This is a genomic window from Pseudomonas sp. GW821-FHT01E05 (genome assembly GCF_059422425.1).
The window spans coordinates 1-57671 of sequence record NZ_JBWKWW010000017.1 but is presented as its reverse complement, the minus strand read 5'-3'; the positions used below and the strand labels follow the sequence as shown (position 1 = coordinate 57671).

The following is a 57671-nucleotide window of genomic DNA, read 5'->3' as shown; positions in this document are numbered from 1 at the left end:
CCAGTTTTTCCGGGTTCAGCGAGCGATGATTGGTGTGCCCCGGCGTGGCAGTGTGGAAGCCCAGCACATGACCTTCGTCATGTTCACGGTGCATGATTTCCCGGCCCCGTTCGCTGCCACCCGCCCCTGTCGCACGAGTCTGCACAAAAAAGACCGCCTTGATACCCGATTGCACCGGATTATGGGCAAGATCGTCGAGAACGGAGACCGTCGGATTGTAAAACCCGGACGCGCTTGGACCGTCGTCGAAGGTCAGCAGAAAACGGATCGGGGGTTGCGATTGCAAACGCTGCGCAGTCTGCGGCGTCATTTCGATCGGCTGGCTGATACAACCGAAGAGGCCTACTGCGATAGCGAACGCTGATAAAACGGTGACGATCCGCTTCATGTTTTTTGCCTTAATCCAGATCGTTCGAACTTCCCACGCCGCTCTCTGAAGTCAGCGATCAGGGGCTGAGCGCTTCGACAGGCGAGCGACCTTTGAGTTCAGTCGTTCATGAGGCTAACAGAATGTGCGGCAAAGTAGACGGCGGGCGCTTCAATTGGTGCCTGGAACACTGGCTCGACCGAACCAGGCAGACAATACACCTTTGAGCAACTGGCCAGTCGCTCAAAGGTGTTGCACGGAGGATGGCGCTTACTTCAGGTTGCCACTGAGGAACTGCCGCAGCCGGTCGCTCTGGGGGTTGCCGAGTACGTCCTCGGGTGCACCCTGCTCTTCGACCCGTCCCTGATGCAGAAACAGCACCTGGTTTGACACCTTGCGAGCGAAGCTCATTTCGTGGGTGACCATGATCATGGTCCGACCTTCTTCGGCCAGGCCCTGGATCACCTTGAGCACTTCGCCCACCAGTTCCGGGTCGAGGGCCGAGGTTGGCTCGTCGAACAGCATGACTTCCGGCTCCATGGCCAGGGCCCGAGCGATGGCCACGCGCTGTTGCTGACCGCCGGAGAGGAACGCCGGATATTGTTCAGCGACGCGGGACGGCAGACCGACCTTGTCGAGATAGCGTCGGGCCCGATCCTCTGCCTCCTTCTTGCCGACACCCAGCACCCGACGCGGGGCCGTGGTGATGTTTTCCAGCACGGTCATGTGGCTCCACAGGTTGAAGTGCTGAAACACCATCGCCAGACGGGTGCGAATTCGTTGCAGTTCAGCGTCGTCGGCCACGCGCATGCCGTGTCGATCGTTGACCATGCGAATCGACTGGCCGTCCAGACTCATGGCGCCGCCATTGGGTGTTTCGAGAAAGTTGATGCAGCGCAGAAAGGTGCTCTTGCCCGAACCGCTGGCACCGATCAGGCTGATCACATCACCGGTTTTGGCTTTCAGCGAGACACCCTTGAGTACTTCATGGCTGCCGTAACTTTTATGCAGGTCTTCAATGGTCAGTTTGTACATGTGCGCAAGCATCCTCAAAGGGGAAGTAGAAGTCCTAGTGAGCCGGGCCCAGAAAGGCCAGCCATCGGCGTTCGGCGAGGCGGAACAAACCGACCAGCGCAAAGGTGACGCTCAGGTAGATCAGCGCGGTAATGCCGAACGATTGAAAGGTCAAAAAGGTCGCCGAGTTGGCGTCCCGCGCAATTTTCAAAATATCCGGGACGGTCGCGGTAAAGGCCACGGTAGTCGAGTGCAGCATCAGGATCACTTCGTTACTGTAGTAGGGCAACGAGCGGCGCAGGGCCGAGGGCATAATCACGTAGGCGTAGAGTTTCCAGCCGCTCAGGCCATAGGCCTTCGCGGCTTCGACTTCACCGTGGGCCATGCTGCGAATCGCCCCGGCAAAAATCTCCGTGGTGTAGGCACAGGTGTTCAGGGCAAAGGCCAGGATGGTGCAGTTCATCGCATCGCGAAAGAACGCATCGAGCACCGGTTGCGCGCGGACGGCAGCCAGGCTGTAGATCCCGGTGTAGCAGATCAGCAGCTGGATATAGAGCGGCGTACCACGGAACAGGTAGGTGTAGAACTGCACCGGCCAGCGCACGTAGAACTTGTTGGAGACCCGGGCGATGGACAGCGGAACCGACACCAGGAAACCGATGAAGATCGAGGCGCTGAGCAGCCACAGCGTCATCGCCAGGCCGGTGATGTGGTAGCCGTCGCTATAAAGGAAGGGCTTCCAGTAATCCTGCAAGAGCTCAATCATCGTACAGCCTCCCGGGAACCTGACGCGTAATGCCGTTCGAGGCGGCGCAGGACGACGTTCGAAGCGCTGGTGATCACCAGGTAAATCAGCGCTGCCAACACCAGAAAAAAGAACAGTTGATAGGTGCTTTTGCCGGCATCCTGAGCGGCCTTGACCAGGTCGGCGAGGCCGATGATCGACACCAGCGCGGTGGCCTTGAGGATCACCATCCAGTTATTGCCGATACCCGGCAGGGCGAAGCGCATCATCTGTGGGAACACCACGAAGCGAAAACGCTGAATACGGCTCAAACCATAGGCGGTTGCGGCCTCCATCTGCCCGCGCGGCACGGCGAGGATCGCGCCGCGAAAGGTCTCGGTGAAATACGCACCGTAGATGAAGCCCAGGGTAATGATCCCCGCGCCAAACGGATCGATCTCGATGTATTCCCAGCCCAACGCTACGGTGAAACTGGTCAGCCAGGTTTGCAGGCTGTAGAAAATCAGCAGCATCAGCACCAGGTCCGGCACCCCGCGGATCAGTGTGGTATAGAGCTGGGCCGGAACCCGCAGCAGCTTGATGCTGGACAACTTGGCACTGGCGCCGATCAGGCCGAGCAGCACGCTCAACAACAGCGACAGTATCGATAGCTTGACGGTCATCCAGGAGCCTTCCAGCAACAAAGGGCCGAACCCCTTCAGGCTGAACGCGGAAAGCCCGAGGGTCTGTAACAGTGCTTCGAACATAATTCAGGGACCTATAGCGATAAAAAAACGCCCATCCACAGGACGGGCGCCGGCTCGTTACTTGCCGCTGTAGAGATTCAGATCACCGAAGTGCTTCTTCTGGAGCGCGTCATAGGTGCCGTTGTCGTGCACCGCTTTGATACCTTTATCCAGAAGGGCCTTGAGCTCTGTGTTGCCTTTGGCGATCCCCACCGCCGTTTTGGCAGGCAGCAGCTCGCTGTCGACTGGCGCGCTGACCTCGAAATCGGCACCTTGTGGCGACTTCAGGAAGCCCAGCCGGGCTTGCAGCATGTCCTGGATCGAGGCGTCGAGACGGCCGGAGACCAGGTCGGCGTAGACCTGATCCTGGTTGGCATAGGCTTGGGTTTCCACCCCGGCCTTGTCCAGTACGGCTTTGGCATAGGCCTCCTGAATGGAGCCTTGCTCGTAGCCAACCTTTTTACCCTTGAGCGAGGCAATCTCAGTGCTCAGGCCGGAACCTTTTTTGAATACCAGCGAAGTCGGACCGGCGAACAGCTCATTGGAGAAGTCGATGACTTTTTCGCGGGCCGGGGTCACGGTCATCGACGAGATCACACCGTCGAATTTGTTGGCTTTCAGGCCCGGGATCGTGCCGTCGAAATCACTTTCGACCCATTTGCACTTGACCTTCAGTTCGGCGCAGATCGCGTTACCCAAGTCGATATCGAACCCTGTCAGGCTACCGTCAGCCGCTTTGGACTCGAACGGCGCATAGGAAGGGTCAACACCAAAACGCAGCTCTTTATACTCCTTGGCCAGCGCGGAGCCGGCAGCCATGCATAAAGTCAGTGCAGAAAGGGTTAGCAATGCTTTTTTCATATTCAATTCCTAAAACCAATATGAGCGCTTGTGGCGCATGAGTACTGTTACTGGAACGCGTGCGACGCTATGAACGTAGAAATTTCCGAACCAACATTCCGGACAAGTGTTTTAAAAACCGCCTGTGCGTCAAGACGCCCTATTAACTCTTACGCACACACACATACTTGTATGTACAAGCTTATGCAATCAAGCGGCCAACTCGCAGAGTGGACGCTAAAAAAGATCTGAAAAGCAGCCAGGAACCGTCTGGAACGGGCCTTACGAGACGACAAATAAATTATCGAAGATTTTTCAGAAGCGCTCGCAACTGTTACCGCAGCCACGTTTTTGCGCCGTTCAGGTACGTCCGGTAACAATTTGAGATGGGATCGTGCGTGCGAAAACACCCCTTGGTCGAGTCTCTCCCTGTCGCTCTCGTCTGCTGGCACAAAGCGTTTGACGCCACGGATTGAGACTGGAGGAGCGTCGTTACTTTCGTGCAGGGCCGCTTATCACGAAGTGTATGAATCTCTGCTTTGAGCCCGGGCGGCGTGAAAGACCGCCGGGTGCCCTATTGAAGTCCAGACGGGCGCAGCTCATCGAAGGTTCGGCACAGAGTTTTCGTTCAGATGGAGCGCATAGACGGTGAAATACTAATACGGACCCGCCGATTAACTTCTCGCCAAAAGACCGCAACACCTCCATAAAAAAACACTTTAGTCAACTATTCACCCCCATCATGCGGTTAAATCTCGTCGATACGACTCCCGCAGAAAGTTTTTCATGATGAGCGCGTTAATTATTTTACACGCTTGAATCTACTCAAGCCTATAAAGCCCCTTGCTTCGATCTCAGGCCTGAGTCTGGAACTTAATAAGAATCACTGTCTGATAACGGACAATAGAGAACGTCAAATCGTTCATTTTATCTGCTACTAAAAAACACCCACTGCAAAAATAACGACCGCGAGAGAAGTTGCGCTTCAATGACGACCAACAGTCTCCCGGAACCTTCGGAAATTATCACCAAAAAAGTCTTGAGGCCACAATACATCGCAGTTACGTGGGGACTGACGTCGAGCCGCCCAGGCCTGACGGTGAGCGTCCTTGCAGCTTTACGTCGCCTGACGCGCAGCCTTGGGACGCCCGTACCGTATCTGAAAAGGCATATTTTGAATGCCGTCACTCTTTCTGCCAACACGCAGGTCAACCTCTTTAAAATATAGCCGAGAAACAATTCCTCGAAGACGTCCGAAACTGACTGCTCTTTCGCTTCTGAAAGTTACTTACCCTGATAAAGGCACCCGCCTTCCAATAGCGCATTACACTTTCTCCAAACTACATTATATAACCTCCCTGATATTCGCAGCTCTGCGAATCACGCAACACCCTGATAGCGTTCAGGCGAATAAAAAACACAACCCGACCATTTATAACAATCGTTGACAGCACGACGCCATCACCACAAACTAGTCCGACTCTGTCGATACAAAGACAACGCAACAAACCCGTCTAGTTAACGGAACCCTGAGTTTCCGAGTTACTTCATTCCTGGTACAACGCATGAAATATGTAGACGACATTGCAAAACTGTTTACAAGTTTTGGCGCCAGTGCAGGAAGCTACCAGGAAATACAACCAAACTATCAACACTTCAAAGATGACCCGGTTACACCGACGGTGTCGGCGACTGAAGAAGAGTTGACCGTGACATTGCCCCCCCTCAAACCAACGGCCACGGTGTTTACGCCTGACGAGCCAGAGCCCGCCCAGCTGATTGGCGCGCCGGTCGAGCCTTTGAAGAACGTCGTCATCTCGCCAACGTGCGCCCCTTCACTGACTGCATCATCTGCAGGTTCTGCAACGGGTGACCGTCAGCTATTGAGCGAGCTGTTGCGCGAACTCCACCAGGTTCGTAGAGACGGTCTGCCAGAAGCGGCTCGCACGCGGACCAAGGCAAAGGTCATCGCTGTCGTTTCAGCGAACGGCGGAGTGGGTAAAAGCACCGTCGCAGCAGGCCTTGCGAAAACACTCCGGCGCCCTGGCGGGCGAACCATTGCGATCGATCTGGACCCTCAGAACGCCCTGTCCAGCCACTTGGGCATCACCAGACAGGTTCTCGGGCTGATCCAGCTCAGACAGCAGGCCGCAGACTGGAGCGCTCATTGCCTGCAGGGCTATGGCGACAGTGAGTCCCTGCCCTTCGGCACGGGCGAGGTGAACGATCGCCGATCGCTCAAGCAGCTGATGCTTGAAGATCCTGACTGGTTGAATCAGCGCCTTGCGGCGATGAACCTCGGCGAAAACGATACCGTGATCCTGGATACCCTTTCGGGCGCGACCGTCTATTCGCAACAGGCACTCGATGCCGCCGATCTGGTGCTGGTGGTGACGGTGGCCGATGCGGCTTCCTATCTGGCACTGGACACGATGACGCATTGGCTGGAAACCAGCCGGCGACGTGGGCAACGGCACAGGTATGTGCTCAACCAACAGGATGACTCTCGCGCCTTCAGCAGGGACATGGGCGTGCTGTTTCAGCGGCGGCTGGGTACTGAGCTGATCGGGACGATTCATCACGATCACCAGCTCAACGAATCGCTGGCCTATGGTCGAGACCCACTGCAGTACTCACCCGGCAGCATCGCCTGCAAAGACATTTTTGCGCTATCGCGCTCGGTCCATGCCCTGCTTCTCCAGGATTCCTCCGGCGAGCGGATTGCACCATGACCGTCCAGCTGAATCAGGCACCCGCGAGGACGTGGCGGCTAGAGGAACTACTGGATAGTTTCCAGGCTCGTGTCAGCCGATGGCCCCTTCGCTGTCGCCAGGGCCTGAAGATCTCGATCGGGTTGATAGCTGCGGTGTTGGCACTGGGCATCCTCACTGCGCCTCTGGATCTGTATTCCCAGGGAGCGTTTGCCGCCGTCTGTTTTGCCGCCAGCCTGATCATCCGCAGGCAAGCCGGCCGTCTGGCGATCCTGACCCTGATAACACTCTCGCTGATCGCTTCATTGCGCTACATGTACTGGCGCCTGTCCGACACCCTGAGCTTTGAGAACTGGCAGGATGCCGTATTTGGCTACGGGCTGGTGCTGGCCGAGCTTTATGCCCTGCTCGTGCTGATATTCGGCTACGTACAAACGGCTTGGCCGCTGCACCGCAAACCGCAGATTTTGCAGCAGGCACCCGCTCAATGGCCAACGGTAGATGTCTTCATTCCCACCTATAACGAAGCGTTGAGCATCGTAAAACTGGTGGTGCTCGCCGCCCAGGCCATCGACTGGCCCGAGGGAAAACTGCGTGTGCATGTGCTCGACGACGGACGTCGGGAGGAGTTCAGGCTTTTCTGCCAGGACATTGGTGTCAACTACATTACCCGCGACAACAATCGGCATGCCAAGGCCGGCAACCTCAACGAGGCGCTCAAAGTCACTGACGCAGAGTTCATCGCCATCTTCGATGCCGACCACGTCCCTACCCGCTCCTTCCTGCAGATCACCATGGGCTGGTTTCTCAAGGACACGAATCTGGCGTTGCTGCAAACACCGCACTTTTTCTATTCACCCGATCCCTTCGAAAAGAACCTCGATACCTTTCGCTCAGTACCCAATGAAGGTGAGCTGTTCTACGGCCTGGTGCAGGATGGCAACGACCTCTGGAACGCAACGTTCTTCTGTGGCTCCTGCGCGGTCATGCGGCGCACACACTTGCTGGAAGTCGGCGGTATCGCGACCGAAACCGTGACGGAGGATGCGCATACCGCGCTCAAGCTCAACCGCCGTGGTTTCAATACCGCATACCTGGCCATTCCACAGGCAGCGGGACTGGCCACGGAAAGCCTTTCCCGGCACATCAGCCAACGCATACGATGGGCGCGCGGCATGGCGCAGATTTTTCGCACCGACAATCCGCTGTTCGGCAAAGGGCTGAACCTGGGGCAGCGTATCTGCTACCTCAACGCCATGATGCACTTTTTCTACAGCCTGCCTCGCCTGGTGTTCCTGACCGCACCATTGGCCTACCTGGTTTTCGGTGCAGAGATTTTCCACGCCTCGGCGTTGATGGTCACGGTCTATGTACTGCCGCATATTGTCCATTCCAGCCTGACCAACTCCAGCATCCAGGGCCGCTTCCGCCATTCATTCTGGAACGAAGTGTATGAGTCGGTTTTGGCCTGGTACATCATGCGGCCGGTACTGTTGGCCCTGATCAGCCCTTCGCTGGGCAAGTTCAACGTGACCGACAAGGGCGGCATCATCGAAAAGGAGTATTTCGACTGGAAGCTCGCGCGGCCTTATATCGTCCTGCTGACCTTGAACATGATCGGTCTGGTATGCGGTGTGGTGAAACTGATCGGGGGTGATTCGGCCCAGGTCACTACCCTGGCGATCAACCTGACCTGGACCCTGTACAACATCATCATTGTCAGCACCGCCGTAGCAGTGGCCAGTGAGGCCTCTCAAGCGCGCGCAGAGCCAAGGGTGCCAGCCGATCTACCCGTGCGCATCTATCGCGAAGACGGCACGTCGTTCGATTGCAAAACCCAGAATTTCTCGCAGAACGGCGTAGGTCTGACACTGCCACCCGAGGTTCAGCTCACTGCCGATGAAAAGCTGCGGTTCTGTATTTTGCGCAGCCCTCCCTCAAGCATCTTTCCTGCAACGGCGGTATTCAGCAACGACAGCGTGGCGGGCATGCAATTCGGTGCCTTGACCCTGCGCCAGCAAAGCGAACTGGTGCGTTTGACGTTTTCACGGGCCGACACGTGGGCCAACACCTGGGGTAACGGCCGTCTCGACGCCCCCTTGGCGGCATTGCGCGAGGTCAGCAGCATTGGCTTGCGCGCGATCCTCAACCTGTTCGTCGCAACCGTAAAAGACGGCCATGCCCTGCTGCGTAAACGTTCGAACGCTCCATCACCTATCGACTCCACCGCGGATTAGCAACGATCTTGAAGCATTCCTTTCGCCGGACCTTTCTCCCTCGCCGCTCTCTCATGCTGATCGCCTGCTCGCTACTGGGTTGGAGCGACCTGGCCTTGAGTGCTACCGCACAAACCAGCGCCACAGTCCCGGCGGTGATGCCGGTCGCACCGTTGAGCGATGCTGCGGGCAACCGCTATACCCGCACCCTCAAGGAGCTGGGCAAAAGCTACTCGATGAACCTCAAGGGAGCCGAGGCGACGGACAGTGTGAACTTCAATGTGCGCGCCGATGAAGTCGTGACATCGGCGCAAGTCACGCTGCAGTACAGCTATTCACCGGCGTTGCTGGCCGACCTTTCGCAAATCAACGTGCTGGTCAACGACCAGGTGGCCGCCAGCCTGCCCTTACCCAAGGAAGAGGCCGGTCAGTTGCAGACCCGGACCGTTCAGATCCCGCCACAGATGATCACCGAATTCAACCGGCTCAGCCTGCAGTTCATTGGCCACTACACAATGCAATGTGAAGACCCTTTGCACTCAAGCCTTTGGGCCAGAATCGGCAACGAGAGCCAGTTGAGCCTGCAGGTGTCTTCGATTCAACAGCCCAACGATCTGTCCGCTCTGCCGCAGCCCTTGTTCGATCGTCGGGATGCCTTGCCCTTGAGGCTGCCCTTCGTGTTTGTCTCGCGCCCTGACGGTCCGGAGCTGGAAGCCGCGGGCATCCTGTCTTCCTGGTTTGGCGCACTGGCCAGCTACCGCGGCGCGACCTTTCCCGCCAGCCTCACGAACCTGCCAGCCAAAGGCAACGCCGTGGTTTTTGTCAGCGGTAGCGAAGCCGCACGCCTGGATGGCTTGAAAATCAAGGAAGCCACAGGGCCGACATTGACGATGATGAGCAACCCGAACGATGCTCAGGGCAAGCTGTTGATCGTTTCCGGGCGCGATGGCGCCGATCTCAAAATCGCCGCGACAGCCCTGGCCCTCGGCAGTTCAGCCTTTTCAGGGCAGAGCGTAGTGATCGAGCGGATCGACTCACTCAAGCCACGCCAGCCGTATGACGCGCCAAACTGGCTGCCCTCCGATCGCCCGGTTCGTCTGGGTGAACTGGCGAAGCCCGCTGAGCTCAATGTGTCGGGTTATAACCCGGGACAAATGGCGGTTACGCTGCGCTTGCCGCCGGACCTGTTCAACTGGCGCGAACCAGGCGCGAAACTTGACCTGAAATACCGCTATACGCCCCAACCGATCGCCACCAATTCCTCGTTGCTGATCAGCTTCAACGACAGTCTGATCAAGTCAATCGAATTGCCTTCGATCGAGAAACTCGGCAGCAGCGACAGCCTGCTGGCGATGCTCAAAACCGACGACAGCCTGGCCCGTACGTCGCGAATGCTGTTGCCGCTCAATTCAGTGGCACTGCAATCACGCCTGCAATTTCGTTTTATGTACGAGTACACCAAACAGGGCGAATGCCGCGACATCATTATCGACAACATGCGCGGTGTGATCGATCCGGACTCGACTCTGGACCTGAGCGACTACGACCATTTTATGGCCATGCCCAACCTTGGAGTGTTCAAGGACAGTGGCTTCCCGTTCACCCGCATGGCCGACCTTTCTGAAACCTCGGTGATCCTGTCCGATAACCCGGGCCCCGCCGATCTGAGCGCCTACCTGACCCTGCTGGGCCGTTTCGGCGACTCCACCGGCTATCCGGCGACCGGCGTGAGAGTGGTTCACGCCGACCAGCTCGCCGATCAACGCGACCGGGATTTGCTGGTACTTGCCTCGGGCAACAATCAGCCATTGCTGGACCAGTGGCAAAGCTTTCTGCCGGCCAGGGACGAAGGGGCTACGCAATACTTTGAACTGTCCGACCTGCCCCTGCGAGTGCGTAACTGGATCAGCCCGGATGCGAAAACCAATCTACGCGAAGCACGCAACAGCCTCAGGTTTTCCGCTGAGGATGGCAGTGCTTATCTGACCGGATTTGAATCGCCGCTCAAGAGCGGGCGCAGTGTGGTGTTCATCGCCAGTGCAAGGCCCAACGGCCTGGCCGATGTGACCGCCGCCCTGCAAAGCACCGAAGAAAACGCCCACGAGCTGCAAGGCAGCCTGGTGGTGGTCAGGGGCAAACACGTCGAATCGCTGGTCGCCGAACAGGATTACTACGTCGGAAAACTGGGAGCATGGCGCTACCTGCAATGGTACCTCTCGCAAAACGTACTGGCGTTGGTGCTGATCACCCTCACGGGGGTCTTGCTGCTTGCCTCGATCGTTTACCTGACCCTGCGCCAAAGGGCCAAACGTCGCCTTGGTCATTGAGCCGCGCATGCCGCCATCGACCATGAGCCCCCGGAATGCTTGCCTGCGCAGCACTGTGCGCAGGTTGAGCGCCACGCTTGCGCTCGCTCTGCTGGCTCCGGCGATGGCGGCGGGAAAATCCTGCGAGCAACCGGCCTGGCCACTGTGGCAAACCTATGCAACGCGCTTCGTCCAGGCCGACGGCCGGGTTCTGGAGTCCAGCCTGGAGAAGAATCACAGCACCTCTGAAGGTCAGTCCTACGGCATGCTCTTCGCACTGATCGGCAACGATCAGCAACGTTTCGACAAACTATGGCGCTGGACCACCGCCAACCTCGCCGGTGCAACCATCGCCACGCGACTGCCAGGCTGGTTATGGGGGCAAGGCACGGACGGTCAATGGCTCCTGCAGGACGCCAACTCGGCCGCCGACGCTGATCTGTGGTTCGCCTACGCCCTGCTTGAAGCAGCACGTCTGTGGCACCGGCCGGACTATCGCGAAGACGCCCTGCAGCTGATGGCGACGATCGAGGCGCAATTGGTCGTCAGGTTGCCCGGGTTGGGCCCGATGGTATTGCCTGGGCCGGTGGGCTTCGTCCAGCCGGACCAGCTCTGGCGTCTGAATCCCAGCTACCTGCCCCTGCCCTTGTTGCGGCGGCTGGCCAAGGAAGCACCTTCCGGTCCCTGGCTAGCCATAGCCGACAACACCGCCAAGATGATTCGTCAATCAAGCCCGCGCGGTTTCGTTGCGGACTGGGTCGGCTATCAAGGGGACTCAGCGCAATCGGGCGTATTCGTGAGCGACCCGTTCAAGGGCGAAACGGGCAGCTATGACGCTATTCGCGTGTACCTCTGGCTGGGCATGAGCGACGCGACCGAACCACTGGCAGGGCCCCTGCTCAATCGGCTGGACGGTATGGCCCGCAGTACAGTCGCGACGGGGGTCCCACCGGAAACAGTCCAGGTTCTCCAGGGCAACGTTCAGGGTCAGGGCCCTTTCGGATTCTCCGCGGCACTGATTCCGTACTTTCAGGCCAAGGGCCAACCCCGGCTGGCCAATCAGCAACGGCGCCGTGTGGAACAGACCTTGCGAGAAGCGCTGGCCAAACCTGATGTCACTGACGGCCCCCCGCTTTACTACAACTTCATGCTCAGCCTGTTCGCGCTCGGCTGGGCAGACAAACACTATCGATTCCGGGAAGACGGAACGCTGAAACTCTCCTGGGAGACCGCATGTACGCGCACCACCGCACGCTAGCCATCGTCGCCATGAGCGCGTGGACGGCCGCTGTTGCCCACGCTCAAAGCCCGACGCCACAGACATTGCTTGTCGAGCAAGGGCATTACTGGCAGTTGCATGACAACCCTCAACGCGCGGCGGAAGTCTGGTTGAAAGTCCTGCTTCTGGACCCTGTCCAGGTGGACGCACTGTATGGCCTGGGCCTGATCGGTGTGCAACTGAACACGCCACAGCAGGCGCAGCAATACCTCGCCCGTCTGGAGGCGATCCAGCCGACACCTCGCCTGGCACTGCAATTGGCACAGGATATAGCCCTGGCACAACCGCAGAACCAGCAGCGTCTGGAAGAGGCTCGCCGCCTCGTCGATGCCGGCGAACGCGACAAAGCGACCGCCGTGTTTCGCCAACTGTTCGATGGCCGTCCACCTCAAGGCAAGATCGGCCGCGAGTACTACAACAACCTTGCGTTCAATCAGGCCGACTGGTCTGAAGCGCGAAGCGGATTTCAGCGCCTGCAACGCGAAATGCCTAACGACTCGATCGTCGCGCTGTTTTACGCCAAGCATCTGGTACGCCATGAAGACAGCCGTGCCGAGGGCATCCGCGCCCTGGCCGGGCTGACCCAGCGTACCGACATCGCCGGTGATGCAGACGAAAGCTGGCGCCTGGCGCTGACCTGGATCGGCCCGCCCAATGCCACGCAACTGCCTTTGTTCGAGGCCTACCTCAAGACTCATCCGGATGACCAGGAAATCCGCTCGCAGATGAACAAGGGCAAGCAACGGCTGAGCGCGACAGACAACAAGGGCTGGCAACCGCCCGCTGAAGTGGCGCGCGGCCTCAAGGCACTCAAAGAAGGTGACCAGGCCACGGCCGAACAGGCTTTTCAGGCGCGCTTGAACACCCGGCCCGATGATGCTGACGCGTTGGGTGGCCTTGGGGTTATCCGCCAGCAGCAACACCGACTGGACGAAGCGGAAAAACTCTTGAGTCAGGCCGCACGACAACGTGACGGCAGCCAGTGGCAGGCAGCTCTGCAAGAAGTCCGCTACTGGTTTGCGTTGCAGCAGGCTCGGGACGCCCAGGCCAAAGGCCAGACAGCCCAGGCACAGGCCTTGGTCAGCCAGGCCCTGCGCCTGACCCCGAACGGGGCGGACGCCCGCCTTGCCCTGGCCGATATCCAGGCCCGGGAGGGTCAGCTCGATGATGCACAACGCAACTATCGTCTGGTACTGAGCCAGCGCCGTGACGATCCTCAGGCGCTGGAAGGGTTGGTCAATGTTCTGCTCAAGAGCGGCAAGGGCGATGAAGCCCTGCAACTGATCCAGACCTTGCCAGCAGTCCAACAGGCGAAGCTCGGCCAGTCGGGACGCCTGCAAGCCTTGCGCTCGACGCAACTGGCCGCTCTCGCCGAACAACGCAACGACCTGCCGGCCGCGCGCAACGCCTTGCAGGATGCGCTGCGGTACGAGCCGGACAACATCTGGACACGCTTCGCCCTGGCACGCTTGAACCTGGCGATGGGAGAGCCGCAAAAGGCTCGGGAGCTGATCAACTCCATGCTCCAGGCCCACCCCGACAATGCCGATGCGCTTTACGTCAGCGCCTTGCTGTCGGTCCAGATGGGTGAATGGAAAGCCGCTCAGACGACCCTGGGACGCTTACGTCCCGACCAGCGCACCCCGGATATGGAAGCGCTGGCCGCTGATGTCAGCCTCAACCTGCAACTAAGCCAGGCAATCGAGATGGGCAAGCGCGGGCAGCGCCAGGAGGCCCTGACATTGCTCGACCGCATTCAGCCGATGGCCAGCAACAGCCCGGAGCGCACGACGAGCCTGGCTTCAGCCTATGTCGAGGTCGGTGACCCGAGCAGCGCACTGACCCTCATGCGCAGCCAGATGCAAACAGCCACGGCCCCCACGGCAGACTTTATCCTGCAATACGCTACGGTCCTGTTGAGAGCTGGAGAAGACTCACAGGTCAACACGATTCTGCGCGACCTGCAGAACCGGCCCCTGAACGCGTCGACTCGCAAGCGTTTCGACGACCTGCTTTATCTCTATCGCATCCGTCAGGCTGACCAGTTGCGTGAACGAGGCGATCTGGCCAGCGCCTATGACACGCTGGCGCCCGCGCTGGCGCAACGCCCCGGTGACAGCGCTGCGGTCTCTGCCCTGGCGCGGATGTACTCGGCCAACGGCGACACGGCAAAAGCCTTCGAGCTCTACAAGCCGCTGTTGCAGCGCCAGCCAAACGACCCGCAACTGCTGCTGGGGGCTGCCAACGCGGCCCTGCTCGCACATGACACTGCATTTGCAGAACAGGCGCTGCAACAGCTGCTCAAGACCGAATCCGGTAACCCTCAAACGCTGACTGAGGCCGCCCGCCTCTACCAGAACATGGGCAAGACCGGCATGGCCGCTGATCTGCTGCGCAAAGCGGTGGCCATCGAACAGAGCGAGAAACGCCGGGATCGAGGCACCCAACTGGCAGCTTCGACGGTTGCGTCCAACCCTTTTGCAGGGGGGCCGGGCCAACTCAGGGAGGTCAGCCGCACGACCTCACGGGCAGTGATTCCGCCGCCGGCTCAGGAGATGCCAGTCCTCATTGCGTCCCGCGACAACACCGGCATCGGGGCCGCCCCAGGCGCGCAGCAGGCGAGCAATCCATTCGAGTCACGGCTGCCACGCGAAGCCCTGGCGAGCGAGGACATCAGCCCCGCGCAACGGGCGCTCAATCAGATCCTCCAGGAGCGCAGCGCCTATGTCACTCAAGGCCTGAGCATTCGCAGCAACAACAGTGAGTCGGGACTGAGCAAACTGACGGATGTTGAAACACCGCTCGAAATCAATATTCCGCTGGATGAAAGCCGCCTCGCCCTGCGCGTGACGCCGGTATCGCTGAACGCGGGCAGCGCCAGCAGCGAGTCGCTGCAGCGTTTCGGCAACGGTGCGCAGAGTGACGGCGCCGGCTCGCAAAAAGCCCAGGGTGTCGGCCTCGCCGTCGCCATTCAAAGGCCCGCTGAAGGGCTCAAAGCCGATATTGGCACCACCCCTCTGGGCTTCAAATACAGCACCGCTACAGGTGGCATCAGCGTCGACCGCCCCCTGAGCGACACCTCCAATGTCCGTTACGGCGTAAGCGTTTCCCGGCGTCCGGTGACCGACAGCGTTACCTCGTTTGCCGGTACCACCGACAAACGCAGTGGCCAGTCCTGGGGCGGCGTGAGTGCCAACGGTGGGCGTGGCCAGTTGAGCTATGACGACAACGAAGTCGGCGCCTATGGCTACGCCTCCTGGCACCAGCTAATGGGCAACCATGTCGAATCCAACAGCCGCAGTGAACTGGGCAGCGGTGTCTACTGGTACCTGCAAAATGCAACGGACAGCAAGCTGACTGCCGGCCTGAGCATGACTGGCATGAGCTACGCCAACAACCAGGACTATTTCACTTTTGGCCACGGCGGTTATTTCAGCCCGCAGACTTTTTTCGCCCTGGGCGTGCCGGTGACCTGGGCGCAACGCAGCGGACGCTTGACGTATCAAGTCAAGACGTCAGTCGGCGTGCAGCATTTCGAGCAGGACAGTGCCGACTATTTCCCTACCGACAAAGCCCTGCAGGCGGCCTCGGGCTTGCGCTACGCAGCGCAAAACAAAACCGGGATCGGTTACAGCCTCGCCGCGGCGGCGCAATACAAGGTCGCTTCGAACTTCCTGCTGGGCGCCAATCTGGGTCTGGACAACGCCCACGACTATCAACAAATCAGCGGCGCCTTGTCTGTGCGCTACCAGTTCGAGGACATCAGCGGCCCCATGAACCTGCCGGTCAGCCCGTACACCTCACCTTATTCCAACTGATCATTCTGGAGCTTTCGATGCCCACTTCTGCACTTGCCGGCCTGACTCTACTTGTTCTGGGGGAGAGTCACATGAGCCTCGCGGACCATTTGCTCGAGCCGCTGCACGACAACCTGACCCGTCAAGGGGCCCAGGTTCATTCCATCGGTGCCTGCGGTGCCAGCGCCGGCGACTGGCTGATCAGCAAAAAGGTCGACTGCGGTGCCGAGCGCAAAGGCAACGACAAGATAGTGATCAAGGGGCGCGAGGCAACCACCACACCGATCCAGGACCTGATTGCCGCCGACAAGCCCGACCTGGTGGTACTGGTCATCGGCGACACCATGGCGTCCTATGACAAACCGGTATTTCCCAAGGCCTGGGCGTGGCAAAGCGTCACCAGCCTGGCCAAGGCCATCAGCGCCACCGGAACGCGTTGCGCCTGGGTTGGCCCGGCGTGGGGCAAGGCCGGTGGCATGTACCAGAAAAACGATGCCCGCACTCAGCTGATGTCCCAGTTTCTGGCCGCGAACGTGGCGCCTTGCACCTACATCGACTCGCTGACGCTCTCCAAACCCGGGCAGTGGGTTACCACCGATGGGCAGCACTTCACCGTCGCCGGTTATCAATCATGGGGCGCTGCCATCGGCGGTGCTTTGGCCAAACTGCCTGCCGCCAGTGTCAGCAACAAGGGAGCAGTAAAATGACCCGCCCGACATTTGGCTGGGCCCTGTTCGCGCCCCTGTTGCTGAGCCTGCATGCCCAGGCCGCAGACATTGCCTTATACCCGACGGGCCCGGCCCAGGACTCGGCCTTCCTGCGCTTTATCAATGCCGTCGACCGACCGTTGCAACTGCTGGCCGAGAACTCTGAGGCACGTCTCAGGCTCGAGGGCCCGCACGCCGTATCCGACTACATGCCGGTGCCTGCCGACCATCCAATCAAGGGCACCCTCGAACGCGACGGCAAAAACCAGCCGCTGGACATCCGGATCGCGGCGGGTGAATTCGCCACCGTGATCGCCTTGCCAGACAGCACTCAAGGTATCAGCCAGGTAGTCATCCGTGAGCAGCCCGACGATTTCAATAGCCTGAGAGCTTCACTGGCGTTTATCAACGCGGATCCAGGTTGCACCCAAGCCGGTTTGCGCCCCGCAGGTTCGAAAGCCGAACTGTTCAAGGAGGTGGCTAATGGCAGCGTGCAACGCCGCGCCATCAACCCTGTCAGCCTGTCGGTTCAATTGGTCTGTGCCCATGCCGACGTCGGTGCTCCGCTGAGCCTGGGCCAGCTCAAGGCCGGCGAGCGCTACAGCATTGTGCTGCTGCCGGGCGCAAATGGCCCGTACCTGCTGTCCGCGACTGACGCGCTGGCTCACTAACCGGATCGCGCCACCACCATGGTCTTTGCCTCCCTCGAGTTTCTGACGCTGTTCCTGCCGCTGTTCCTGTGCGCCTATGCGCTGAGTCCGCCAGCCTGGCGCAACGTCACGCTACTGCTTGGCAGTTGGCTGTTCTATGGCTGGTTGAGCCCAGTGTTCCTCGCACTGCATGTAATGCTGACGATCACGGCGTGGGCCGGTGGGTTGCTGATCGACGCGACCCGGGAGGATGGCAAGGGCCGCGTGCGGATACTCGTGACACTGATCGTGCTCAACACCGTGGTGCTCTGCTGGTACAAATACGCCAACATCGTCGCCGGTACATTGAACGAGACCCTCACCTGGTACGGCGCCATGCCTCTGGACTGGCAACGGGTCATCATGCCGGCGGGGCTGTCGTTTATCGTATTGCAGGCGATTTCCTACCTGGTGGATGTGTATCGCCACACCGTGCCGGTCGAACGCAGCTTCCTCAACTACGCCACCTATATCTCGATGTTCGGCCATTCGGTCGCGGGCCCCATCATTCGCTACGACTGGGTTCAACGCGAGCTGCAACGCCGTTACTTCAAGGTGCAGAATTTCTCGCTGGGTGCACGCCGGTTCATGGTCGGGATGTGCATGAAGGTGCTGGTGGCCGACACCCTGTCGCCAGTGGTCGATGTGGCGTTCGGTTTGCAGAACCCCAGCTTCTCCGACGCCTGGGTTGGCTGCCTTGCCTACTCCCTGCAACTGTTCTTCGACTTCGCCGGCTACAGCGCCATGGCCATTGGTCTGGGACTGATGCTGGGCTTTCACTTTCCCGAGAATTTCAATCGTCCCTACCTGGCCAACAGCATCCAGGACTTCTGGCGGCGCTGGCACCTGTCGCTGTCCAGCTGGCTGCGTGACTATCTGTATATTCCGCTGGGCGGCAATCGCAACGGTCCCTGGAAAACCTACCGCAACCTGCTCCTGATCATGGCCATCGCCGGCCTCTGGCACGGTGGCGATAGCTGGAACTATCTGCTCTGGGGCTGCGCGCATGGCATTGCGTTGTGTGTTGATCGTGCCTGGAACAGTTCTGCCCTGCCCCCTGTACCGCCGGTGCTTTCCCATGGGCTGACACTGTTGTTCGTATGCCTGGCCTGGACACTGTTCCGCGCCCCCGATTTCCACAGCGCGCTGCGCCTGTATGCCGGGCAGTTCGGCCTGCAGGGCATTGCTCTGGCAGACGAACTGCGCGCGACACTGCGCCCGGTACACGGCCTTGCGGCCTTGCTGGGTGTGTTCGGTGTCCTCGCACCGCTGCTGGGCCCTTATTGTGAGAAACGACTGGGCGGTATTGCGCTCTGCGTCAGCGCCCTTTGGCCCATCGCCGGTTTCGTACTGTCGTTCGCACTGATCGCCAGTCGCGAAACCGTGCCCTTCCTGTACTTTCAATTCTGATGACGCCCCCAGAGCACACCCCCGCCCCCACTCAGCCAGATGATCTGGCTTCACGCGCCAGCCCGCTGGCAGGCCTGGCCCTGCTGGTATTCCTGTTTGCAGGATTGCTGTCCGCAGGCCGGTTGATTGGTTCAGGAAAAATCGAGCTGATACCTGCGAAATTATTGAGCGAACAGATTCTTGACGGCGATATCACCCAGCGGTTCGCCAAGGAGCTGTCGAAGGCTTCCGTCCCCACAACGTTCGCCGAGCTGGAGCGCGGTGCCAGTTGGGTATTCCTCGGCGACACTGGGCCCAGGGTTCGTCCGGGCTGCCGTGACTGGCTGTTTCTGGCCGATGAACTCAAGGTCAATCATCAAGCGCAGCGCAATGCCGATGGAAAAGCCCAGGCGGTGATTGATCTGAAACAGCAGTTCGCCCGAGGCGGGATCAGCCTGCTGGTGGTCATCGTTCCAGACAAGAGCCGCATCGCCGCTGCGCAACGTTGCTCCCTGCACCGCCCGGCCGCGCTGGAAGGACGTATCCAGGCCTGGACCTCGAAGCTGAATGGGGCTGGCGTGTCGAATCTGGACCTGACCGACGCGCTGACGCCACTGGGGGCCAATGCCTATTTGCGCACCGACACGCACTGGAGCGAGTCTGGCGCGAAGGCTGCGGCCGATGCCATCGCGCAGCACCTCAAGACCCTGGGCATCACCGCAATGCCCCACCGGTCGTTCAACGTCAGTCACACCCAGAGCGCAGTGCGACCCGGCGATCTGGTCCATCTGGCAGGCATCGACTGGCTGCCGTTGAAATGGCAACCCGAACCCGAAATTGTCGCCCAAACCAGCATCAGCGAACTTCCCGCTGCGCCAGTCGACAGTCCTGACAATGCGCTGGACCTCTTTGGTGATGCCAACCTGCCTGACACCACGCTCATCGGGACCTCTTTTTCACGCAACTCCAACTTCGCGGGGTTCCTGCAGCTGGCACTGGGCGCCTCCGTGGGTAACTTTGCCAAAGATGGTGGAGCGTTCTCCGGCGCCGCAAACAGTTACCTCAACAACCCCGCATTCAAAGAAACGCCACCCAGGTTGATCATCTGGGAGATCCCGGAGCGGGACCTGCAATCGGCTTACACCGACCGCATTACGTATCGCCCACTGTGACAGACCATAGCGCAGACAATTGGACCCCAAACCTCAACCTCGTGAGCAGCAACACTCCAAACGTCAGCAACCCCTTGACACGCCCTGACCCGTGCGGCGTTAATCTAAATGCAAATAACATCTATTAAATGTTATTTTGACGTTTTTTTCTCATTTGCCACACTACATTCCACGCGAATTAAACATGCAAATGATTCGCATTGTTCCACGTGGGTTGCGAGCTTCATCGCAGCGACCCATGCAAAACCTCCGACCATAACATTTCGAAAAACCGCTGGAGCTGTTAACAGAATGACTGTCCGTATCCCTTCCTTCCTCAAAAAAGCACTGCTGGCGACCGCTCTCCTGAGCGCTGGTCATGTGTATGCAGCTCCAAGCGCCGACGGCATCGTGGTCTACAACGCTCAGCACGAAAGCCTGACCAAGTCCTGGGTAGAGGGCTTCACCCGTGAGACCGGGATCAAGGTCACCGTGCGCAACGGCGATGACACCGAGATGGGCAACCAGATTGTGCAGGAAGGCAGCGCCTCCCCTGCCGATGTGTTCCTGACCGAAAACTCGCCAGCCATGGTGTTGGTGGACAATGCCGGGCTGTTTACGCCAGTGGCGCCAACCACCCTTGAGCAAGTGGATTCGGCCTATCGTCCGGCCCATGGCAAGTGGGTCGGCATCGCGGCTCGCTCCACCGTATTTGTGTACAACAAAAGCAAGCTCGCCGAAGCCGATCTGCCAAAGTCCTTGCTTGACCTGGCGTCCCCGAGCTGGAAAGGCCGCTGGGCCGTATCGCCTGCCGGCGCAGACTTCCAGGCCATCGTCAGCGCAGTACTGGAGCTCAAAGGCGAAGCCGCAACGCTGGAATGGCTGAAGGCGATGAAAGCCGATGCCACCGTTTACCGCGGTAACAGCGCAGTGCTGAAGGCCGTCAATGCCGGCCAGATCGACAGCGGCGTGATCTACCACTATTACAGCTTCGTCGACCAGTCCAAGACCGGCGAAAACAGCAAGAACACCTCCCTGCACTACTTCAAACATAAAGATCCGGGTGCCTTTGTCAGCATCTCCGGTGGCGGCGTTCTGGCGTCCAGTAAACACAAGGAAGAGGCCCAGGCTTTCCTGAAGTGGATTACCGGCAAAGACGGTCAGGGCATCCTGAAAACAGGCAAATCGTTCGAGTACGCTGTTGGCCAGAATGCGCAATCCAACCCGAAACTGGTGCCGCTGCAAGAACTCGACGCCCCGCTCGTCGATGCCTCGAAACTCAACAGCAAAAGGGCTGTCGAGCTGATGACTCAGGCCGGGCTGCTGTAATTTGATGTCAGAGCCAGTCATCGTCTCAAAACCTGCTGGAGTCGCCGATTCGGCGATTCCAGCGCACCTGCACCTGCGACGCCGCCGCTCCCGGAGCGGCGGCGCGTGGGTCGTTGGCATTTCAATACTGGTCTCGTTGCTGGCGCTGCTGCCGCTCGCTTTCGTGATCGGTGTTTCCTTTCAGATCGGTTGGGCGTCCATCGGGGAGCTGGTATTCCGGCCCCGAGTCGCCGAGCTGCTGATCAACACCGTTTTGCTGGTGGTGTTTACGATTCCGTTGTGCGTCGCACTTGGGGTGGCCCTGGCCTGGTTGACCGAGCGCACCGACCTGCCAGGCCGGCGCCTGTGGTCTGTGTTGGCGACCGCGCCCATTGCGGTGCCGGCGTTTGTACACAGCTATGCATGGGTCAGCCTGGTCCCGCCGATTCATGGGTTGTTCGCCGGGGTATTAGTCTCGGTTATTGCCTATTTCCCCTTTCTCTACCTGCCCGTTGCGGCGACGCTACGCCGCCTTGATCCGGCCATTGAAGATGTCGCCGAATCACTGGGCCTCAAGCCCTGGGCGGTATTCTTCCGGGTCGTACTGCCGCAGTTGCGTCTGGCCATCGGCGGTGGCGCCTTGTTGGTCGGGCTGCATCTTTTGGCCGAATACGGTCTGTACGCAATGATCCGCTTCGACACCTTCACCACGGCGATCTTTGACCAGTTCAAGTCCACGTTCAACGGACCTGCGGCCAACATGCTGGCCGGTGTGCTCGCGTTGTGCTGCCTGGCCATGTTGACCTTTGAGTCGGCAACGCGCGGCAAGGCCCGTTATGCACGGGTGGGGTCCGGGAGTGCGCGCCTGCAGCGGATCATGCGGCTCGATCGCACGGAAAAAACCATGGCATTGCTGCTGCCGATAGTGACCAGTGCGCTGGCACTCGGTGTGCCGTTGATCACCCTGGCCAGATGGCTGGTGGCCGGCGGCGCAGAGGTCTGGCGCATGAGCGATATCCTGCCGGCTTTGGAGCAGACCATGATTCTGGCCGGCGCGGGCGCGATCATCGCTACCTGTGCGGCGATCCCTGTCGCCTGGCTCTCCATCCGCTCACCGGGGCGACTGCACCGTGTGCTGGAAAGCTGCAACTACATCACCAGTTCATTGCCGGGCATTGTCGTGGCGTTGGCACTGGTGACTATCACGATCAATTTCGCCCGACCGATTTACCAGACAACGATCACCGTGCTACTGGCTTATCTGCTGATGTTCCTGCCCAGAGCGCTGGTCAGTTTGCGCGCCGGCATTGCCCAGGCGCCGGTGGAACTGGAAAACATGGCCCGTAGTCTCGGTCGTTCGCCCAGCCAGGCGCTATGGCTTATCACCATGCGGCTGGCGGCGCCAGGAGCAGCCGCTGGCGCTGCACTGGTCTTCCTGGCGATCACCAATGAACTGACCGCCACCCTGCTTCTCGCCCCCAACGGCACCCGCACGCTGGCCACCGGTTTCTGGGCCATGACCAGTGAGATCGACTATGCCGCCGCTGCACCCTACGCGTTGATCATGATCCTTCTTTCGCTTCCGTTGACCGGGCTTCTTTACCATCAATCCAAACGCACGGCAGGCCGATGAACGCTCTTGAATTGACTTCAATCTACAAATCCTTTGGTTCCCTGCCGGCCTTGGAGAACGTCAACCTGTCGGTACCTACAGGCAGCCGCACGGCCATTGTCGGCCCGTCCGGCTCGGGGAAAACCACCTTGCTGCGGATGATCGCCGGGTTTGAGTTTCCTGACTCAGGCAGCATCTCGCTCAATGGCCAGACGTTGGTCAACAGTACCACCGAGGTGCCGGCCCACCAGCGGCTTATTGGCTATGTTCCGCAAGACGGAGCGCTTTTTCCGCACATGACGGTTGCCGCCAATATCGGATTCGGGCTCCCAGGCAATACGGCCTCGAAACAAGAGCGGGTCGCGGAATTGCTGGACATGGTTGCCCTGGACCCGCGCATGGGCCAGCGCTGGCCTCACGAGCTGTCGGGTGGTCAGCAACAACGGGTAGCCCTGGCTCGCGCCCTGGCCCAACGGCCTCGACTGATGCTGCTGGACGAACCATTTTCTGCACTGGACACCGGTCTGCGTGCCTCCATGCGCAAGACGGTGGCGCGACTCCTGGCGGATGCCGGTGTCACCACTATTCTGGTGACTCACGACCAGGCCGAAGCGTTGTCCTTTGCTGACCAGTTGGCTGTCATGCGCCAAGGCAGACTGGTTCAGGCCGGTCCGCCCATGGACCTTTACCTGCGCCCCCGTGACGAGGAAACCGCTCTTTTCCTGGGCGACGCGGTGGTGATGCCTGCCTGGATCGAAGAGGGTTGGGCCAAATGCGATCTGGGACGTATCCACGTCAGCGATAGCTCGCAATATGGTGCGGCGCAGATCATGTTGCGGCCCGAACAGCTCCAGATATCCAGCCAGGTCTCTGGCCAGGAGCAGTCAGAGGGGTGTTGGGGGGTCGTTACCGAGCTCGATTTTGGCGGCAATACCTGCACATTGACGGTGGAACTGAAGGTGCCATCTCCATCCGCCGGTGGGCAGCCATCGAGCCGGACGTTAACGGTGCGCAGCTCTGGCATCCATGCTCCTGCGCTGGGAAGCACGGTTCATATCTACGCAGAGGGGCATGCTCACGTCATGACCACCCCGACCATCCCCAGCAACGCGCAGACGACGCCTCAGCCTTGTTGAGTGAGTTGAACGTGGAGTCATTCATCACGGCTTGACGTTCTTCATCTTCGCCCCCCCTCCCCCTCGGACGCAGGCCAAACGGGCCTGCTGACGGCTTTCCATTTCGCCTTGCTGACAAAAGATGCGGATGACTCGCCAGTGTCGCCTGGCGGGGCTGTGCTCATTGAGCAGTGGGCAGAAAAATCCATGAAAAGTGCAATTCATTCCTTGTAAAAGCCATTTTTCAAGACGCTGACTATCGCCATGATGGGCGATAAGCGCTCAGCGCATCAGAACAATGACAACCGGGAACATCAATGAAACCTTGCCCTGCACCCCGCCCGCCAGCCCCGCTGATTTAAATGCACCAGCGTCATGCCCCCCTCATCGCAAGCCCGATTGCCGCCGACGAAATTCTCCCGGCGTCATTTGTGCGTATCGCTGGAAGAACCGGCTGAAGTAGGCAGGGTCCTTGAAACCCAGCTGATAGCAGATTTCGTTGGCCGAGTTGCCGGTGAACAACAGCAGGCGCCTGGCTTCCTGCATCAACCGCTCGAACACCAGGCGCTTGGAGGGCAAGTCGGCGATCCGTCGACACACGTCATTGAGACGGGCTTCTGTCACACCGATTCGGTCGGCATAGCGCGACAGTGGCCAATGCTGCAGGTAATGCGTTTCGATCAGTTCATTGAAACGATGAAATATTTGCAGGTCCTCATGCCTGGCAGGTTTCGCCTCGAGCGAATTGGCGGAGAGCCTGAGCAGGCTGATAACGATCAGACGAGTCAAGGCATCGAGGGCAGGCCCGCGCCCGGAACGCTGTTGGTTGATTTCGCTTTGCAGCTCGTCAAACAGCAACTCCAGACGCCTGGCCTCCACATCGAACTCCGGTGCCAACCGTGTCAGGGCCACGCAAACCGGCGGGATCTGGAACCCGGGCGCAAGGCTCGGATCGGCCTCGATCAATCCCCAGACAAGTTGCTGGCGTACCGTCAACACATGGCCTTCGCTATCGGGCTCGGTAACGAACGAGTGGGGAATGGTCGGCGGAGTCAGGAAGTACATCGGCCCCGAGTCCAGATACTGCTGGTCGTCAAGGTAGACCCGTACCGCGCCGTTTTTGACGTAATGGACCTGAAAGAAACGGTCGTGACGATGCACTGGCATGTTGCGGCCAAAGAACCCGGCCAGATTGCTCAGTTTGTCGTAATGCACCTCGGCATCGCTGTAGCGTTGGTCGTAGACCTGGCCGATGTTGATATTGGGGATCGGCTGGCGATCAGTCATGACAGTGCTCTCATTCTTGTTTTTTGTTTCGGTCCAATTCTGGACACATCCTGCGCCATCCTCAAACCGAGAGCCAGTTGTCGTGTGCTCCACAAGCGCTTGACGATAGTTAACATATTAATTATAACGTTAATACATTAACTAATCACACGCAGGGCACCCACCGCCCTGCAACTGCCAGGAGAAAAGCATGAGCCGTGCCTTGCATGACATTGCGACCGGCACCCTGTTCGGTGTCGCGCTGAACTAACTGAATGCTTGAAAGACGCGATAAGACTCAACGCTCTGAAACGGCGAGGATCTGGCGCGTTTGTTAAGTCGGGAACAAGGCAAACAGATAGCCGTCACAACAAGGAGGCCATGGGTTTTTCCCTGGGCCTCTCTTGCTGGAGGCGCGCGCATCCGGCGCTCTTCAGCTGCAATCCGGCAGCACGAGCCGCTCGGGTGATTTGACCTGATCCGCTTGCGACGCCTCGCTCACCGTCGAGGTGACCATCGTCGCAATAATGGACTTCAGCGCCAGCTGCCCCACCGGCTGGCCCTGACTGTTGGTGACCACCAACTCATCGAGCCCCGCTTCGACCAGTCGTTTGACCGCCGACTCGAGTGACGTCCCCATTGGCAGCGCCAACGTCGCTCCGGCCTTCACCCGAATAAACGGCCGCATGATCGCCTCGACGCTGATCACCCGCCCCCGGTTCACTTCCTTGACGAAGTTGGCAATGTAATCGTCGGCGGGGTTCATGACGATGTCCTGTCGGGTGCCTTGTTGCACGACTTCACCGTCACGCAGGATGGCTATTCGATCACCGATACGCAGCGCTTCATCGAGATCGTGGGTGATGAAAACGATGGTTTTCTTGATCTCTTTTTGCAGATCCAGGAGCACCGACTGCATATCCATACGGATCAGCGGATCGAGTGCCGAGAACGCCTCGTCCATCAACAATATCGGCGCGTCGCTGGCCAGTGCCCGGGCCAAACCGACCCGCTGCTGCATACCGCCGGAGAGCTGGTTCGGATAATGATTCTCGAAGCCCTTGAGCCCTACCCGCGCAAGCCAGCCCATGGCCACGTCCACTTGCCTGCCACGCGGCAGTCCCCGGATCTCCAGCCCATACACCGCATTGTCGAGCACGGTCCGGTTGGGCAGCAGCGCGAACTTCTGAAACACCATGGAGATTTTATGTCGGCGGAATTCTCGCAGATCGTGCGGGCTCATCTTCAGCACGTCCACGCCACCCACGATGACTTCGCCGGCGGTAGGTTCGATCAATCGGTTGATATGGCGTATCAAGGTCGATTTTCCCGAACCGGAAAGGCCCATGATGACCTGGATGCCCCCGGACGGCATGCTGATGTTGATGTCCTTCAAACCCAGTACATGACTGTGATTGCACAGCAGCTCGGCCTTGCTGATGCCGTTTTTGACCCGCTCGATACTGGCTTGAGCCTGATAACCGAAGATCTTGTAGAGATGCTTGATTTCGATGCCGAAATCGTTGGACAGATTAGTGACCATGAACCATCTCCAGATGCTTTTGCAGTCTTCTGCCATAGGCCTGGCTGACCCGATCGAAGATCACCGCGATACCGACGATGGCCAGGCCGTTGAACATGCCCAAGGTGAAGTACTGGTTGGAAATGGCCTTGAGCACTGGCTGCCCCAGCCCTTGAACACCGATCATCGAGGCGATCACCACCATGGCCAGCGCCATCATGATGGTCTGGTTAATCCCGGCCATGATTGACGGCAGCGCCAGCGGCAACTGGACGTTTTTCAGTTTCTGCCAGCCGGAGGAACCAAAGGCATCGGCGGCTTCGAGCATTTCGGCATCGACGTGGCGGATACCGAGATTGGTCAGCCGGATCATTGGTGGCAAGGCGTAGACCACCACCGCAATCAGCCCCGCGACCTTGCCGATCCCCAATAGCATCACCACCGGGATCAGGTAGACAAAACTCGGCAGGGTCTGCATCACATCCAGCACCGGGCTGATCAGGTTCTGCAGGCGATTGGAGCGGGCCATGGCAATTCCGGTCGGCAAGCCGATGACGATGGATATCACGGTACAGACGAAGATCATCGACAGGGTCTTCATCGTGTCGGTCCACATGTCCAGATAACCGATCGCCATCAGCGTCAACACACAACCCAAAACAATCTTCCAGCTGCGGCTGGCAAACCAGGCAATCAAGGCGACGAGCAGAATGATGATCGGCCATGGCGTCGTGGTCATGAACCGCTCGGACTGATTGAGGAAATACTGCAACGGCTCGAAGAACGCTTCGAAGCCATTGCCATAGGTGCTGGTGAAGTGTCGAAAGGCACCGTCAATAGCCTTTTTCAAAGCCCTAAGTCTTTCGTCCTCCATATGTGGAAAGCTTGATAGCCACTCCATAACATTCCCCTTTTGTAGAAGACCGTAAGAACACTGGCAGTCATTTCAATACATGGGTGTTTTTATTTTTATCTGCGCAAGGATCAATGCAGCGCATCGCAACGGCTGCATTGATCCGAGAGATTAAAGCGCAGCCTTGATCTTGCCGGTCGCTTCAGGGGTGACCCACTGGCTCCAGAGTGCTTCGTTGTTTTTGAGGAAGTACTTGGCCCCTTCCTCTCCGGTGGCCTGGTTATCGGTCATCCAGGCGATCAGGCGGTTCACCGTCTCATTGGACCAGGCGCGCTTGTTCAGGTACGCCATGACGGTTGGCGAGCGAGCGGCAAAGGACTTGGTGGTCAAGGTAAAGACCCGGTCGATCGGCCAGCCGTTAGGCTTGGGATCAGGACAGTCCGCGACTGTATTGCAACGCTTCCATTCCACCGGGTCGGTGGGGATGCCATTTTCCAGCTTCACCATCGGATACTTGCCCAACAAGGCGGTGGGTGCCCAGTAGAAACCCAGCCAGGGCGCCTTGCGCTCATAGGCTTTGGCGATGGAACCATCAAGCGCCGCGGCCGAGCCGGTATCCACCAGAACAAAGCCGGCTTTCTCGAACCCGTAAGCCTTGTAGAACTGGCTGGTCACCACCGTGCCGCCCCAGCCTTGAGGACCGTTGTAGATCGCGCCTTTTTTCGCATCGTCAGGCGCCGGGAACAGCTCGGGGTGCTTCTTCACATCATCGAAGCTCTTGATGTCCGGATGGGCGTCGGCAACGTATTTCGGAATCCACCAGCCTTGCGAGCCACCATCGGACAATGAACGCGCCGCCTGAATGAGGTTACCGCTTTGAACACCCGTCCTGGCGACCTCCGGAACCAGGTCGATCCAGCCTTCCGGGGCAATATCGGGCCGGCCCTTTTCGACCATGGAGGTGATGGTTGGAACGGTATCCCCGGTCACCAGATCGGCATTACAGCCGTAGCCTGCGTTGAGGATCAGCTTGTCGACGTTGGCCATCACTTCAGCCGATTGCCAGTTCATGTTGGCGATAGTCACATCGCCACATTCAGACGCTGAGGCCCAACCACTGAATGCAACGATCCCCAACGCAACTCCCGTCTTCGAGAAAGACTTTATATTCATAAACGCTACCCTCGATTGCGGCCAAAGTTAAGAAGGGTCAACTACCGCATCATTGAACCTTCTTTCATGTCAGCAGAATGGGCAAATGGACTCATGGAACAGGCGACTGAGGTCGCCGAATCCAGACCTGCTTTTATTGTTTTATCGAAGCCGCCGGCGATCATGGCTTCGAGGCCTGCCGCCGTAACGCCCCGGTAGTTGATGAGCGTCTGCAAGAGCTCGTCGGGGGAGTGTCCATTCCCGATCAACTGGCTGGCATCCACCACCACAGCCTGCACCGCACGCTGGGCAATCGCCGGGGGCAAGCCACTGTTCAAGGCATGCTCGAGCAGGCTGCGCGCCAACAGCGCCGGGTAAGCAGGCCCCGTTCCCACCAGCGCCGTCAGGTAGTTCAAATGGTTTTCGGTGAAGACTTCATCGGCACTACCGAAGGTTTCGAACAGCCTCTGGGTAAAGGCTTTCTGCTCGTCAGTGACACCCATCGCTGCCAACCAGGGCGTATAGGACTTGCCGATTTCTGCTGCGGCATTGGGCATCGCACGAATGACCTGTCGACTTGCCGTATAGGCCGCCACGTTGCGAAGGCTCACGCCGGCCATCAAAGAAATCACCAGCCTGTTTTCAGCGAAAATCTCCACGTCGGCAAATTGCTCCGGGCGTACCGCCACAATGACCACATCACAACGCTCCACCAGCTCCTGGTTGTTGCGCGTTACGGTCACTTGCGGCCACTTCTCACTCGCTACCGGGTTGCTTGCAGAGCGGTTCGAAAGCACCAGCGAGCCGGGCCGGATAAAGGCCTTTTCGAGCATCGCCAGGGCTATCGAGCGGCCAAGCCATCCCGATCCACCGATAATGCCTATCGTGGGTTCGTTGAACATTTGAACCTGCCTTCGTTAATCAGAAGTCGCGGTCAGTCAGGTAGCCGATGAAACGTCATCCGCCTCATAGCCATGACGGAAATAGAAACGTTTCAACTCGCGAGCCAGAGGCTCCTGGCCGGTGAATATCTTCACGTACTCGGGAATCCGCCGCATTCTTTCCCCGATATCCTCTCGGGTGTTGGTGCTGATATAGCCAATCTGCGTCAGGTAAATCGTTCGAGCCCGCACATCGGCGGCGTCGAATGCGTAGCCGAAGCGCACGAACATCCGGATCAGTGCTTCGCGCCTGGCAATGTCGGCCACCCGGATATGTTCGGCCACTTCGGCGGACTGCAAGGCCCAGCTGCGCATGGCAAATTCGAACTGTGAATCGAACAGTTCCGGGTTCAGCCAGCAGTCGAAAACGTTAAGCATCGCCTCGGCAATGCTCTCGGCATAACACTCGGTCTGGGCGATCAGATTGCCGGTGTTCTTCACCCGCCAACGCTCGATCAATGCCGCGAGCAGCTCTTCGCGATCCTTGAAAAACCAGTAGAAACTGGTTCTCGACAGCCCCAGTTTCTTGGCCAGCGGCATCACCCGCACCGTGTCGACACCGCACTCGGTCAGGCTTTCATAGGCGGCGTCGAGCCAGCCTTCCAGCGACCCTCGCCAGCCTGTTTCTACTGCTTTGGTATGTTCATTCATGACTCGATCCTAGCCGCTTGCCAAAAGCCACGCAAGCAAAATGTACACCTATGTCCAGCATGTTGACACAGGTGTACATTTCACCCTAACGTAATTTCAACCCTGACCCGATGCCCTCTTCCGGAGAGTCTTGACGATGCTGAATGATCCGCTCCTCCAGCCCTATCAGTTGAAGCACCTGACTCTCAGAAACCGAATCATGACCACCGCCCACGAACCGGCCTATCCCGTAGACGGCATGCCCAAGGACCTCTATCGCGCCTACCACGTGGAGCGGGCGAAGGCCGGTGTGGCCTTGACCATGACCGCCGGCTCTGCCGCGGTTTCCCGTGACAGCCCGCCGGTGTTCAACAACATCCTGGCCTACAAGGATGAGGTTGTCGGCTGGATGAGAGACCTGACCGACGCCTGCCACGAACATGGCGCAGCGGTCATGATCCAGTTGACCCATCTGGGCCGCCGCACGCGCTGGGACAAGGGTGATTGGCTGCCCGTGGTGTCGCCGTCGTTCGAGCGCGAGGCGTCCCATCGCTCCTTCCCGAAGAAGATGGAAGACTGGGATGTGGAGCGCATCATCAAGGACTACGCCGACGCCGCGGAACGAATGAAGGCAGCGGGCCTGGACGGTATCGAGTTACAGGCCTACGGGCACCTGATGGATCAATTCTGGTCGCCGCTGACCAACGACCTCGATGCACCCTATGGCGGCTCTATCGATAACCGGCTGCGTTTTACCTTCGATATCCTCAGCGCCATCCGCAAGCGCGTCGGCAATGAGTTTATCGTCGGCGTGCGCTATACCGGTGACGAGCAAATGCCCGGCGGGCTGACCCAGACCGATGGCCTGGACATCTCCCGACGTCTGAAAGACAGCGGCATGGTGGACTTTCTCAACGTCATTCGCGGACATATCGACACCGACGCCGGCCTGACCGACGTGATTCCTATCCAGGGCATGCGCAACTCACCGCACCTGGATTTTGCAGGGGAGATTCGCGCCGCCACCGACTTCCCCACCTTTCACGCGGCGAAGATCCCGGACGTGGCCACCGCCCGCCATGCCATCGCCTCAGGCAAGATTGACATGGTCGGCATGACCCGCGCGCACATGACCGACCCGCATCTCGTGCGCAAGATCATCGAGGGCCGCGAAGAGGATATTCGCCCCTGCGTCGGCGCCAACTATTGCCTGGACCGGATCTACCAGGGCGGTGCCGCCTACTGCATCCACAACCCGGCCACAGGCCGTGAAACCAGCATGCCCCATGACATTCCCAGGGCCGGCAACAAACGCAAGATCGTGATTGTCGGTGCCGGTGTTGCCGGGCTGGAAGCCGCACGAGTGGCTGCCGAACGTGGCCATGAAGTCGTGGTGTTCGAAGCCGCCAATCAGGCGGGCGGGCAGGTTCGTCTCACTGCGCAATCACAACGACGGCGGGAAATGATCAGCATCGTCGACTGGCGCATGGCCCAGTGCATGGCTCGGGGCGTCACCTTTCATTTCAATACCTGGGCGCAGGCCAGTACCGTCCACGACGAAAAACCGGACGTGGTGATCATCGCCACCGGCGGCCTGCCCCATACCGAGATCCTCTCTGTTGGAAATGAACTGGTGGTCTCGGCCTGGGACATCATTTCCGGGGATGTGAAGCCCGGGCGCAATGTCCTGCTGTTCGATGACGCGGGTGATCACGCGGGCCTGCAAGCCGCGGAGTTCATCGCCAAAAGCGGCGCAAAAGTCGAAATCATGACGCCGGACCGCACCTTTGCACCGGAAGTCATGGCGATGAACCTGGTGCCCTATATGCGCTCGCTGCAAGCACTGGATACAACCTTCACCGTCACCTTCCGCCTGCTCGCCGTCGAACGCGAGGGTCAGGATCTGCTGGCGACCATCGACAGTGACTACGGCAACGCGCGCAAGACCCGACGCGTCGATCAGGTGGTGGTCAACCACGGCACCCGACCGCTGGACGAGCTGTATTTCGAATTGAAAGCCGCCTCCAGCAATGGTGGCGTGGTTGAGCATCAGGACCTGATCGTCGGCAACCCGCAAAATGTCGTGACCAACCCGGACGGTGTATTTCAGCTGTTTCGCATTGGCGATGCGGTGGCTGCGCGTAACACCCACGCCGCTATCTACGATGCCTTGAGACTGGTCAAGGACTTGTAAACGATCCCATTGCCGGGGTGGAGAACGCCATGCATAAAGATGAAACTCCATCCTGGAGAATTGCCGGGAAAAACGGCATTCAGGGACCGGTCGAAGGCTCTCGCTATCACTCGTCTTCGGCAGATGACTGGCTGCCGACCCGGGCTGAAGGTTTCTGGATCAAACCGCTGTTCGAAGACACCGGGCGCGGTGAAAAAACCCTCTTGATGAAGGTCGACCCAGGCGCCCATGTCACCAGCCATACCCATGCAGGCGAGCTGGAACAACTGTTCGTACTGCAAGGCTCATTCTTTGATCAGGACCGAACGCTGAATGTCGGGGACTACTGTTGCCGGGCACCCGATGCGGTTCACAGCGCGGGCTCCGTACAAGGAGCCATCCTGCTGGTGATCTATACCCGCCGCTGACCGATGCGCAAAGGATTGTTTGCGGATATCACCTGGTGATGTCATCCATCTCGGACTCTCGTCGCGACGTCACTTTCCCCTGCCACGAAAATGCAGCGTTGCCTGCTCCATCTTTTCGAAATCTTTATCTCGCCCCCCTGAATATTTTCAGCATCTTGATACCTGAAAAACTAGCCTAGAGGCCTGTACGGTTAGTTCGTTAGTTCAAATTCGGATGCCGGAAGTCCCTGGCCAAGGCGCTGTGACGAGTCATAGCCCGCTATGGCGAGGAACAGCAACACAGGATAGGGGCTTGTGGCGCCGAAGTTGACTGACAGAACTAACCACACAGGCCACTAGACAGCATCACAGGAGGGATCGCGATGGACTTCGTCTTTCTAGGGCTCGGTGCGTTGTGCTTCGTCACCGTAGTCGGCATGGCCTACGGTTGTGCAGCGCTGAACAGGAGGCGTTGATGAACGGCTTCTACCTTTTCGGCGGCTTGCTGGCGCTCGGGCTGCTCGTCTACCTCATCGCCGCACTGCTGTTTCCGGAGGACTTCTTATGACGATCCAGGCCTGGACTCTGCTTGGCGTCTATCTCTTGGTGCTGGTTGCATTGGCATGGCCGCTCGCGAGATGGATCGCCACGGTGATGGAGGGCCGATTTACCCTCGGCTCACGTATCGAGGCACCGTTGTATCGCCTCGCGGGTGTCAAGGCTGACGTCGAGATGGGTTGGCTTCAGTACATGCTCGCGCTGCTGATATTCAACATTTCAGGGTTGCTGGCAGTCTATGCACTGCAACGGCTGCAGGGTTTTCTTCCACTCAATCCGCAGGGTTTTGGCACCATCAGCCCCGACTCGTCGTTCAACACCGCAGCCAGCTTCGTCACCAATACTGACTGGCAGGGCTATAGCGGCGAGTCGACGATGAGTTACCTGACCCAGATGCTCGCGCTGACGGTGCAGAATTTTCTATCGGCGGCCACCGGTCTGGTGGTGGTGATGGCGCTGATCCGCGGCTTCGCGCGCCACAGCGCAACCAGCATCGGCAATATCTGGACCGACCTCACTCGCGTCACGTTGTGGGTCCTGCTGCCGCTGTCGCTGGTATTCGGGTTGTTCTTCGTCAGCCAGGGCGTGATCCAGAATTTCGATCCCTACAAGGACGTGACGACGCTGGAGGTGACGCAGTACCAATCACCCCAGCTCGATGCGGCCGGCCAGCCAATCAAGGATGCACAAGGCAACCCGGTCCTGCAGGACCATACGAGCAACACGCAAACGCTGGCGATGGGACCTGTGGCGTCACAGGAAGCGATCAAAATGCTCGGTACCAACGGTGGCGGTTTCTTCAACGCCAACTCGGCGCATCCCTACGAGAACCCCACTGCGCTGGCGAACTTCTTCCAGTTGATCGCCATCTTCCTGATCCCCACTGCACTGTGTTTCGTGTTCGGCCGCGTTGTGGGTGATCAACGCCAGGGTTGGGCGGTATTGGCGGCGATGACGATCATTTTTGTCGTCGCTGTCGTGGCGGTCACCCATTACGAACAGCTCGGCAATCCGCAGCTCTCGGCGCTGGGCGTCGACGCTGCCGCGGGCAACATGGAAGGCAAGGAGGTGCGGTTTGGCATCTCGGCGTCGAGCCTGTTCGCCGCCGTCACCACCTCGGCGTCGTGCGGGGCGGTGAATGGCATGCACGACTCGTTCACGCCGCTAGGCGGTGCCGTTCCGCTGGTGTTGATGCAACTGGGCGAAGTGGTATTCGGCGGTGTCGGCTCAGGCCTGTATGGCATGTTGGTGTTTGCCATTCTCGCGGTTTTCATCGCTGGCCTGATGATCGGCCGCACACCCGAGTATCTCGGCAAGAAGATTGAGGCTTACGAGATGAAGATGGTGTCCATCGCAATCCTCGTGACACCACTGCTGGTGCTCTTCGGGACGGCGATTGCGGTAATGGCCGATGCGGGCCGGATCGGCGTTGCCAACCCCGCAGCCCATGGCTTCTCCGAAATCCTTTATGCCCTTACCTCGGCTGCCAACAATAACGGTAGCGCTTTCGCCGGTCTGTCAGCCAATACACCGTTCTACAACACGATACTCGCTATCGCGAGCTGGTTTGGTCGCTTCGGCGTCATCGTACCGGTACTGGCAATTGCCGGCAGCCTTGCAGCCAAGAAACGACTGGCCGTGACGGCAGGCACGATGCCCACGCACGGGATGCTGTTCGTCGTTCTGTTGATCGGCACCGTGCTGCTGGTCGGCCTGCTGAACTACGTGCCGGCGCTGGCGCTGGGACCGGTCGTCGAACATCTGGTGCTGTTCAAGTGAGTCCAGGAAAATGACACGAAAATCATTCACCTTATTCGACCCAACCCTGGCCAGACCCGCCATTGTCGAGTCGTTTCGCAAACTCAGCCCCAGGGTGCAGTGGCGCAACCCGGTGATGTTCGTCGTCTATGTCGGCGCGATCCTCACCACCGGCTTGTGGATCCAGGCTCTGGGCGGCAAAGGCGAGGCAAGCAGCGGCTTTATCGTCGCCGTGACCTTGTGGCTGTGGTTCACCGTGCTGTTCGCCAATTTTGCCGAGGCCCTCGCGGAAGGCCGCAGCAAGGCTCAGGCGGCTTCTCTGCGCGACCTCAAAAAGGAGATCTGGGCCAAGAAGCTGCGCGAACCCCACTATGGCTCAGAGTGGCAACTGGCTCAGTCCAGCGATCTCTGCAAGGGTGACGTGGTGGTGGTCGAAGCAGGCGATCTCGGGGGTTCTCTGATTCCCGCCGATGGCGATGTGATCGAGGGCGCAGCGTCAGTGGACGAGTCGGCCATCACTGGCGAGTCAGCGCCGGTGATCCGGGAGGCTGGCGGCGATTTTTCCGCGGTGACCGGCGGGACACGGGTGCTCTCGGACTGGATCGTCATTCGCGTCACGACGAACCCCGGTGAAACCTTCGTCGACCGCATGATCGCGATGGTCGAGAACGCCAAGCGGCAGAAGACTCCAAACGAAATCGCGTTATCGATCTTGCTGGTGGCCCTGACCATCGTGTTTCTCGGCGTCACCGTCACCCTGCTGCCGTATTCGCTGTATGGCGTCGAAGTGGCGAAGTCCGGATCGCCCATCTCGATCACCGTACTGGTCGCCCTGCTCGTCTGCCTGATTCCCACGACCATTGCCGGCCTGTTGTCGGCGGTGGGTGTAGCCGGCATGAGCCGCATGATGGAAGCCAACGTGATTGCCACCTCGGGGCGGGCGGTGGAGGCCGCTGGTGACGTCGACGTGTTGCTGCTCGACAAGACCGGCACCATCACCCTCGGCAATCGCCAGGCATCCGCCTTTCTGCCGGCACCGGGAGTCAAGGAATCGGAACTGGCCGACGTGGCGCAACTCGCCTCGCTTGCCGATGAAACCCCCGAAGGCCGCAGCATCGTGGTACTGGCAAAACAGCGGTTCAACCTGCGTGAGCGCGACATCCACACGCTCGGTGCGCATTTTGTTCACTTCTCGGCGCAGACACGTATGAGCGGCGTCGACATGGGCAACCGGCAGATACGAAAGGGCGCGGCCGAAGCGATCCATAAACATGTTGACGCCCTGGGCGGCAACTTTCCGGAGAAAGTGCAAGCCATCGTCGACGACGTTGCCCGCCGTGGCAGCACGCCGCTGGTGGTGACAGACGGGCTCAAGGTTCTCGGTGTCATAGAACTCAAAGACATCATCAAGGGCGGCATCAAGGAACGCTTTGCCGAACTGCGCCGCATGGGTATCAAGACCGTGATGGTGACCGGTGACAATCGGCTTACCGCAGCGGCAATCGCTGCCGAAGCGGGGGTCGATGACTTCCTGGCCGAAGCGACGCCCGAGGACAAACTGCGGTTAATCCGCAGTCACCAAAGCGAAGGTCGACTGGTCGCGATGACGGGCGACGGCACCAACGATGCACCGGCCCTGGCTCAGGCCGACGTTGCGGTGGCCATGAACTCGGGTACCCAGGCTGCTAAAGAGGCCGGCAACATGGTCGACCTCGATAGCAACCCGACCAAGTTGATCGAGGTGGTGGAAACGGGCAAGCAGATGCTGATGACCCGAGGCTCATTGACCACCTTCTCGATCGCCAACGACATCGCGAAATACTTCGCGATCGTCCCGGCCGCTTTCGTCAGCACCTATCCGCAGCTCTCCGCTCTTAACATCATGGGGCTCGCAAGCCCGAACTCGGCGGTCTTGTCCGCGGTGATCTTCAATGCACTGATCATTGTCTTCCTGATCCCGCTGGCGTTGAAAGGCGTCAAGTACCGCCCCGTCGGAGCAGCGTTGCTGCTGCGCCGGAACCTGTTGATCTACGGTCTGGGCGGCGTGATCGTGCCGTTCATTGGTATAAAACTAATCGACATGACCTTGTCGGTTGTCGGTCTGACTTGAAGGAGCGCTCACATGTCATCCTTGCTCCGTCCGGCATTGACACTGCTCATCGTACTTTCTCTGATGACCGGCGTGGCCTATCCGCTGGCCATGACCGGCATCGCCAGACTGATATTCCCGCAGCAGGCTGCGGGCAGCCTGATCGAGAAGGACGGCAAACCGGTGGGTTCCATGTTGATCGGCCAGGCATTCAGTGATCCCAGGTACTTCTGGAGCCGTCCATCCGCCACGAGCCCCATGCCTTATAACGCCAGCGCCTCGAGCGGATCGAATCTGGGCCCGCTGAACCCGGCCCTGGCCGACGCCGTCAAGAGCCGCATCGCAGCACTGCGCGCAGCCGACCCGAGCAACAGTGCGCCGGCACCGGCTGACCTGGTCTACAGTTCTGCCAGTGGACTTGACCCACATATCAGTGTCGTTGCCGCCGACTACCAGGCCGCCCGGGTCGCGCGGATCCGCAACCTGCCACTCGAGCGCGTGCGCGCACTGATTGTCGAACACTCCGAAGGCCCGCTGCTGGGGTTCCTGGGCGAGCCGCGGGTCAACGTCCTGGCACTGAACCTGGCACTCGACGCCGCACGCTGAGAGCCGACTCATACACGGTGGTCCTGATGGACGGACAACGCCCTGACCCGGATCAATTGCTGGCGCAGATTCGCGAGGAGGAATCGCAGGCGAAGCGCGGCCGACTGAAAATTTTTTTCGGTGCCAGCGCCGGTGTCGGCAAGACATACGCGATGCTCGTCGCCGCCCGTGCAGCGCAAGAGCTGAATGTCGATGTGCTGATTGGCGTGGTCGAAACCCACGGTCGCGCCGAGACACAAGCGCTGGTTTCCGGGCTCCAGCAGCTGCCGCTCAAACAAGTCCTCTACAAGGATCGCACGCTGACTGAATTCGATCTCGACGGTGCGCTTGAGCGCAAACCGAAACTGATCCTGATCGATGAGCTGGCGCATTCCAATCTCGCCGGCTCCAGGCACCCGAAACGCTGGCAGGATGTCGAGGAACTGCTCAGCACCGGCATTGATGTCTGGTCGACGATGAACGTCCAGCATCTTGAGAGCCTGAATGACATTGTCGGCGGCATCACCGGGATCCGGGTGTGGGAGACGGTGCCCGACCACGTGTTTGACAGCGCAGACGAAGTGGTCATCGTCGATTTGCCACCCGACGACCTGTTGCAGCGTTTGAAGGAAGGCAAAGTGTACCTGGCGCATCAAGCCGAACACGCGGTGCACAATTTCTTCCGCAAGGGCAACCTCATAGCGCTGCGAGAATTGGCTCTGCGCCGAACGGCCGACCGGGTCGACAACGAGATGCTGCAATACCGCCAAAGCGGTGCGGTACAGCCCGTCTGGGGCACACGAGATTCCTTGCTTGCCTGCGTCGGCCCTGGGGAGCGCACAGAGAAAACCGTGCGCTCGACCGCGCGTCTGGCGGCCCAACTCAATGTGCCCTGGCATGCCGTCTACGTCGAGACACCCGCATTGCAACGCCTGCCCGATGTCGCACGCCAGCGTGTCCTGCGCACCTTGAAACTCGCCCAAGAGATGGGGGCGCAGATTTCGACCCTGGCCGGCCAGGACGTTGCCCAGACCCTGGTCAAGTATGCACGACAGCACAACCTCTCCAAGGTCGTGCTTGGGCGTGACGATACGCCGCGCCGATGGCCCTGGACTCGCATGCTGGCGGATCGGATCGGTGAGCTTGGAAGCGACCTGGACGTGGTTCAGATCGCACTCCCGGCACAACAACGTACTCGACCCGAGAAGGCCACCGTCGGCAGCGAGAATCGCGTGGTGTGGCCCGCCTACGCCATGAGTGCTGCGATCTGTGCGGCGACCACCTTGCTCGCCACGCCCCTGTTGCAGGTATTCGAACTGACCAATATCGTGATGCTGTTCCTGCTCGCGGTCGTCGGCATCGCGGTTCGCTATGGCCGCGGTCCGGCGGTTCTCGCAGCATTCCTCTCGGTTGGTGCGTTCGACTTCTTCTTCGTGCCACCGCGTTTTTCGTTCACCATCAACGACGCCCAGTACCTGGTGACCTTCGGCGTAATGCTCGTTGTGGCACTGGTGATCGGTCAAATGACTGCCGGCCTGACCTACCAGGCACGGGTAGCGCAAAAGCGCGAAGATCGCATACGAGCGCTGTATGAGATGTCCCGGTATTTGTCCGCAGCACTCATGACCGAGCAAGTGGCCGAGATCGGCACGCGTTTCCTCGCAGACGAATTCAACGCACGATCGGCGTTGCTCGTTGCCGATGACAACGACAAGCTGCAAGCGCCGATGACCACCGGCGATGCTCCTGAGGTCGACTCTGCCATTGCCCAGTGGTCCTTCGATAAAGCCGAGGCAGCCGGATACGGAACCGATACCCTGCCGGCGAGCCCGACCCTCTATCTGCCGCTATCGGCGCCAATGCGCGTACGCGGTGTACTGGCGATACAACCGCGCGACTCAACTCGTCTGGCCGTTCCGGAGCAGCGACGCCTGCTCGACACGTGCGCGTCGCTGTTAGCCATCTCGCTGGAAAGAATCCATTACGTCAATGTCGCTCAGGACACCACGGTTCAGATGGAATCCGAGCGCCTGCGTAACTCGCTGCTGGCTGCGATCTCGCACGACCTGCGAACACCCCTTGCGGCGATGGTCGGATTGGCGGAGACACTGACGCTGACCAAGCCCCCGTTGACCGGCGAGCCCGTTGAGATTGCCCATGCGATACGTGAATCAGCGCTGCGCATGAACACTCTGGTTAACAATTTGCTCGACATGGCACGACTTGAATCAGGCGCGGTTGCACTGAATCTCCAGTGGCAGCCCCTGGAGGAAGTAGTGGGCAGTTCGCTGAGGGCCGTTCGCCCTGCTTTAGGCGCGCGCCCGGTGCAGGTGTCCCTACCTGAGGACCTGCCGCTGGTCCAGATTGATACTGTTTTGATCGAGCGAATTCTCGTCAACTTGCTTGAGAACGCCGGCAAGTACACACCGCCCGACACGCCCATCAGAATTGGCGCTGAAGCGACCAGTGACACCATTCAATTATGGGTCGACGACTTTGGTCCTGGATTGCCGCGAGGACACGAGGAAGCGATATTCAGCAAGTTCGAGCGTGGTAAAAAGGAAAGCGCAATCCCGGGCGTCGGGCTAGGACTTGCCATCAGCCGTGCCATCGCCCAGGTCCATGGCGGAACGGTTCACGGCGTCACGCGTCCGGATGGCGGTGCGCGTTTCACGCTGAGTCTGCCACGCGGCGAGCCACCCGTTATCGAACAGCCTGTGGAGCCGACTGACGAGGACCAACCATGAGCGAAACGGCGCTGCGTGTCCTGATCGTTGAGGACGAAATTGAAATCCGGCGCTTCGTGCGCATGGCGCTGCAGGCCGAAGGTCTGCTGGTGTATGAGGCAGAGTCGCTGGAGCGTGGTCTCATTGAAGCCGGGACACGACGTCCCGACCTCATTGTGCTTGACCTCGGACTGCCAGATGGCGATGGGGTCGATCTCATCCGGGATCTGCGGACGTGGTCGCAGGTCCCGATTATTGTCTTGTCGGCGCGTAGTGCCGAGTCCGCGAAAATCGTTGCGCTGGATACCGGTGCCGATGACTATCTGGTCAAACCCTTTGGCACCGGTGAACTGCTCGCGCGAGTCCGGGCCCAGTTGCGCCGGAGCGTGAAGGGTGTTGAAAGCACCTCGATCGTGACCTTTGGTGACGTGCGGATCGATATGGAACGGCGTGTCGTGGAGCGCTCCGGCGTCCCCGTGCATCTGACGCCACTGGAATACCGCCTGCTGACTCATTTGTGCGCCCATCCAGACCGTGTACTGACGCATCTGCAATTACTCAAGGCGGTCTGGGGGCCTAACCATCAAACAGATACGCAATATCTGCGAGTATTCATGGGCGGTCTGCGCAAGAAGATCGAAGTGGACCCCTCGCAGCCGCGCCACCTGATCACCGAGACCGGTGTCGGCTACCGTTTTCTTCCTTGAGCGGAGCCTTGATATGGTGGGCCCCTTACGCTCCAAACACCTGTCTCGACACCTCAAGGGTGTGCAACGGCATGGCCTGCCTCTGCATCCGGAAACGACGGAGTCGACATGATCTATCGCATAGCCGCCGACGGGCTGGTGCTGCTCCATTTGCTGTTCATTCTCTTCGTGCTGTGCGGCGGGCTACTGGTGCTCAAATGGCGCCACCTGTGCTGGTGGCACTTGCCCGCTGTGGCTTGGGGGGCGGCGGTCGAGGGCTTCCAGTGGCCCTGCCCGTTGACCGGATGGGAAAACCACCTGCGTCTGGCCGCCGGAGAAGCCGGCCATGGTGCCAGTTTCGTTGAGCATTATCTGTGGCCGCTGATTTATCCGGCCGGGCTGACACCTGGCATGCAGGTATGGCTGGGCGCTCTGGTGCTGGTGGTCAATGTGCTCGTCTACCTGTTGCTGCTGAGGCAGTGAAAGGAGACACGTGTGCAATACGCGTCCTGATCCAGTGGCGTTGTCGCAAGCCACAAAAATACGGCTGCACAGGGCCTTCGCAAACGGCTACAGATGAGCCGCAAACGCATCCCGAACCAGATTTGCCCCAAAAAAGGAACCGGACTAGTAATTCGCACCCTTCTGGTTCAATGCGCCTGGGTGATAACTGGCCGGGCGAAGCCAATGGGTGTCTTCAAGAGTTCCGGAAAAGCCCGCGTTGTAGCGTTTCAACCCCTGCGCCGCTAACCGTTTCCCGGGATCGAAATACCTCGCGCCGGAACTGGCATGAAATCTGCTCTTCTACTGACAAACCCGCCGAACTCTCCGGCGGACGTCCCAAGTGGTCACCGCCGACCACCCGCCTCAACAGGCATGGGACGGGTGAACCAGGCAGCGCGGCCTCGGTTAATCACCCCACCAGACATCAATGAATACCAGGCAAAGACGCCTGGAGCTGCTAAACGGCTCCAGGCGTTTTTTTTTGGTTTTTTTCTGGCCATGCCAAGGCAGCGGCTTCGACAGAGGAAAGGCTATGAACGCTATCGTCACCCCGATCAAAAGCGAAACACTGGTCGTTATCGGCAACGGCATGGTCGGCCACCATTGTGTCGAGCAACTGATCGAGCGCGGTGCACTCGCCCACTATCACGTGCATGTGTTCGGTGAGGAGCGTCAGCGTGCCTACGACCGCGTACACCTCTCAGAGTATTTCGGCGGCCGTGATGCCGAGTCCCTCGCCCTTGGCGATGCCGATCTGTATGCCCGCCATGGCGTGCAGTTGCACCTCGGGGTTCAGGTACTTGAAATCGACCGTGAGCATAAGGAAGTGGTCACCAGCGCCGGACGCCAGGCTTATGACCGCCTGGTGCTGGCCACCGGTTCCTATCCCTTTGTGCCGCCGATCCCCGGCGCCGAGGGACGTTCGCGGCTGGTCTACCGCACCCTGGACGACCTCGACGCGATCCGCGAAGCCGCCACCCATGCCCGGCGTGGTGTGGTGGTAGGTGGCGGTCTGCTTGGTCTTGAAGCCGCCAACGCCTTGAAGTCCCTGGGGCTGGAAGCCCATGTCGTCGAATTCGCCCCACAACTGATGCCGGTGCAACTGGACGCCAGCGGCGGCGAGGCGCTGCGGGCACGGATCGAGGCCTTGGGTGTCGGCGTGCACCTTTCGCGAGCGACCCAGGAGATCGTCATTGGTGAAGAATATGCCTACCGCATGAACTTCAACGATGGCGAGTTTCTTGAAACCGACCTGATCGTATTCTCCGCCGGCATCCGCCCCCAGGACGCTGTCGGTCGCAGCGCTGGACTGGAGGTGGCAATCCGCGGTGGTCTGGTGGTCGACAATCATTGCCGCACCAGCGACCCCGACATCTTCGCCATCGGCGAGTGTGCGTCCTGGAACGGCAGCATCTTTGGCCTGGTCGCGCCGGGCTACAGCATGGCGCGTAACGTTGCCGCAAATTTGGCCGGTCAGCACTACGAGCCTTTTACCGGCGCAGACATGTCGACCAAGCTCAAGCTGCTGGGCGTCGATGTCGGTTCGATCGGCGATGCTCACGCGACCACACCCGGAGCCAAAAGCTACCGCTTCATCGACGAAGCCAGCGCCAGCTATCGGCGCCTGGTGGTCTCCGCTGACGGCAAGCACGTGCTCGGCGCAGTGCTGATCGGCGACAACAGTTACTACGACACCCTCCTCCAGTACGCGCAGAACGGCATCGCGCTGCCCAAGGACCCGTCCAGCCTGATCCTGCCGCTGTCGGACGGCGCTCCGACACTGGGCGCCGATGCGCTGCCGGACACCGCCACCCTCTGCTCCTGCCATAACGTCACCAAGGGCGCGGTGTGCTGTGCGATCGACGCCGGCTGCACCGATCTGGGCGAACTCAAGGGCAAGACCAAGGCCGGCACCGGTTGCGGCGGTTGCAGCGCGCTGCTCAAACAGGTCTTCGAGCATGAACTCAGCGCCCGTGGCGTCGCCGTCGACAAAAGCCTGTGCGAACACTTCGCCCACACCCGCCAGGAGCTGTACGCCCTGGTGCGGGTGGAAGGGATCATCAGCTTCGACGAGATGCTGGCCAAGCACGGCCGTGGCCACACCGGCTGCGATATCTGCAAACCCGCGGTGGGCTCGATTCTCGCCTCGTGCTGGAACCAGCCGATCATGGATCCGTCCTTGGTGCCCTTGCAGGACACCAACGACACCTTCATGGCGAACATGCAGAAGAACGGCACCTATTCGATCATCCCGCGCATCGCCGCCGGCGAGATCACCCCGGACAAACTGATCGCCCTCGGCGCCGTGGCGAAAAAATATGACCTCTACACCAAGATCACCGGCGGCCAGCGCATCGACCTGTTCGGCGCCCAACTGCATCAACTGCCGGACATCTGGGGCGAGCTGATCGAGGCCGGTTTCGAGACCGGCCACGGCTACGGCAAGTCGTTGCGCACGGTGAAATCCTGTGTCGGCAGCACCTGGTGCCGATACGGCGTGCAGGACAGCGTTGGCATGGCGCTGATTCTGGAGAACCGCTACAAGGGCCTGCGCGCGCCGCATAAATTCAAGCTTGCAGTGTCCGGCTGCACCCGCGAATGCGCCGAAGCGCAGAGCAAGGACATCGGTGTGATCGCCACCGAGAAAGGCTGGAATCTCTACGTCTGCGGCAATGGCGGCATGCGCCCGCGTCACGCCGAGCTGCTGGCCACCGACCTGGATGACGACACCCTGCTGCGCTACATCGACCGGTTCCTGATGTTCTACATCCGTACTGCCGACAAACTGCAGCGCACCTCGGTCTGGCGCGAGAGCCTGGAAGGCGGTCTGGATTACCTCAAGGAGGTGATCATCGAGGACAGCCTGGGGCTGGGTGCTGAGTTGGAGTCGCAGATGCAGTTGGTGATCGACCGTTACGAATGCGAATGGGCCAACGCCATCAATGACCCGGAAAAGCTCAAGCGTTTCCGCACCTTCGTCAATGACGAACGCGGCGACCCGGATATCCATTTCGTCAAGGAACGCGGCCAGCGTCGCCCGGTGCACGCCACCGAACTCCATCTGATTCCCGTTACCGAGGAGGTGCTCTGATGAGCCAGTCAAACGTCGTCCGAATCGAACCCCACCGCGCCAGCGAAAGCCCTGCGCACTGGCGGGCGCTGTGCAGCCGTCACGACCTGGTCGCCAATTCAGGTGTCGTCGCCTGGATCGATGGCGCCCAGGTGGCGCTGTTTCACTTGCCCGATGCCCAGGACAAAACCCTCTACGCCATCGACAACCGCGACCCGAAGTCAGGCGCCAATGTCATTGGCCGAGGTATCGTCGGCAACCTCAAGGGCGATCTGGTGATTGCCTCGCCGCTGTACAAACAGCACTTCCGTCTCGAAGACGGCAGCTGCCTGGAGTATCCGGAACAAAGCTTGCGCGTCTGGCCGGTGCGGCTGAACGGCGATGTGGTGGAGATTGGAGTAAGCGCGGGCGCTTGAGTGACAGGACTCGGCCCGCAGGTAGACATTCACAGGAGCGTTCCCCATGAAGACCGTTGCACAACTATTGAAGTTGAAAGCCACGCAAAATCAGGTCCACACCATCGCCCCGGATCAGATGGTGCTGGAAGCGCTGAGAGTGATGGCTGAAAAAAATGTGGGGGCTCTACCGGTCATGGAGGGGGGCCAGGTGGTAGGTGTCATCAGCGAGCGCGACTACGCGCGCAAGATTGTTCTCCAGGGGCGCTCCTCGGTCGGCACGCCCGTCAGAGACATCATGAGCGCGCCAGTGGTGACAGTGGACTCCCGTCAAAGCGTCGAGACCTGCATGGGCATCATGACCGACAGCCATCTGCGCCACTTGCCGGTGGTGGAGAACGGACAACTGCTGGGCCTGCTGTCCATTGGTGACCTGGTTAAAGAAGCCATCACCGAGCAGGCCGATCTGATCCGCCAACTGGAACAGTACATTCGCGGAGATCTATGGAGCCTCCCGGCCGTGGGCATCGCGCGAGCACCTGAGCCGCATGCTGCAGAAGTCGGCCACTTGCCGTGAGTTGAACAGCGCATAAAAAAATGCCCCTATCTTGCGATACGGGCATGTTCTGAAACCACCAGACAGAGCCTGCGGTGATCAGGCTCAAACGGCACGGTCAATTTCATCCAGTACGCATCGCCTTTACTCAGCATGACCCGCCCTGCCCTGGCCTATCGGCTGAAGAAAAACCTGATGAAAGCCTGAAGGCGACTGCCCGGCCAAGGTGCATCGCGGTCGGTGACCCGGACTTGCTGCCCCTTATCAGCGCGACGGAGTCACCCGTGTGCTGTGCGCTGCAGAACTCTCGGTGTGGCTTGGGCATACACCGTTCCCATTGAATAGCTGCCGATAAGGCAAATCTGCCAATGACAAACGTCGGATTGTCGGCGAATTCGCCCTTTTCACTGTCCGGGCACACTCCTGCGATCTGTCGATAGCAAAGCCTGGCAGACAATTTGCTAAGGGATAACCAGGCATGAGCCATCAACGGCGATGGCTTCGCAAACACCATGGGCAACGGCGTCCGCTCCTCCTCCGCATTGCGGAAGGTGAGCGTGCGCCGTTTTTGCTTTCATCCTGGCAATGTAAGGATTATCCATGTCCGCTCAAGGAATGCTCCATTCGACTCACGCCGCAGCGAACCGGAGCGAGGGGGTCGGCAAACCCCGTCGCCCGACAGGCACGGCATTCGGCAAGGCATTGTTCGAACCCGGTAGAGCCCTTCTCGAACGCAGTCGAATCGGCGCCTGGTTACCGCTTGGATTAGCCCTCGGCGCCTGCGGTTTCGCGCTCGCCGACCAGCCCGCCAGCGCACTGACCCTGATACCTGGCGTACTCTACCTGGGCTGCGCCTGGCACCTGCGCGAGCGCCACCAACGCCGACTGCAGACGTTCTGGAACACCGAACTGGCACGGCTACTGCGCAGCCCCCGGGATGCCGATTCGGCGACGCTACTGATGGCCGGCAGTATGCAATTGCGCAACAGCGAACGCTTGCGTAGCGAAGTGCAATTCGCCAGCCGCGCCCTGGAACAGATGGCCCAAAAAGCCCGCGACCAGGGTGAACAACAGAGCCAACGGATCGCTATGATCGCTGCCGCCAGCGAGCAGATCGATCAGACCCTGCACAGCATCGACGCCTTGGCCCAAGGTGCGCTGGCAGCCTTCGCCGACGCCCATGCCCAGAGCGACGCCGGTTGTCTGGAGGCGCGCGCCGTGGGCGGCAGCATGCTCGCCATCCAGCACAGCCTGGGCAATACAGCACAGGCCGTGGAAGCCTTGCTGCAGCGCACTGCCGCAGTCGAGAGCACGGTGCAGAGCATCCAGGCGCTGGCCAAGCAGACCCAGTTGCTGGCACTCAACGCCTCCATCGAAGCTGCCCGCGCTGGCGAGCACGGTCGTGGTTTTGCCGTGGTCGCCGAAGAGGTCCGCAGCCTGGCCCAGGCCACCGACCGGGCCACCCAGGAGATCACCACGGCCGCAACAGCGATTGCTACGGCGGTGCACCTGGTGGATGGCGAGGTCAAAGAACACCGCGACTTGCTGCAAGCAGGCAGCCAGCAGAGCGAGCACCTCGCCGCCAACCTCGACAATCTGGCACGACGCAGTCAGAGCAATCTGCAGCACCTTGGCGCCATGCAACAGGCGCTCAGTGAGCACCAGCAAGCCAATCATGCCCTCAGCGAACAGTTGCAACAGGTCAATGGCGCTGTGCAGGAACAGAGCTCGCAGACTCATGCGTTGCACGACCTGACCCGCTATCTCAACCAGCTCACCGTCGGAAGCCGCCCATGAATTCAACACTCATCGAAACACTCGACGGCGAGCCATCCCGACAAACCCGCTTGCCACAGGATGACCCGGGCCTGCGACAGGCACTCTTGCTGGGCCTCGACCTGCTGCAAGGCCTGCAGCAGCATCGCGGCCTCGGTGGACAGACCACCCGCGAGGCACGCCTGCGCTGCCAGGTTCTGGGCGACTCGCTCGACCAGGGCTGGAGAGCGTGGCCGTATGCGACACAACGACAAGCCTGGCAGGTGTTGCGCCGCGACCCTGCGGATTTCGATGGTCACTGCCGGCTGTTACAAGAGTTGCTCGGCGCCATCCAGCATCTTGAACTGCATCGTTGTGCGTTCAATCTGGCCCCACCCAGCATCGCCGAACGCTGCTGGGAACTGGAAGACCTGGGGCGGCTGCGCGGTTTGTCCGTGCGCGCGGCCGCCTTTCGCAGTTGCCCTTTGGAAATGCTGATCCAGTTGCAGTACCTGCATGAACGCTTACTCAGGCAGGCTCAAGGCTCGCTGCGCAATGCTCTTGAACGGTTGCAGCGTTGCCTGATCGACGCCCCGACAGTGTCCATCGACCCGGCGCAGTGCTACGCCCTGCTCACCCCCTTGCTCGACGAACGCCTCGATGCCATCCGCCGGGATCTGAACTGAGGTTAAGTTGGCTGGCTCCCTGGAAGAGAAAGTGAACGGCAGTTGCCTGGCGCTTAAAAATTGAATACATAGCTCAGAATCACGCGATGTGCATCGCCGCTGGCGCGCAGGCCGGCGGCCAGGGAGGTACTGATATGGCTGGCGTCGACATCGTCACCCTTGACGTAACGCAGACCGAACGTCAGCCCCGGAATGCCGAGTGCAGCGAAGTCATACGTCACAGACCGCAATGAACAGCCGCAGAGACACCGGATCGATATGCCACATGTTCACGTCCACCCCTCAAGCCGAAGCGTGGAACGCACCAGGCGCTGTTCTTCGTTTTCGATTTCCTTGAGGTTCTCGCAGATGCTCTGGATATGCGCGATGGCCGCCTTGCGCGCCTGCTCGGGCAAACGGCCGGTGACGGCGTTATAGAGCCGCGCGTGCTGCCGGTCGATCTGACGTTTTTGAGGTTCGCGGTGATAGAGGTTGTTGACCGAGGCGAAGACTGAGTTGAGTAGCAAATCGGTCAATGAGCGCAAGGTCTGCACCAAAACCGGATTATGCGAGGCTTCGCAAATCGCCAGGTGGAACGCGTGATCGAGCCGTGCATGGGCCGAGGCATCGAGTGACTGTGTGTGAGCCTCGACCAATGCCTGATAGCTGCGGGTGATCAGCACGAAGTCCGCATCGGTGCCACGCAACGCGGCCAGTCGGGCGGACTCGCCTTCCAGGAGGCTACGCACCTCGAACAGATCGTAGAGGGTGCGGGGCTGTGAACTGAACAAATGCATCAACGGCGACGTGGGGGTATGTCCCGACAGCTGCGCGACAAACGAGCCCTTGCCCTGTTCGGTCTCGATGATTCCTCTGGCACGCAGCAATTTAAGCCCTTCTCGCAGCGCGGTGCGGGAAACGCCGAGCTTTTCCGTCAGCCGTCGTTCGGAAGGCAAGAGCTGACCGGTCTTCAGTACGCCATCGACAATCAGACGCTCGATGCGTTCGCACACCACGTCCGCCACCTGGGCACGGCCCGAATCACTGCTGCTCATGCAACCTCCAACTGGTATGACCAGTTATGGCGAAAACGCCAATAAAATCAAACAACACAACTAACTTACTGAATATATTGATATTAATCACAAGTAACAAAATCCATCCGCTAAAAAACTGGTTCGACCAGCCTCACAACACATGGACAGTAAGGCCCCTTAGGCCAATGATGCAAGTTAGCTGTTCCCGTGAACAAGCTCCAATAAAAGCAACTCAGGGTCGTTAGCCACCCATGAACATTCTCTACGACGAACGCGTTGACGGTGCGCTGCCTGCCGTCGATAAAGGCTCGCTACTCCAGGCCCTGCAAGAGCGATTGCCCGATCTGGATATCCTGCACCGCGAGGAAGATCTCAAGCCTTACGAGTGCGACGGCCTGTCTGCCTACCGCACCACGCCGATGCTGGTGGTGCTGCCCCGGCACATCGAGCAGGTACAAGGCGTGCTCAAACTCTGCCATGAGCGCCAGGTGCCGGTAGTCGCACGCGGTGCCGGGACCGGGCTTTCCGCAGGTGCATTGCCGTTGGAAAAAGGCGTGCTACTGGTGATGGCGCGTTTCAACACGATCCTGCACATCGACCCCGCAGCGCGCAGCGCCCGTGTTCAACCTGGCGTACGCAATCTGGCGATCTCCCAGGCTGCCGCCCCCTTCGGCTTGTATTACGCGCCGGATCCTTCCTCGCAGATCGCCTGCTCCATCGGCGGCAATGTGGCCGAAAACGCCGGTGGCGTGCATTGCCTCAAGTACGGACTGACCGTGCATAACCTGCTCAAGGTTGAAATCCTCACGGTCGAAGGCGAACGACTGACTCTGGGCTCCGAGGCCCTCGACTCGCCGGGTTTTGACCTGCTGGCGCTGTTCACCGGCTCCGAAGGCATGCTCGGGATCATCACCGAAGTCACAGTCAAACTGCTGCCCAAACCGCAAATCGCCAAAGTGCTGCTGGCCGCGTTCGACTCCGTGGAAAAAGCCGGACGCGCGGTCGGCGACATCATTGCCAAAGGCATCATTCCCGGCGGCCTGGAGATGATGGACAACCTGGCGATTCGCGCGGCCGAAGATTTCATTCATGCCGGCTACCCGGTAGACGCCGAAGCCATTCTGCTGTGCGAACTCGATGGGGTTGAAGCGGACGTCCACGATGAGTGTGACCGGGTTCGTGCCGTACTTGAGCGCGCGGGTGCCACCGAAGTGCGTCAGGCCCGCGACGAAGCCGAGCGGGTGCGGTTCTGGGCCGGACGCAAGAATGCCTTTCCGGCGGTAGGACGGCTCTCGCCGGACTACTACTGCATGGACGGGACAATCCCGCGGCGTGAACTCCCCGGCGTGCTCAAAGGCATCTCCACTCTGGCCGCCGAATACGACCTGAGGGTCGCCAACGTGTTTCACGCCGGTGACGGCAACATGCACCCGCTGATTCTGTTCGATGCCAATCAGCCCGGTGAGCTGGAGCGTGCCGAGACCCTCGGCGGCAAGATCCTCGAACTGTGCGTCAAGGTCGGCGGCAGCATCACCGGCGAGCACGGTGTCGGCCGCGAGAAAATCAACCAGATGTGCGCCCAGTTCAACAGCGATGAGTTGACCCTGTTCCACGCAGTGAAAGCCGCCTTCGACCCCAGCGGTCTGCTCAATCCCGGCAAGAACATTCCGACCCTGCACCGCTGCGCCGAATTCGGCGCCATGCATGTGCACCTGGGCCAGTTGCCCTTCCCTGAACTGGAGCGTTTTTGATGTATGTCGAACAGAATGTCGACGGCAGCGCTGCGCTGCTGGAACAGGTCATCCAGGCGCTGAACAATGCCACGCCGTTGCTGATCCAGGGTTCCAACAGCAAGGCGTTTCTCGGCCGCCCGGTGGCAGGCGAAGTGCTCGACACTCGCGGTCATTGCGGCATCGTCAGCTACGACCCGACCGAACTGGTAATCACCGCGCGGGCGGGCACGCCTTTGGCCGATCTGTCCGCAGCCCTGGAAGCGGCCGGCCAGATGCTGCCCTGCGAACCGCCGTCGTTTGGTGAGGGTGCAACGCTGGGCGGCATGGTCGCCGCCGGTTTGTCCGGCCCGCGCCGGCCCTGGTCCGGCTCGGTGCGTGATTTCGTTCTCGGCACCCGCGTGATCACAGGCTTGGGCAAACACCTGCGCTTCGGTGGCGAGGTCATGAAAAACGTCGCCGGTTACGATCTGTCGCGCTTGCTGGTGGGCAGTTACGGATGTCTTGGCCTACTCACGGAAGTGTCGTTAAAGGTCCTGCCCAAGCCCCGCCGGTGCATCAGTATCTCGCTGGAAATGGACCGCGCGCACGCCTTGGCAAGGCTTGCCGAATGGGGCCAGCAACCCCTTCCCATCAGCGCCGCCTGCCATGACGGCCAGCGTTTGCATCTGCGCCTGGAAGGGGGCGAAGGGTCGGTGACGGCCGCCCATGATCGTCTCGGCGGCGAATGGCTCGACCCCGGTTATTGGGGCGAACTGAATGAACAGCGTCTGGCCTTTTTCGACGAAGGTCAGCCACTGTGGCGCCTGTCAGTGCCCAACAATACCGGCATTCTTGATCTGCCCGGCGAGCAGCTGATCGATTGGGGCGGTGCCCAACGCTGGCTGAAATCCGACGCCGATGCTGCCGTTATTCGCTCGATTGCCCATGAGGCCGGCGGTCATGCGACCTGCTACAGCCACGGACTGATCGACAGCCCTTTCCAGCCGCTGCCCCCCGTGCTGCTGCGCTATCACCGCCAACTCAAAGCGCAACTGGACCCGCAAGGGATCTTCAACCCGGGTCGAATGTACGCGGAGCTCTGAACCATGCAGACCACCTTAAGTGAACAGGCCAAACGCCTGCCGCGCGCCGAAGAAGCAGATAGCATTCTGCGCACCTGCGTACATTGCGGCTTCTGCAACGCCACCTGCCCGACCTATCAACTGCTCGGCGATGAACTGGACGGCCCTCGCGGGCGTATCTACCTGATCAAGCAAGTGCTGGAAGGCCACGAGGTCACCGAGAAGACCCAACTGCACCTGGACCGTTGCCTGTCGTGCCGCAACTGTGAAACCACCTGCCCCTCCGGCGTGGACTATCACAATCTGCTGGACATCGGCCGTGCGGTGGTCGACGAGGCCGTGCCACGTCCTCTCGGCCAGCGCTTGCTACGCGAGAGTCTGCGAGCGGTGGTACCTAACCCGGGGCTGTTCAAGACGCTGATCAATACCGGCGAAACCTTTCGCCCGCTGTTGCCTGAGGTACTCAAGGTCAAGTTGCCGCGCACTGTGCACCCCGCCAAGCCACGACCGACGACGCAGCACACGCGGCATGTGCTGATGCTCGAGGGCTGCGTGCAACCGAGCCTGTCACCCAATACCAATGCCGCCACTGCGCGAGTCCTGGACCGCCTGGGAATCAGCGTCACGCCGATCAGCCAGGCCGGATGCTGCGGTGCCGTGGACTATCACTTGAACGCCCAGGAGGCCGGCCTCAATCGCGCTCGGCGCAATATCGACGCCTGGTGGCCGAGCATCGAAAACGGTGCCGAAGCCATTGTGCAGACGGCCAGCGGTTGCGGAGCCTTCATCAAGGATTACGGCCATCTGCTCACAAACGATCCGGCCTATGCAGCCAAGGCCAAACGGGTCAGCGCCCTGGCCAGGGATCTGGTGGAAGTGCTGCGTGAGGAGCCGCTGGAGCAACTCAAGATCAGCGCCACCATGCGTCTGGCCTTCCACTGCCCCTGCACCTTGCAGCACGCACAAAAGCTCGGCGGCGCGGTAGAAGAGTTGCTGACTCGCCTGGGCTTCAACCTCACGCCAGTCCCGGACAGCCATTTGTGCTGCGGCTCGGCGGGCACCTATTCGCTGACCCAGCCCGAACTGTCCCGACAACTGCGCGACAACAAGCTCAATGCACTGGAAAGCGGAAAACCCGAGGTGATTGCCACCGCCAACATCGGCTGTCAGACCCACCTCGACGGTGCCGGCCGAACCCCTGTCAGGCACTGGATCGAACTGGTCGAAGAAGCCCTGCCTTAACCGAACGAACAGCGTCCATTGGAGAACCCCATGAGAACCAAAGCCGTATTGAGCCAGAGCGAAGTCAGTCAGATCCTGGCCGCCGCGCGCACTGAAGCACAGAACAATCAATGGGCGGTGACCATCGCCATCGTCGATGACGGCGGTCACCCACTGGCCCTTGAGCGTCTCGATGGCTGCGCAGCGATCAGCGCCTATATCGCCACGGAGAAAGCCCGCACCTCGGCCCTGGGCCGCCGTGAATCCAAGGGCTATGAGGACATGGTCAACGGAGGTCGCAGCGCCTTTCTTTCGGCACCGCTGCTGACCTCGCTGGAAGGCGGCGTGCCGATCATCGTCGATGGGCAAGTGATCGGTGCGGTCGGGGTGTCGGGAGTGAAAGCCGAACAGGATGCCCAAGTCGCCAGAGCCGGCGCCCAATGCCTGAATTGAACCGGCCCTTCACTGAACCAACAGCGCTTTGCGCTGAATCGACAACCTCTGATGGAGACTGTGTGATGTCCGATTTCGTCAACTGCCAGCGTCTTAAAGTGGCAGCGACCCTGCGACGTTTCATCGATGAGGAGGTGCTGCCAGGCACCGGCCTCGACCAGGAAACCTTCTGGAGCGGCTTCGATGCTCTGGTGCGTGAACTGGCCCCGCAAAACCGGGCGTTGCTCGCCGAGCGCGATCGTCTGCAGAGCGAACTCGACACTTGGCACCGTGCCCACCCGGGACCTGTGACTGACATGCCGGCCTATCGCAGTTTTCTCACCGCCATTGGCTACTTGCAGCCGCAACCCGCCCAAGTGCAGGCCAGCACCCGTAATGTCGATATAGAGATCAGCACTCAGGCCGGCCCGCAATTGGTGGTCCCTGCGGTGAATGCCCGCTATGCACTGAACGCGGCCAATGCCCGTTGGGGTTCGCTGTATGACGCACTGTATGGCACCGATGTGCTTTCCAATGAAGGTGGCGCCGAGGCAGGCACGACCTACAACCCGGCCCGCGGAGCCAGGGTCATCTCCTTTGCCCGCGCTTTTCTCGATGAAGCCATGCCACTGAGCAATGGCTCTCATGCAGATGTGAGCAGCTACCGCGTTGAGTCAGGTCAACTGCAAGTGACCCTGAAAAATGGCAGTCGGAGCGCACTCTTGCAGCCTGAAAAATATGTCGGTTACCAAGGCCAGGCGCTGCAACCCACAGCTATCCTGCTGAAGAACAACGGCCTGCACGTAGAAATCCAGATCGACCCGGACAGTACGATTGGTCGTGCCGACAACGCAGGAGTGAAGGACCTGCTGATGGAGGCGGCGCTCTCGACCATTATCGATTGCGAAGACTCCGTCGCCGCTGTCGACGCCGCTGACAAAGTGCAGGTGTATCGCAACTGGTTGGGTTTGATGAAAGGCGACCTCAGGGAAGACCTGGAAAAGAATGGCAAACGCATCACCCGACGCCTCAACCCGGATCGCAAATACACCGCCGTCGACGGCAGCACTCTGACGCTGCACGGTCGCTCACTGCTCTTTATCCGCAATGTCGGCCATCTGATGACCAGCCCGGCGATTCTCGACAGCGACGGCGTGGAGATCCCGGAAGGCATCCTCGATGGCGTAGTCACCAGTCTGATTGCCTTGCATGACCTGCAGCGCCGCGGCAACTCGCGCACCGGCAGCGTCTACATCGTCAAACCGAAGATGCACGGCCCCGCCGAAGTGGCGTTTGCCGAGTTGTTATTCAGTCGTATCGAGGATCTGCTCAGGCTTGAGCGCAATACCCTGAAGATGGGGATCATGGACGAAGAGCGACGCACCAGCGTCAACCTGAAAGCCTGTATTGCGGCCGCCTCTTCGCGCGTGGCTTTTATCAATACCGGTTTCCTCGACCGCACCGGCGACGAGATGCATACCGCCATGGAAGCCGGCGCCATGCTGCGCAAGGGCGAGATGAAGAACAGCGCGTGGATTCAGGCCTACGAACGCAACAACGTACTGGTCGGCCTGGCCTGCGGCCTGCGGGGTCGCGCGCAAATCGGCAAAGGCATGTGGGCAATGCCCGACCGGATGGCCGACATGCTCGAACAGAAGATTGCCCACCCCAAAGCCGGGGCCAACACCGCCTGGGTCCCCTCGCCTACGGCTGCCACCCTGCACGCGCTGCACTATCACAAGGTCGATGTGCGCGCGGTTCAAGAAGCATTGGAGCAGATAGATCTGTCCGCCGTCAGTGAGGAAATTCTCAATGATCTGCTCAGCGTTCCGGTTGCCACTATTGGCCGGTGGTCCGCCGAGGAGATTCAAGAGGAAGTCGAAAACAACGCCCAGGGTCTGCTCGGCTATGTCGTGCGCTGGATCGAGCAAGGTATCGGTTGCTCCAAGGTCCCGGACATTCATGATGTCGGGCTGATGGAAGATCGCGCGACCCTGCGCATTTCCAGCCAGCACATCGCCAACTGGCTGAGGCATGGTGTGATCGACCGAACGCAGACCCTGAAGATCCTGCAACGCATGGCTCAGGTCGTCGACCAGCAGAACGCCGCAGAGCCGCACTACCAAGCCATGGCAATCGACTTCGAGCGATCGCGGGCCTTTCAGGCAGCCTGTGCGCTGGTTTTCAACGGATGCGAACAACCGAGCGGCTATACCGAGCCGCTGCTGCATAAGTTCCGCATCGCCTTCAAACAAGGTTGACGCCGAGTGAACTCTAAAAACCTGCCAGCTCAACGACTGCACTACACTTTCGCGGCCTGCGCCAGCTTTCCATGTTGCGTTACACCTCGGATGGGTGCCCCCTGAAAGAAGTCAGCCACATGCCGCGAACCGTCGTATTGCTCCTCGCATTGGTTGCAGCCTCGTACCTTGGGTTGTGTGCCGCCTTGTTCGTGTTTCAGCGTGCCCTCATCTACTTTCCGCAGCCTCGCACCATGGGTATCCCCGCAACGATTCTCAAGCTGCCTGTAGCCGACGCCCAAGTGTTGGTCTCAACCAGACCCCACGACGGTCCGGATGCGCTGATCTACTTCGGAGGCAATGCCGAGGATGTCTCGCTGAACCTGCCCGACTTTTCGCAAGCCTTCCCGAATCAGGCGATCTACCTGCTTAACTACAGAGGATTCGGTGGAAGCTCCGGATCCCCCTCCGAGGAGACCCTCCAGCGCGATGCCCTGGCCTTGTTTGATATGGTCCACGCCGACCACCCCAATACGGTGGTTGTGGGGCGTAGTTTAGGTACGGGCGTCGCCATTCACCTTGCGAGCCAGCGGCCGGCATCGCGCCTGATCCTGATCACGCCGTACAGCAGCCTGGAAGATCTCGCCGCGATAAAAATGCCCTTTTTTCCAGTGAGGTGGCTGCTAAAGGACAAGTTTCAATCGTGGAAATATGCCGCTGGAATCACTGTCCCTACGCTGTTGATCGCGGCTGAACACGACGAGATCGTACCGCGTTCAAATACCGAGAAACTCTACGCACATTTCCCCACTGGCGTGGCCTCGTTCAAGGTCATTCCGGGCACTGGCCACAACTCAATATCGCAAAGCCCTCAATACTTGAAAGTGCTCGGCAGCGGGCTGTAATCGACCTGCTTGATGAGCAGGGAGCTACGTTGTCCAGGCATCATTGGGCCGCTACACAGTGCCTGGTCTTCACTCATAGCTTGTAGCCGATCTGTCGCAACAAGCTCTTGCGCCAAAGGATGTCTTCGTCGCCTTCTATGTCACTGGCACAGAAACCATCCACTACGCCCAGGACCGCTCGACCCTGCTCCGTTTCAGCAAGAATCACCTCAGTTGGATTGGCTGTTGCGCAAAAAATGCGGCATACCTCTGGCACCATTTTGACTGTGTTCAACACGTTCAGCGGATAAAAACCGTCCCCGAGAAAAATGATGAAGCTATGGCCTGCGGCAATGGCTTTCGCATTCTTCCGGGCAAGTTCGATCATGGCGGTATCGGTGCCAGACCATCGCACCAGGCATTTGCCAGAGGCTTCACAAAAGGCCACGCCAAACTTGATACCTGGCACGGCACCTACCAACGCTTCGTGGATATCCTCGACGGACTTGATGAAATGCGTCTGACCAAAAATGAAGTTCGTAGCTTCCGACTTATCGATTTTCACAGTGATGAGTTGCATTTCAATCTACTCCTTTTCCGATGTTGACTAAGCATAGCTATTCATTTGCCATGTCTGTGTCCATCGGCTGTCTCTGGCCCAAGCCAGGCTGGAGTCTCTGCAGGAGCAGCCAGTCGACGCCCGAGTGCGCGCCATGGCGTCGTCGAAATCGCCATCGCGAGCCAGCCCGCGCCGACAAATCGCGCGCAAAACAAAACCCCTACCTGCAGATGCAGATAGGG

General features: G+C 59.8%; 45 protein-coding genes and 1 pseudogene (1 of these 46 running past the window's edge). 32 read left to right on the top strand and 14 right to left on the bottom strand.

Annotated elements, in window-relative coordinates; genetic code table 11:
- The 5 genes from AC07W5_RS27395 to AC07W5_RS27375 form a co-directional block, all read right to left on the bottom strand.
- Positions 1–388, bottom strand: partial view of a polysaccharide deacetylase family protein gene (locus tag AC07W5_RS27395; protein WP_495024671.1) — the beginning only. The gene continues 512 nt to the left of window position 1, outside the view; the window shows 388 of its 900 coding nt (coding positions 1–388); it begins with the start codon at positions 386–388; its stop codon lies beyond the left edge, outside the window.
- A gap of 249 nt (positions 389–637) precedes the next feature.
- Complete coding sequence (locus AC07W5_RS27390; protein ID WP_494991225.1) at positions 638–1402, bottom strand: ABC transporter ATP-binding protein; 765 nt, start codon at positions 1400–1402, stop codon at positions 638–640.
- A gap of 34 nt (positions 1403–1436) precedes the next feature.
- Positions 1437–2147 (bottom strand): ABC transporter permease, encoded by a 711-nt coding sequence (locus AC07W5_RS27385; protein ID WP_494991224.1) that lies wholly within the window; start codon positions 2145–2147, stop codon positions 1437–1439.
- Positions 2144–2872 (bottom strand): ABC transporter permease, encoded by a 729-nt coding sequence (locus tag AC07W5_RS27380; RefSeq protein WP_494991223.1) that lies wholly within the window; start codon positions 2870–2872, stop codon positions 2144–2146. Before AC07W5_RS27380 ends, AC07W5_RS27385 begins: the two co-directional genes overlap by 4 nt.
- A gap of 57 nt (positions 2873–2929) precedes the next feature.
- On the bottom strand, positions 2930–3712 hold the full coding sequence (locus tag AC07W5_RS27375) for a transporter substrate-binding domain-containing protein (RefSeq protein WP_495012651.1): 783 nt from the start codon (positions 3710–3712) through the stop codon (positions 2930–2932).
- Positions 3713–5256: 1544 nt separating this feature from the next.
- On the opposite strand from AC07W5_RS27375, the gene bcsQ reads away from it, so the two are divergent.
- The 12 genes from bcsQ to AC07W5_RS27315 all read left to right on the top strand — a co-directional run bounded on the left by bcsQ (position 5257) and on the right by AC07W5_RS27315 (position 23992).
- Entirely contained in the window at positions 5257–6423 is a 1167-nt protein-coding gene (gene bcsQ, locus AC07W5_RS27370; RefSeq protein WP_495024670.1) for a cellulose biosynthesis protein BcsQ, read from the top strand.
- Complete coding sequence (bcsA, locus tag AC07W5_RS27365; protein ID WP_495024669.1) at positions 6420–8639, top strand: UDP-forming cellulose synthase catalytic subunit; 2220 nt, start codon at positions 6420–6422, stop codon at positions 8637–8639. Before bcsQ ends, bcsA begins: the two co-directional genes overlap by 4 nt.
- Before the next feature lie 8 nt (positions 8640–8647).
- Positions 8648–10945, top strand: coding sequence for a cellulose biosynthesis cyclic di-GMP-binding regulatory protein BcsB (gene bcsB, locus AC07W5_RS27360; RefSeq protein ID WP_494991219.1), 2298 nt, complete (start codon positions 8648–8650; stop codon positions 10943–10945).
- 7 nt (positions 10946–10952) lie between these two features.
- Positions 10953–12182: a cellulose synthase complex periplasmic endoglucanase BcsZ gene (gene bcsZ, locus AC07W5_RS27355; protein WP_495024668.1), complete on the top strand. Its 1230-nt coding sequence runs from the start codon at positions 10953–10955 to the stop codon at positions 12180–12182.
- Entirely contained in the window at positions 12158–16021 is a 3864-nt protein-coding gene (locus tag AC07W5_RS27350; protein WP_495024667.1) for a cellulose synthase subunit BcsC-related outer membrane protein, read from the top strand. The genes bcsZ and AC07W5_RS27350 overlap by 25 nt, the downstream gene beginning before the upstream one ends.
- 17 nt (positions 16022–16038) lie before the next feature.
- Positions 16039–16707: an SGNH/GDSL hydrolase family protein gene (locus AC07W5_RS27345; RefSeq protein WP_495024666.1), complete on the top strand. Its 669-nt coding sequence runs from the start codon at positions 16039–16041 to the stop codon at positions 16705–16707.
- Positions 16704–17378: an alginate O-acetyltransferase AlgF gene (locus AC07W5_RS27340; RefSeq protein ID WP_495024665.1), complete on the top strand. Its 675-nt coding sequence runs from the start codon at positions 16704–16706 to the stop codon at positions 17376–17378. Before AC07W5_RS27345 ends, AC07W5_RS27340 begins: the two co-directional genes overlap by 4 nt.
- Positions 17379–17396: 18 nt before the next feature.
- On the top strand, positions 17397–18806 hold the full coding sequence (locus AC07W5_RS27335; protein ID WP_495024664.1) for an MBOAT family O-acyltransferase: 1410 nt from the start codon (positions 17397–17399) through the stop codon (positions 18804–18806).
- Positions 18806–19957: an alginate O-acetyltransferase AlgX-related protein gene (locus AC07W5_RS27330; protein WP_495024663.1), complete on the top strand. Its 1152-nt coding sequence runs from the start codon at positions 18806–18808 to the stop codon at positions 19955–19957. Before AC07W5_RS27335 ends, AC07W5_RS27330 begins: the two co-directional genes overlap by 1 nt.
- A 291-nt stretch (positions 19958–20248) precedes the next feature.
- The gene (locus tag AC07W5_RS27325; RefSeq protein WP_495024662.1) at positions 20249–21265 is read left to right on the top strand and encodes an iron ABC transporter substrate-binding protein; all 1017 of its coding nucleotides are present in this window, start codon (positions 20249–20251) and stop codon (positions 21263–21265) included.
- A 4-nt stretch (positions 21266–21269) separates the two neighbouring features.
- Positions 21270–22877, top strand: coding sequence for an ABC transporter permease (locus tag AC07W5_RS27320; RefSeq protein WP_495024661.1), 1608 nt, complete (start codon positions 21270–21272; stop codon positions 22875–22877).
- Positions 22874–23992 (top strand): ABC transporter ATP-binding protein, encoded by a 1119-nt coding sequence (locus AC07W5_RS27315; protein WP_494991210.1) that lies wholly within the window; start codon positions 22874–22876, stop codon positions 23990–23992. The genes AC07W5_RS27320 and AC07W5_RS27315 overlap by 4 nt, the downstream gene beginning before the upstream one ends.
- A 363-nt stretch (positions 23993–24355) precedes the next feature.
- On the opposite strand, the gene hpaA is transcribed toward AC07W5_RS27315, so the two are convergent.
- The 6 genes from hpaA to AC07W5_RS27285 form a co-directional block, all read right to left on the bottom strand.
- Complete coding sequence (gene hpaA, locus AC07W5_RS27310) at positions 24356–25258, bottom strand: 4-hydroxyphenylacetate catabolism regulatory protein HpaA (protein ID WP_495024660.1); 903 nt, start codon at positions 25256–25258, stop codon at positions 24356–24358.
- A 412-nt stretch (positions 25259–25670) separates the two neighbouring features.
- Positions 25671–26780 carry a quaternary amine ABC transporter ATP-binding protein gene (locus AC07W5_RS27305; protein WP_495024659.1) on the bottom strand — a complete coding sequence of 370 codons (1110 nt, stop codon included), beginning with the start codon at positions 26778–26780 and terminating at the stop codon, positions 25671–25673.
- The gene (locus tag AC07W5_RS27300) at positions 26770–27633 is read right to left on the bottom strand and encodes an ABC transporter permease (RefSeq protein ID WP_494991714.1); all 864 of its coding nucleotides are present in this window, start codon (positions 27631–27633) and stop codon (positions 26770–26772) included. Before AC07W5_RS27300 ends, AC07W5_RS27305 begins: the two co-directional genes overlap by 11 nt.
- Before the next feature lie 150 nt (positions 27634–27783).
- On the bottom strand, positions 27784–28698 hold the full coding sequence (locus AC07W5_RS27295) for an ABC transporter substrate-binding protein (RefSeq protein ID WP_494991207.1): 915 nt from the start codon (positions 28696–28698) through the stop codon (positions 27784–27786).
- A gap of 128 nt (positions 28699–28826) precedes the next feature.
- Positions 28827–29666 carry a pyrroline-5-carboxylate reductase family protein gene (locus AC07W5_RS27290; protein WP_495024658.1) on the bottom strand — a complete coding sequence of 280 codons (840 nt, stop codon included), beginning with the start codon at positions 29664–29666 and terminating at the stop codon, positions 28827–28829.
- Between the two features lie 36 nt (positions 29667–29702).
- On the bottom strand, positions 29703–30356 hold the full coding sequence (locus AC07W5_RS27285; RefSeq protein WP_495012637.1) for a TetR/AcrR family transcriptional regulator: 654 nt from the start codon (positions 30354–30356) through the stop codon (positions 29703–29705).
- A 136-nt stretch (positions 30357–30492) separates the two neighbouring features.
- Here AC07W5_RS27285 and AC07W5_RS27280 point away from each other — a divergent pair, with 136 nt between their 5' ends.
- From AC07W5_RS27280 to AC07W5_RS27215, 14 genes and pseudogenes are all read left to right on the top strand, one after another.
- Positions 30493–32529, top strand: a complete 2037-nt coding sequence (locus AC07W5_RS27280) for an oxidoreductase (RefSeq protein WP_495024657.1) — start codon at positions 30493–30495, stop codon at positions 32527–32529.
- A gap of 29 nt (positions 32530–32558) precedes the next feature.
- Positions 32559–32936 carry a cupin domain-containing protein gene (locus tag AC07W5_RS27275; protein ID WP_495024656.1) on the top strand — a complete coding sequence of 126 codons (378 nt, stop codon included), beginning with the start codon at positions 32559–32561 and terminating at the stop codon, positions 32934–32936.
- Between the two features lie 454 nt (positions 32937–33390).
- Positions 33391–33483: a K(+)-transporting ATPase subunit F gene (gene kdpF / locus AC07W5_RS27270; protein WP_494991202.1), complete on the top strand. Its 93-nt coding sequence runs from the start codon at positions 33391–33393 to the stop codon at positions 33481–33483.
- Complete coding sequence (gene kdpA / locus AC07W5_RS27265; protein ID WP_495012634.1) at positions 33480–35252, top strand: potassium-transporting ATPase subunit KdpA; 1773 nt, start codon at positions 33480–33482, stop codon at positions 35250–35252. The genes kdpF and kdpA overlap by 4 nt, the downstream gene beginning before the upstream one ends.
- 10 nt (positions 35253–35262) lie before the next feature.
- The gene (kdpB, locus tag AC07W5_RS27260; protein WP_494991200.1) at positions 35263–37341 is read left to right on the top strand and encodes a potassium-transporting ATPase subunit KdpB; all 2079 of its coding nucleotides are present in this window, start codon (positions 35263–35265) and stop codon (positions 37339–37341) included.
- A 12-nt stretch (positions 37342–37353) separates the two neighbouring features.
- Entirely contained in the window at positions 37354–37926 is a 573-nt protein-coding gene (gene kdpC, locus AC07W5_RS27255) for a potassium-transporting ATPase subunit KdpC (RefSeq protein ID WP_495012633.1), read from the top strand.
- 26 nt (positions 37927–37952) lie between these two features.
- A complete protein-coding gene (gene kdpD, locus AC07W5_RS27250) occupies positions 37953–40652 on the top strand; it encodes a two-component system sensor histidine kinase KdpD (protein ID WP_495024655.1) in 2700 nt (899 codons plus the stop codon).
- Complete coding sequence (kdpE, locus tag AC07W5_RS27245; protein WP_494991197.1) at positions 40649–41338, top strand: two-component system response regulator KdpE; 690 nt, start codon at positions 40649–40651, stop codon at positions 41336–41338. The genes kdpD and kdpE overlap by 4 nt, the downstream gene beginning before the upstream one ends.
- Before the next feature lie 108 nt (positions 41339–41446).
- Entirely contained in the window at positions 41447–41800 is a 354-nt protein-coding gene (locus tag AC07W5_RS27240; protein WP_495024654.1) for a DUF2784 domain-containing protein, read from the top strand.
- Between the two features lie 553 nt (positions 41801–42353).
- Complete coding sequence (nirB, locus tag AC07W5_RS27235) at positions 42354–44912, top strand: nitrite reductase large subunit NirB (RefSeq protein ID WP_494991195.1); 2559 nt, start codon at positions 42354–42356, stop codon at positions 44910–44912.
- Entirely contained in the window at positions 44912–45307 is a 396-nt protein-coding gene (nirD, locus tag AC07W5_RS27230; protein ID WP_495012629.1) for a nitrite reductase small subunit NirD, read from the top strand. The genes nirB and nirD overlap by 1 nt, the downstream gene beginning before the upstream one ends.
- 46 nt (positions 45308–45353) lie before the next feature.
- Positions 45354–45788 (top strand): annotated as a pseudogene (locus AC07W5_RS27225) (CBS domain-containing protein); the annotation flags it as partial.
- A gap of 654 nt (positions 45789–46442) precedes the next feature.
- Positions 46443–47639, top strand: a complete 1197-nt coding sequence (locus tag AC07W5_RS27220) for a methyl-accepting chemotaxis protein (protein ID WP_495024653.1) — start codon at positions 46443–46445, stop codon at positions 47637–47639.
- On the top strand, positions 47636–48283 hold the full coding sequence (locus AC07W5_RS27215) for a hypothetical protein (protein ID WP_495012627.1): 648 nt from the start codon (positions 47636–47638) through the stop codon (positions 48281–48283). The genes AC07W5_RS27220 and AC07W5_RS27215 overlap by 4 nt, the downstream gene beginning before the upstream one ends.
- Positions 48284–48336: 53 nt before the next feature.
- Here the strand turns inward: AC07W5_RS27215 and AC07W5_RS27210 are convergent, their stop codons facing one another.
- A complete protein-coding gene (locus tag AC07W5_RS27210; RefSeq protein WP_495024691.1) occupies positions 48337–48504 on the bottom strand; it encodes an OprD family outer membrane porin in 168 nt (55 codons plus the stop codon).
- 48 nt (positions 48505–48552) lie between these two features.
- Entirely contained in the window at positions 48553–49317 is a 765-nt protein-coding gene (gene glcC / locus AC07W5_RS27205; RefSeq protein WP_495012625.1) for a transcriptional regulator GlcC, read from the bottom strand.
- Positions 49318–49550: 233 nt separating this feature from the next.
- Here glcC and glcD point away from each other — a divergent pair, with 233 nt between their 5' ends.
- The 6 genes from glcD (at position 49551) to AC07W5_RS27175 (ending at position 56891) form a co-directional block, all read left to right on the top strand.
- Positions 49551–51050, top strand: a complete 1500-nt coding sequence (gene glcD, locus AC07W5_RS27200; RefSeq protein WP_494991190.1) for a glycolate oxidase subunit GlcD — start codon at positions 49551–49553, stop codon at positions 51048–51050.
- Positions 51050–52114: a glycolate oxidase subunit GlcE gene (gene glcE / locus AC07W5_RS27195; protein WP_495024652.1), complete on the top strand. Its 1065-nt coding sequence runs from the start codon at positions 51050–51052 to the stop codon at positions 52112–52114. Before glcD ends, glcE begins: the two co-directional genes overlap by 1 nt.
- Before the next feature lie 3 nt (positions 52115–52117).
- Positions 52118–53335 carry a glycolate oxidase subunit GlcF gene (gene glcF / locus AC07W5_RS27190; protein WP_495024651.1) on the top strand — a complete coding sequence of 406 codons (1218 nt, stop codon included), beginning with the start codon at positions 52118–52120 and terminating at the stop codon, positions 53333–53335.
- Positions 53336–53365: 30 nt separating this feature from the next.
- A complete protein-coding gene (locus tag AC07W5_RS27185) occupies positions 53366–53767 on the top strand; it encodes a heme-binding protein (protein ID WP_494991187.1) in 402 nt (133 codons plus the stop codon).
- Between the two features lie 65 nt (positions 53768–53832).
- A complete protein-coding gene (locus tag AC07W5_RS27180) occupies positions 53833–56007 on the top strand; it encodes a malate synthase G (protein WP_495024650.1) in 2175 nt (724 codons plus the stop codon).
- Between the two features lie 119 nt (positions 56008–56126).
- Entirely contained in the window at positions 56127–56891 is a 765-nt protein-coding gene (locus AC07W5_RS27175; protein ID WP_494991185.1) for an alpha/beta hydrolase, read from the top strand.
- 73 nt (positions 56892–56964) lie between these two features.
- Here AC07W5_RS27175 and AC07W5_RS27170 read toward each other — a convergent pair whose 3' ends face one another.
- Positions 56965–57450 (bottom strand): adenosine-specific kinase, encoded by a 486-nt coding sequence (locus AC07W5_RS27170; protein WP_494991184.1) that lies wholly within the window; start codon positions 57448–57450, stop codon positions 56965–56967.
- Between the last annotated feature and the right edge of the window lie 221 nt (positions 57451–57671).

What these genes read in the sequence shown, in the direction of transcription:
- kdpA (WP_495012634.1), top strand. Translation starts at nt 33,480, where the DNA reads ATGACGATCCAGGCCTGGACTCTGCTTGGCGTCTATCTCTTGGTGCTG.
- bcsA (WP_495024669.1), top strand. Translation starts at nt 6,420, where the DNA reads ATGACCGTCCAGCTGAATCAGGCACCCGCGAGGACGTGGCGGCTAGAG.
- bcsZ (WP_495024668.1), top strand. Translation starts at nt 10,953, where the DNA reads ATGCCGCCATCGACCATGAGCCCCCGGAATGCTTGCCTGCGCAGCACT.
- kdpD (WP_495024655.1), top strand. Translation starts at nt 37,953, where the DNA reads ATGGACGGACAACGCCCTGACCCGGATCAATTGCTGGCGCAGATTCGC.
- AC07W5_RS27345 (WP_495024666.1), top strand. Translation starts at nt 16,039, where the DNA reads ATGCCCACTTCTGCACTTGCCGGCCTGACTCTACTTGTTCTGGGGGAG.
- glcC (WP_495012625.1), bottom strand. Translation starts at nt 49,317, where the DNA reads ATGAGCAGCAGTGATTCGGGCCGTGCCCAGGTGGCGGACGTGGTGTGC.
- glcD (WP_494991190.1), top strand. Translation starts at nt 49,551, where the DNA reads ATGAACATTCTCTACGACGAACGCGTTGACGGTGCGCTGCCTGCCGTC.
- bcsQ (WP_495024670.1), top strand. Translation starts at nt 5,257, where the DNA reads ATGAAATATGTAGACGACATTGCAAAACTGTTTACAAGTTTTGGCGCC.
- AC07W5_RS27185 (WP_494991187.1), top strand. Translation starts at nt 53,366, where the DNA reads ATGAGAACCAAAGCCGTATTGAGCCAGAGCGAAGTCAGTCAGATCCTG.
- kdpC (WP_495012633.1), top strand. Translation starts at nt 37,354, where the DNA reads ATGTCATCCTTGCTCCGTCCGGCATTGACACTGCTCATCGTACTTTCT.
- hpaA (WP_495024660.1), bottom strand. Translation starts at nt 25,258, where the DNA reads ATGACTGATCGCCAGCCGATCCCCAATATCAACATCGGCCAGGTCTAC.
- AC07W5_RS27335 (WP_495024664.1), top strand. Translation starts at nt 17,397, where the DNA reads ATGGTCTTTGCCTCCCTCGAGTTTCTGACGCTGTTCCTGCCGCTGTTC.
- AC07W5_RS27380 (WP_494991223.1), bottom strand. Translation starts at nt 2,872, where the DNA reads ATGTTCGAAGCACTGTTACAGACCCTCGGGCTTTCCGCGTTCAGCCTG.
- AC07W5_RS27390 (WP_494991225.1), bottom strand. Translation starts at nt 1,402, where the DNA reads ATGTACAAACTGACCATTGAAGACCTGCATAAAAGTTACGGCAGCCAT.
- nirB (WP_494991195.1), top strand. Translation starts at nt 42,354, where the DNA reads ATGAACGCTATCGTCACCCCGATCAAAAGCGAAACACTGGTCGTTATC.
- AC07W5_RS27275 (WP_495024656.1), top strand. Translation starts at nt 32,559, where the DNA reads ATGCATAAAGATGAAACTCCATCCTGGAGAATTGCCGGGAAAAACGGC.
- glcF (WP_495024651.1), top strand. Translation starts at nt 52,118, where the DNA reads ATGCAGACCACCTTAAGTGAACAGGCCAAACGCCTGCCGCGCGCCGAA.
- AC07W5_RS27170 (WP_494991184.1), bottom strand. Translation starts at nt 57,450, where the DNA reads ATGCAACTCATCACTGTGAAAATCGATAAGTCGGAAGCTACGAACTTC.
- AC07W5_RS27240 (WP_495024654.1), top strand. Translation starts at nt 41,447, where the DNA reads ATGATCTATCGCATAGCCGCCGACGGGCTGGTGCTGCTCCATTTGCTG.
- AC07W5_RS27280 (WP_495024657.1), top strand. Translation starts at nt 30,493, where the DNA reads ATGCTGAATGATCCGCTCCTCCAGCCCTATCAGTTGAAGCACCTGACT.
- kdpE (WP_494991197.1), top strand. Translation starts at nt 40,649, where the DNA reads ATGAGCGAAACGGCGCTGCGTGTCCTGATCGTTGAGGACGAAATTGAA.
- AC07W5_RS27300 (WP_494991714.1), bottom strand. Translation starts at nt 27,633, where the DNA reads ATGGAGGACGAAAGACTTAGGGCTTTGAAAAAGGCTATTGACGGTGCC.
- nirD (WP_495012629.1), top strand. Translation starts at nt 44,912, where the DNA reads ATGAGCCAGTCAAACGTCGTCCGAATCGAACCCCACCGCGCCAGCGAA.
- kdpB (WP_494991200.1), top strand. Translation starts at nt 35,263, where the DNA reads ATGACACGAAAATCATTCACCTTATTCGACCCAACCCTGGCCAGACCC.
- AC07W5_RS27330 (WP_495024663.1), top strand. Translation starts at nt 18,806, where the DNA reads ATGACGCCCCCAGAGCACACCCCCGCCCCCACTCAGCCAGATGATCTG.
- kdpF (WP_494991202.1), top strand. Translation starts at nt 33,391, where the DNA reads ATGAACGGCTTCTACCTTTTCGGCGGCTTGCTGGCGCTCGGGCTGCTC.
- AC07W5_RS27180 (WP_495024650.1), top strand. Translation starts at nt 53,833, where the DNA reads ATGTCCGATTTCGTCAACTGCCAGCGTCTTAAAGTGGCAGCGACCCTG.
- AC07W5_RS27325 (WP_495024662.1), top strand. Translation starts at nt 20,249, where the DNA reads ATGACTGTCCGTATCCCTTCCTTCCTCAAAAAAGCACTGCTGGCGACC.
- AC07W5_RS27340 (WP_495024665.1), top strand. Translation starts at nt 16,704, where the DNA reads ATGACCCGCCCGACATTTGGCTGGGCCCTGTTCGCGCCCCTGTTGCTG.
- AC07W5_RS27320 (WP_495024661.1), top strand. Translation starts at nt 21,270, where the DNA reads ATGTCAGAGCCAGTCATCGTCTCAAAACCTGCTGGAGTCGCCGATTCG.
- AC07W5_RS27305 (WP_495024659.1), bottom strand. Translation starts at nt 26,780, where the DNA reads ATGGTCACTAATCTGTCCAACGATTTCGGCATCGAAATCAAGCATCTC.
- AC07W5_RS27315 (WP_494991210.1), top strand. Translation starts at nt 22,874, where the DNA reads ATGAACGCTCTTGAATTGACTTCAATCTACAAATCCTTTGGTTCCCTG.
- AC07W5_RS27385 (WP_494991224.1), bottom strand. Translation starts at nt 2,147, where the DNA reads ATGATTGAGCTCTTGCAGGATTACTGGAAGCCCTTCCTTTATAGCGAC.
- AC07W5_RS27175 (WP_494991185.1), top strand. Translation starts at nt 56,127, where the DNA reads ATGCCGCGAACCGTCGTATTGCTCCTCGCATTGGTTGCAGCCTCGTAC.
- AC07W5_RS27215 (WP_495012627.1), top strand. Translation starts at nt 47,636, where the DNA reads ATGAATTCAACACTCATCGAAACACTCGACGGCGAGCCATCCCGACAA.
- AC07W5_RS27290 (WP_495024658.1), bottom strand. Translation starts at nt 29,666, where the DNA reads ATGTTCAACGAACCCACGATAGGCATTATCGGTGGATCGGGATGGCTT.
- AC07W5_RS27375 (WP_495012651.1), bottom strand. Translation starts at nt 3,712, where the DNA reads ATGAAAAAAGCATTGCTAACCCTTTCTGCACTGACTTTATGCATGGCT.
- AC07W5_RS27350 (WP_495024667.1), top strand. Translation starts at nt 12,158, where the DNA reads ATGTACGCGCACCACCGCACGCTAGCCATCGTCGCCATGAGCGCGTGG.
- glcE (WP_495024652.1), top strand. Translation starts at nt 51,050, where the DNA reads ATGTATGTCGAACAGAATGTCGACGGCAGCGCTGCGCTGCTGGAACAG.
- AC07W5_RS27285 (WP_495012637.1), bottom strand. Translation starts at nt 30,356, where the DNA reads ATGAATGAACATACCAAAGCAGTAGAAACAGGCTGGCGAGGGTCGCTG.
- AC07W5_RS27220 (WP_495024653.1), top strand. Translation starts at nt 46,443, where the DNA reads ATGTCCGCTCAAGGAATGCTCCATTCGACTCACGCCGCAGCGAACCGG.